This window comes from Kitasatospora sp. NPDC058162 (genome assembly GCF_042884005.1).
Lineage (GTDB): Bacteria > Actinomycetota > Actinomycetes > Streptomycetales > Streptomycetaceae > Kitasatospora.
Window position 1 is genome coordinate 1 of the sequence record NZ_JBHVUS010000057.1, and the last position, 40,385, is coordinate 40,385.

34 protein-coding genes are annotated in these 40,385 nt (G+C 71.9%); 12 read left to right on the top strand and 22 right to left on the bottom strand.

Going from position 1 to position 40,385, the window contains the following annotated elements:
* Nucleotides 1–303: 303 nt before the first annotated feature.
* Both ACFVXG_RS44070 and ACFVXG_RS44075 read right to left on the bottom strand, forming a co-directional pair.
* The gene (locus tag ACFVXG_RS44070; RefSeq protein ID WP_387936150.1) at nucleotides 304–1,128 is read right to left on the bottom strand and encodes a class I SAM-dependent methyltransferase; all 825 of its coding nucleotides are present in this window, start codon (nucleotides 1,126–1,128) and stop codon (nucleotides 304–306) included.
* Between the two features lie 148 nt (nucleotides 1,129–1,276).
* Nucleotides 1,277–1,579, bottom strand: a complete 303-nt coding sequence (locus ACFVXG_RS44075) for a hypothetical protein (RefSeq protein WP_387936151.1) — start codon at nucleotides 1,577–1,579, stop codon at nucleotides 1,277–1,279.
* Between the two features lie 573 nt (nucleotides 1,580–2,152).
* Between ACFVXG_RS44075 and ACFVXG_RS44080 the strand changes: the two genes are divergently transcribed.
* Both ACFVXG_RS44080 and hemC read left to right on the top strand, forming a co-directional pair.
* The gene (locus ACFVXG_RS44080; RefSeq protein WP_387936152.1) at nucleotides 2,153–3,337 is read left to right on the top strand and encodes a glycosyltransferase; all 1,185 of its coding nucleotides are present in this window, start codon (nucleotides 2,153–2,155) and stop codon (nucleotides 3,335–3,337) included.
* Between the two features lie 152 nt (nucleotides 3,338–3,489).
* Nucleotides 3,490–4,416: a hydroxymethylbilane synthase gene (hemC, locus tag ACFVXG_RS44085; RefSeq protein ID WP_387936153.1), complete on the top strand. Its 927-nt coding sequence runs from the start codon at nucleotides 3,490–3,492 to the stop codon at nucleotides 4,414–4,416.
* On the opposite strand, the gene ACFVXG_RS44090 is transcribed toward hemC, so the two are convergent.
* Nucleotides 4,413–4,856 (bottom strand): hypothetical protein, encoded by a 444-nt coding sequence (locus ACFVXG_RS44090; RefSeq protein WP_387936154.1) that lies wholly within the window; start codon nucleotides 4,854–4,856, stop codon nucleotides 4,413–4,415. The genes hemC and ACFVXG_RS44090 overlap by 4 nt on opposite strands.
* 276 nt (nucleotides 4,857–5,132) lie before the next feature.
* Between ACFVXG_RS44090 and ACFVXG_RS44095 the strand changes: the two genes are divergently transcribed.
* From ACFVXG_RS44095 to ybaK, 3 genes are all read left to right on the top strand, one after another.
* Nucleotides 5,133–5,975, top strand: a complete 843-nt coding sequence (locus tag ACFVXG_RS44095; RefSeq protein WP_387936155.1) for a hypothetical protein — start codon at nucleotides 5,133–5,135, stop codon at nucleotides 5,973–5,975.
* A gap of 133 nt (nucleotides 5,976–6,108) precedes the next feature.
* Nucleotides 6,109–6,849: an LON peptidase substrate-binding domain-containing protein gene (locus tag ACFVXG_RS44100; protein ID WP_387936183.1), complete on the top strand. Its 741-nt coding sequence runs from the start codon at nucleotides 6,109–6,111 to the stop codon at nucleotides 6,847–6,849.
* 15 nt (nucleotides 6,850–6,864) lie between these two features.
* On the top strand, nucleotides 6,865–7,359 hold the full coding sequence (gene ybaK / locus ACFVXG_RS44105) for a Cys-tRNA(Pro) deacylase (RefSeq protein ID WP_387936156.1): 495 nt from the start codon (nucleotides 6,865–6,867) through the stop codon (nucleotides 7,357–7,359).
* A 104-nt stretch (nucleotides 7,360–7,463) separates the two neighbouring features.
* On the opposite strand, the gene ACFVXG_RS44110 is transcribed toward ybaK, so the two are convergent.
* The 6 genes from ACFVXG_RS44110 to ACFVXG_RS44135 form a co-directional block, all read right to left on the bottom strand.
* A complete protein-coding gene (locus tag ACFVXG_RS44110; protein WP_387936157.1) occupies nucleotides 7,464–8,213 on the bottom strand; it encodes a hypothetical protein in 750 nt (249 codons plus the stop codon).
* Between the two features lie 107 nt (nucleotides 8,214–8,320).
* Nucleotides 8,321–9,130 (bottom strand): ABC transporter permease, encoded by an 810-nt coding sequence (locus tag ACFVXG_RS44115; protein WP_387936158.1) that lies wholly within the window; start codon nucleotides 9,128–9,130, stop codon nucleotides 8,321–8,323.
* Nucleotides 9,127–10,128 carry an ABC transporter ATP-binding protein gene (locus ACFVXG_RS44120; protein ID WP_387936159.1) on the bottom strand — a complete coding sequence of 334 codons (1,002 nt, stop codon included), beginning with the start codon at nucleotides 10,126–10,128 and terminating at the stop codon, nucleotides 9,127–9,129. The genes ACFVXG_RS44115 and ACFVXG_RS44120 overlap by 4 nt, the downstream gene beginning before the upstream one ends.
* Before the next feature lie 109 nt (nucleotides 10,129–10,237).
* A complete protein-coding gene (locus ACFVXG_RS44125; protein ID WP_387936160.1) occupies nucleotides 10,238–11,518 on the bottom strand; it encodes an NYN domain-containing protein in 1,281 nt (426 codons plus the stop codon).
* A 250-nt stretch (nucleotides 11,519–11,768) separates the two neighbouring features.
* Complete coding sequence (locus ACFVXG_RS44130) at nucleotides 11,769–12,797, bottom strand: aspartate-semialdehyde dehydrogenase (protein ID WP_387936161.1); 1,029 nt, start codon at nucleotides 12,795–12,797, stop codon at nucleotides 11,769–11,771.
* Between the two features lie 102 nt (nucleotides 12,798–12,899).
* Nucleotides 12,900–13,787 (bottom strand): dihydrodipicolinate synthase family protein, encoded by an 888-nt coding sequence (locus ACFVXG_RS44135; protein ID WP_387936162.1) that lies wholly within the window; start codon nucleotides 13,785–13,787, stop codon nucleotides 12,900–12,902.
* A gap of 72 nt (nucleotides 13,788–13,859) precedes the next feature.
* Here ACFVXG_RS44135 and ACFVXG_RS44140 point away from each other — a divergent pair, with 72 nt between their 5' ends.
* A complete protein-coding gene (locus ACFVXG_RS44140; protein ID WP_387936163.1) occupies nucleotides 13,860–14,747 on the top strand; it encodes a LysR family transcriptional regulator in 888 nt (295 codons plus the stop codon).
* 37 nt (nucleotides 14,748–14,784) lie between these two features.
* Here ACFVXG_RS44140 and dnaE read toward each other — a convergent pair whose 3' ends face one another.
* Entirely contained in the window at nucleotides 14,785–18,318 is a 3,534-nt protein-coding gene (gene dnaE / locus ACFVXG_RS44145) for a DNA polymerase III subunit alpha (RefSeq protein ID WP_387936164.1), read from the bottom strand.
* Between the two features lie 140 nt (nucleotides 18,319–18,458).
* Entirely contained in the window at nucleotides 18,459–19,541 is a 1,083-nt protein-coding gene (locus ACFVXG_RS44150) for a hypothetical protein (protein WP_387936165.1), read from the bottom strand.
* Between the two features lie 448 nt (nucleotides 19,542–19,989).
* On the opposite strand from ACFVXG_RS44150, the gene ACFVXG_RS44155 reads away from it, so the two are divergent.
* Nucleotides 19,990–22,086: a transglycosylase domain-containing protein gene (locus ACFVXG_RS44155; protein ID WP_387936166.1), complete on the top strand. Its 2,097-nt coding sequence runs from the start codon at nucleotides 19,990–19,992 to the stop codon at nucleotides 22,084–22,086.
* Between the two features lie 103 nt (nucleotides 22,087–22,189).
* On the opposite strand, the gene ACFVXG_RS44160 is transcribed toward ACFVXG_RS44155, so the two are convergent.
* The 3 genes from ACFVXG_RS44160 to ACFVXG_RS44170 all read right to left on the bottom strand — a co-directional run bounded on the left by ACFVXG_RS44160 (nucleotide 22,190) and on the right by ACFVXG_RS44170 (nucleotide 24,736).
* A complete protein-coding gene (locus ACFVXG_RS44160; protein ID WP_387936167.1) occupies nucleotides 22,190–23,365 on the bottom strand; it encodes an amidohydrolase family protein in 1,176 nt (391 codons plus the stop codon).
* Between the two features lie 121 nt (nucleotides 23,366–23,486).
* Nucleotides 23,487–23,924, bottom strand: a complete 438-nt coding sequence (locus ACFVXG_RS44165) for a nucleoside deaminase (RefSeq protein WP_387936168.1) — start codon at nucleotides 23,922–23,924, stop codon at nucleotides 23,487–23,489.
* Nucleotides 23,921–24,736 (bottom strand): LLM class flavin-dependent oxidoreductase, encoded by an 816-nt coding sequence (locus ACFVXG_RS44170; protein ID WP_387936169.1) that lies wholly within the window; start codon nucleotides 24,734–24,736, stop codon nucleotides 23,921–23,923. Before ACFVXG_RS44170 ends, ACFVXG_RS44165 begins: the two co-directional genes overlap by 4 nt.
* A gap of 93 nt (nucleotides 24,737–24,829) precedes the next feature.
* Here ACFVXG_RS44170 and ACFVXG_RS44175 point away from each other — a divergent pair, with 93 nt between their 5' ends.
* Entirely contained in the window at nucleotides 24,830–25,276 is a 447-nt protein-coding gene (locus ACFVXG_RS44175; protein ID WP_387936170.1) for an Lrp/AsnC family transcriptional regulator, read from the top strand.
* Nucleotides 25,277–25,339: 63 nt separating this feature from the next.
* Here ACFVXG_RS44175 and ACFVXG_RS44180 read toward each other — a convergent pair whose 3' ends face one another.
* On the bottom strand, nucleotides 25,340–25,918 hold the full coding sequence (locus ACFVXG_RS44180) for a dienelactone hydrolase family protein (RefSeq protein ID WP_387936171.1): 579 nt from the start codon (nucleotides 25,916–25,918) through the stop codon (nucleotides 25,340–25,342).
* A gap of 95 nt (nucleotides 25,919–26,013) precedes the next feature.
* Nucleotides 26,014–26,397: an ArsR/SmtB family transcription factor gene (locus tag ACFVXG_RS44185; protein WP_387936172.1), complete on the bottom strand. Its 384-nt coding sequence runs from the start codon at nucleotides 26,395–26,397 to the stop codon at nucleotides 26,014–26,016.
* A gap of 144 nt (nucleotides 26,398–26,541) precedes the next feature.
* On the opposite strand from ACFVXG_RS44185, the gene ACFVXG_RS44190 reads away from it, so the two are divergent.
* Nucleotides 26,542–27,780 carry an MFS transporter gene (locus ACFVXG_RS44190; protein WP_387936173.1) on the top strand — a complete coding sequence of 413 codons (1,239 nt, stop codon included), beginning with the start codon at nucleotides 26,542–26,544 and terminating at the stop codon, nucleotides 27,778–27,780.
* Nucleotides 27,781–27,984: 204 nt separating this feature from the next.
* Nucleotides 27,985–28,593 (top strand): TetR family transcriptional regulator, encoded by a 609-nt coding sequence (locus tag ACFVXG_RS44195; RefSeq protein WP_387936174.1) that lies wholly within the window; start codon nucleotides 27,985–27,987, stop codon nucleotides 28,591–28,593.
* A gap of 58 nt (nucleotides 28,594–28,651) precedes the next feature.
* On the opposite strand, the gene ACFVXG_RS44200 is transcribed toward ACFVXG_RS44195, so the two are convergent.
* Together ACFVXG_RS44200 and ACFVXG_RS44205 are read right to left on the bottom strand one after the other, a co-directional pair.
* A complete protein-coding gene (locus tag ACFVXG_RS44200) occupies nucleotides 28,652–29,506 on the bottom strand; it encodes an ABC transporter permease (RefSeq protein ID WP_387936175.1) in 855 nt (284 codons plus the stop codon).
* Nucleotides 29,503–32,334, bottom strand: a complete 2,832-nt coding sequence (locus ACFVXG_RS44205) for an alpha/beta fold hydrolase (protein ID WP_387936176.1) — start codon at nucleotides 32,332–32,334, stop codon at nucleotides 29,503–29,505. The genes ACFVXG_RS44200 and ACFVXG_RS44205 overlap by 4 nt, the downstream gene beginning before the upstream one ends.
* A 129-nt stretch (nucleotides 32,335–32,463) precedes the next feature.
* Between ACFVXG_RS44205 and ACFVXG_RS44210 the strand changes: the two genes are divergently transcribed.
* Entirely contained in the window at nucleotides 32,464–33,483 is a 1,020-nt protein-coding gene (locus ACFVXG_RS44210) for a mechanosensitive ion channel family protein (protein ID WP_387936177.1), read from the top strand.
* A gap of 68 nt (nucleotides 33,484–33,551) precedes the next feature.
* Here ACFVXG_RS44210 and ACFVXG_RS44215 read toward each other — a convergent pair whose 3' ends face one another.
* The 4 genes from ACFVXG_RS44215 to ACFVXG_RS44230 form a co-directional block, all read right to left on the bottom strand.
* Nucleotides 33,552–34,013, bottom strand: a complete 462-nt coding sequence (locus ACFVXG_RS44215; RefSeq protein WP_387936178.1) for a GNAT family N-acetyltransferase — start codon at nucleotides 34,011–34,013, stop codon at nucleotides 33,552–33,554.
* A 1-nt stretch (nucleotide 34,014) separates the two neighbouring features.
* Nucleotides 34,015–34,953, bottom strand: coding sequence for an RluA family pseudouridine synthase (locus ACFVXG_RS44220; protein WP_387936179.1), 939 nt, complete (start codon nucleotides 34,951–34,953; stop codon nucleotides 34,015–34,017).
* A gap of 80 nt (nucleotides 34,954–35,033) precedes the next feature.
* Entirely contained in the window at nucleotides 35,034–35,633 is a 600-nt protein-coding gene (lspA, locus tag ACFVXG_RS44225) for a signal peptidase II (protein WP_387936180.1), read from the bottom strand.
* 274 nt (nucleotides 35,634–35,907) lie between these two features.
* A complete protein-coding gene (locus tag ACFVXG_RS44230; protein ID WP_387936181.1) occupies nucleotides 35,908–36,456 on the bottom strand; it encodes a TraR/DksA family transcriptional regulator in 549 nt (182 codons plus the stop codon).
* Between the two features lie 554 nt (nucleotides 36,457–37,010).
* On the opposite strand from ACFVXG_RS44230, the gene ileS reads away from it, so the two are divergent.
* Nucleotides 37,011–40,139 (top strand): isoleucine--tRNA ligase, encoded by a 3,129-nt coding sequence (gene ileS / locus ACFVXG_RS44235; RefSeq protein WP_387936182.1) that lies wholly within the window; start codon nucleotides 37,011–37,013, stop codon nucleotides 40,137–40,139.
* Nucleotides 40,140–40,385 lie beyond the last annotated feature (246 nt).

A 40,385-nucleotide genomic window follows, 5' to 3' on the forward strand; every position in this document is an offset into this window, starting at 1 on the left:
CTTTAACACCCCCACGCCGCCAACCCCGATTCCACCCCGTCTGGTGGGCTGTTTTTTTTTTATAACACACCCCCCCAATCCCGGGGGGGCCGGGCCGTGAAACGGCCAGGCCGCCCAAATACGCAGAAGATCCGAGAACGGAATCCGATCAAGCGGTTTGTCCTGCAGAACCAGCGGTGGCCCCGGCCAAAATGGCCGGGGCCACCGAAACGACAAGCGCGATCCTTTCCTCACTCTGCCCGCTTCTCACCCAAGCTTCTTGCCCTGCACAGGAAGTCGACCAGACCGACTTCCCATGCAGATCTAGAGAGGATGACGGCAGATCAGGATTCCGCCAAGGCATGTGATCTTGAATGACCCCTCAGCTTCGATCGTGGCAGTGACGATCTCGGCTACCCGACCGATGGTCTCGCGGAAGGGGACACCGCATTGGTCAGCCCACGCCTCGTACGAGGAAAGGTAGGCGACGATTGGCGCGGGGTCGGTGAACTCGATGGTGCCGGGCAGTTCCCGGATCCGGATGTCCTTGAACGCCGTCCGCAGGTAGCCGCGGGCCTTCTCCAGGGAGAAACGAGAGCTGAGGGAGACCCGCGCCGGCCCCTCAGGAATCCCGAGGACATCTCCTGCAGCCTTGGCCCAGAGCTGGTCCAGCTCCTGCTTGTCGGTGTCGCTGTTGGTGGAGGCAATGAGCACACCGCCAGGCCGGAGGACGCGGACCAGTTCCTTGATCGAGTCCTCGATGCCGCCAACGTGGTACAGCATGTGCAGGGCCAGTACGGCGTCGGCGCTGTCGTCGGCGAAGGGCAGGGCCTGAGCGTCGGCCACCAGCACCGGCTTCGGGACGTCGGCGAGGATGCCCGCTGAGATGTCCATCCCGACAACCTGAAGGTCTGACCGGTCCCCGTGCAGGCGGCTGACGAACCTGCCGTTGCCGCAACCCAGGTCCAGGACGATCCCGCTTGTACCGGCCAGCTCTTCGACGACGATCCCGGGCAGGTCGTACTGCGGCTGCTGCCACCGGTAGATCGACTGGCGGGCTGCCAAGTGGCGTCCGTCGGCGTAGGCGCTATTCGCGAGGATCGACCTGTCGGCAACTGCGGCGTCCTGCTGTGCGGTGTTGCTCGTCATTCGGGCAGCTCCGGAGGGTTCGTGAGTGCGGGTCGAGAGCAGCGGGCCCGCATTCCTCGGACGCGCAGCGAAACCCCGCTGCAATCCTCTGCTCTGGCCATGGTCGACCCGGTCTGAGCACCTCTCAGTCCGGGCCGACCAACAGCTGTCAGGCCTCCCAGGAGGTCACGGTCGGCTCCGGCCACTCGGCGGCCGTCGCTGCGAGATCTGCCGGGAGCAGGGCGACCAGCAAGGCCCGACCGTCAGCTACGGCCTTCAATGCGGCTTCCCGGGCTTCGTCCTTGGTGTCGAACATGCCGTCCCCCACCGTTTCGTTGTGGGGAGGCTCGCCGACCTCGCCGACCCACTGCGACGCGCCCGGCCACACCCGGACGTGGGTGAGCCGGGAAGGTTCCGGGAGCCCCGCGATACCCCGAGCCGCGGCTTCCTTGATCACGTCTTCGATGGTCATGCCTGTGCTCTCCTCATCTCGGCCAGTACGGCGTCCAGTCGTGCGGAGCGGACCATGGTGGAAAGGTCAGTGGCGGTGCGGCCGTAGTGCTCGGCTTCTTCCCCGGCGCCCTGGCGGTAAAGCACGGTGGCCAGTTGGGCGGTGTCGATCGCCTTCGAGCGGGCCCGGTCTCGCCGTGCAGCTTGTCACCAGGCCATCGGCTCCGCCGACTCCCCGAGGTCGTGCAGCACCACGGCGGCCATCCCGCTGAGCGGCCTGGCCGCGCTGGCCGCCGACGCAGTTCCGCCATGTCCAACTACCAACGGCCACAACCGAATCGCTGGCTGGTGTGGGCCGAGTGCCCCGCTGGTACCCACCTCGATCGTTCCCTACCTCCTCCGGTGGAATGCGCGGCACCGCCCGCAGCGACCGGTACGACGACGACTACCACCGCACGATCAAGAAGCGCGGCCCGGACCGGCAACCGCGCAAGCGCACCGGGACGTCTCCCCCTCAGGTGTGACGGTCCAACTAGGCTCTCCAGGCAGGCGCTAGCGTGGACCGGACGACGTCCACGAACAGAGGAACCGCCCCGTGACTCAGCACAGCAGCGAGCCGTTCCGGCTGATCGTGACCGGAGGCGGCACCGGCGGTCACACGTATCCGGCCCTGACCGCGGTCCGTACCCTCCAGGCTCGGCTCGCCGCGGCGGGCCGCGCGCTGGAGGTGCTGTGGGTCGGCGTCGACGGCGGCCTGGAGAACCGCGTCGCCGCCGGCGAGGGCATCCCCTTTCGCGCGGTCGCGACGGGCAAGGTCCGGCGCTCGTCCAACCCCCTCAAGCTCGTGTCGCCCGCGAACCTGCGCGACATGAGCCGCGTCCCGCTCGGCGTGGCCCAGGCCCGCACGATCGTCTCCGACTTCAAGCCGGACGTCGTCCTCGCCACCGGCGGGTACGTGGCGGTGCCGGTCGGTCTGGCGGCGAAGATGTGCCGCAGGCCGCTGGTCGTTCACGAGCAGACTGTGCGGCTCGGGCTGGCGAACCGCTCGCTCGCGCGCGCGGCCACCAGGTTCGCGGTCTCCTCAGAGGCCACCCTCGAACTTCTGCCGGAGTCGGTGCGCGGCACCACGGTGGTGACGGGCAACCCGGTCCGGCCCGAGGTGCTGGCCGGCCACGCCCGGAAGGCCGTCGACGCGCTCGGCCTGCACTCCTTCGCCTCCGGGCTGCCGACCGTGTACGTCACCGGCGGCGCCCAGGGCTCGCAGCAGATCAACGAACTCGTGCGGGACACCCTTCCGTGGCTCCTCTCGCAGGCGAACGTGATCCATCAGTGCGGGCCAGCGAACCTCGACGCCCTCAGCGCGACGGTGCGCACCCTGTCTCCGGACCTGGCCGCCCGCTACCACCTGACCGGCTACGTCGGATCCGAGCTCCCTGACGTGCTGGCTCTGGCCGACGTCGTCCTGTCCCGCAGCGGCGCCGGAACGATCGCCGAGCTCACCGCCCTGGGCAAGGCCGCCGTACTCGTGCCGCTCGCGACGTCCGCCGGCAACGAGCAGGCCCAGAACGCGATGCACCTGCAGCGGCAACGCGCAGCGGTGGCGCTGACCGGAGAGGTCAACACCACCATGCTGCAAGGCGCGATCGGGCCGCTCCTCGCCGACCCCGGACTGCGGGAACAGATCGCCCACCAGGCCCGGCAGATGGGCCGCCCCGACGCTGCCGAGCGACTGGTCGACGTGCTGCTGTCCGCCGCCTCCGCCGGGCCATCAGGTCGGTGACGCCCCGCCGCGCAATCGCGGCGGGGCGGATGGTGCGGGTGGTGTCCAGCACGAGAGGCTCCTTCCAGGGTTCCGACATAACGTCGGAAAACGGGTGTGTTCGATGCGGGTAGCATCTGGTCAACATCTCGCCAGATGCCGGGAGTTGGCGTATGAGCACACTGGTAGTGGGGTCGCGGGCCAGTCACCTGGCGCGGGCCCAGGTCAGGGAGTTCCTGGCGCCGCTGCGGGAGCGCTTCCCCGATGTGGCCTTCCGGCAGCGGGTGATCACGGAAGCCGGTGACCAGGACCGCAGGTCGGCTCTCAGGGACGTGTCGGAGCGCGGCGGCGGCTCGGCGTTCTCCGTGAACCAGGTGGACGCGCTGGTGTCCGGCGAGGTCGACGTGATCGTGCACTCGCTCAAGGACCTGCCGACCGCGAACCCGCCCGGCCTGATCCTCCTGCCCCCGCCCACCCGCGCCGACGTCCACGACGCGCTGTGCGGCAGCACCCTGGCCGATCTCCCGCCCGGCGGCAGGATCGGCACGTCGGCGTCACGCCGGATCGCCCAGCTGCTGCACCTCCGCCCGGACCTGGTGCCGGTGGAGATCCGGGGGAACGTCCCGACCCGGCTCGGCAAGCTCAAGACAGAGCGGCTGGACGCGGTGGTCCTCGCCGCCGCCGGGATCAAGCGACTCGGCCGCAGCGAGGAGATCAGCGAGATCCTGCCGATCGAGCGGTTCCCCCCATCGCCCGGCCAGGGCGCCCTGGGCATCCAGATCAGGGACGACAACGAGCTGGCCCGCCGGATCCTGGCCGGCTCCGGTGACCCGGTGACCGACGCCGAGGTGCGGGCCGAACGGGCGATGCTGGCCGAGCTGCACGGTGGGTGCTCGGTGCCGGTCGGCGCCTTCGGCAAGGCCGACCGCGATGTGCTGACGCTGCACGGGCAGGTCACCTCCGTGGACGGCAGGCGGCAGGTGGAGGCCCGGCTCTCCGGCCCGCTGTGCGAGCCGGAGAAGCTGGGCATGCAGGTGGCCGGGCTCCTGCTGGACCAGGGCGCGGCGGGCATCCTGGCGGAGGTCCGGCCCGCCGCTTAGGCCCGCAGACGGGCCAGGTCCAGTGCCGCGTAGGTGACGATCCGCTCGGCCCCGGCCCGCTTGAGCATGGTGAACACCTCCGCCAGCGGGCGGAAATCCCGCTTCCCGGTGGCCGGGTCGAGCGGAGCGAGGCGCGTGTACTCGCCGGAGACGGAGAACGGCATCAGTGACGCCGGGGTGCGGCGCTTGAGGGCCGAGAGGATGTCCACCGACAGCATCCCGGGCTCCAGCAGCATGTCCGCCCCCTCGCCGAGGAAGGCGAGGCCGGTGTCCACGGCGCTCTCGGGGCTGCGGGGGCTGATCTGGAACGGGCGGCGGGCACCGGAGGAGGGGGTAGCCCGCATCGTGGTGCGGTAGCCCTCATAGAGGGCGGAGTCGAAGATCAGGTGCGGCATGGTCGCCACGTCGCGATGACCGGCCTCGTCCAGAGCCTGGCGCACGGTCCGGATCGTGCCCCTGGTCATGGCTGCCGGGCCGACGACCGATTCCGCACGATGCTCGCCGCAACTCGACCGCACCGTCGCAACCCCCACGTGCGCGAACTCCTCGAACGCGCCCGCCCCATGGCGACCGGCGGCCGGATCTGACTGCGGATTTCCCCGATGCTTCGCACTCAGCGTAGTGATTGTGCTACGTTCCGCATCATCAACAGAACATAGAAGACCCCGGCGGTGGTGGAACACCCCGGGGTCTGGCACCAGGAGCTGACACTCCCCATGCAGATTCATCGTAGCGCTCACGCGCGCGCTTTCACCGTACTTCCGAACGGCCTCCTCCAGGACCGTCGCCTCAGCTACACCGCTCGCGGCCTCCTCTCCGATCTCCTCTCCCGCCCCGACGGCTGGCGCGAGGACGGGCGGCACATGGCCGACAGCAGCCCGCAGGGGCGGGGCGCTGTTCGGCGGGCGCTCAACGAGCTCAAGGAGGCCGGGTACTACCGGGTCGAGACGGTCCGGATGCCTGACGGCACCCTCCGTACCGACGTGCACGTGTACGACACTCCGCAGCGCCCGGCGTCACCGAGTGCCCGCTCCTCGGACCCCGGTGAGCCCGAGGCCGGTCCCCCTGACAGCCCTGTAGTAAAGGACCCGGGAGAAGTACCCACCCTCCCGGCCCAGTTGACGCGAGCCGACGAGCAGACCCGCAGGGCGGTGGCAGCGCTCTTCCGCGCGATCCGGCCCGAGCCCCGGCTGCGCCTCGGCGAGGCCGAGGCGCAGCAACTGGCACCCCTCGTCGCCCAGTGGCTGGAGCGCGGCAGCACGGCAACCGAGTTGGCCCATGCCCTGCTGCCCGGCCTGCCCTCGCCGCTGCACTCCCCGGTGGCGATCCTGCGCGACCGCCTCCAACGCAAGCTGCCACCCGTCCAAGCACCACAGTTCCGACCCGCAGAGTGCGCCAAGTGCCACGACCCCGTGCCCCGACCCGGCATCTGCCGCTCCTGTGCCGGCCTCGGCGGCGCCAGGACCCTCGCGATCGGCACCGGGGCCGCTGCCACACCTGGCGGCGCCGCCCGCGCCCGCGCGGCCCTGCGCGGGCACGGCCTGGTCTGGTGCGCTTGACGCTGTCGCAGGGAGACAGCGGGCATGATGGCTCTCCGGCACGGCTGAACCCTTCCACCGGGGCCTCCGCACCGCCCGCCGATCGGGTCCAAGGAGTCAGCCGCGCGACAAGGCGGGGCGCCGGGGAACTACGCTGTCCGCCGTGACAGAACGGCTGCCGCTCTTCCCGCTGAACACCGTGCTCTACCCGGGCCTGGTGCTGCCCCTGAACGTCTTCGAGGAGCGATACCGCCGGCTCGTCGCCGATCTGCTCGAACAGCCCGAGGACGAGCCGCGCCGCTTCGGCGTGCTCGCCATCAAGGACGGCCGCGAGACCGCCCCGGTCCGGCCGGCCGAGGAGGGCCCGGCCGGGCCGCTGGACGGCCTGGGCACCGTCACCGGGGATCCGCTGGAGGCGATGTACCACCTCGGCTGCGTCGCCGACATCTCCTCCGCCCAGCCCCAGCCGGACGGCCGCTACGAGCTGCTGGTCACCGGCACCACCCGGTTCCGGCTCAGCTCGGTCGACGTCACCGGCCCGTACCTGACCGGCGAGATCGAACCGGTGGAGGAGCTTCCCGGCGAGGGCTCCGGCGCCCTCGCCGCCGAGGTCGAGCGCGCCTTCCGGGTCTACCAGAAGCGCCTGGCCGGCGCCCGCGAGGCCAGCACCCACGGCCGCCAGGAGCTCCCCGACGACCCCCAGGTGCTCTCCTACCTGGTCGCCGCCGCCTCGGTGTTCGAGACCCCGGTCAAGCAGCAGCTGCTCGCCTGCCCCGACAACGCCCAGCGGCTGCGCACCGAACTCGACCTGCTGCGCCGCGAGAGCGCGGTGCTCAGCTGGCTGCCCTCGCTGCCCGCGGTCGACCTGACCCGCCAATCGTTCAGCCCCAACTGACCGAGGACCCGCCACATGGCCAAGAAGCCGAAGAAGGGCGGCCAGGGCACCCCCGCCACCGTCGCCCTGGAGACCGCCGCCGTCCCGTACACCGTCCACGCCTACGAGCACGACCCGGCCGCCGCCTCCTACGGCGGCGAGGCCGCCGAGGCCCTGGGCGTGGCCGCCGAGCGCGTCTTCAAGACCCTGGTCGCCGACGTGGACGGCACCCTCACCGTCGGCGTCGTCCCGGTCGCCGGCCAGCTCGACCTCAAGGCCCTGGCCACGGCCGTCGGCGGCAAGCGCGCCGCGATGGCCGACCCGGCCGCCGCCGAACGCAGCAGCGGTTACGTCCTCGGCGGCATCTCCCCGCTCGGCCAGCGCCGCCCGCTGCGCACCGTGGTCGACGCCAGCGCCCTGACCCACCCCACCGTCTACGTGTCGGCGGGCCGCCGCGGCCTCGAAGTCGAACTCTCCCCCACCGACCTGATCGCCCTCACCCGCGCCCACACCGCCCCGATCGCCCGCTGAGCCGGCAGCAACCGCGGACGCGGAAACCGCGGAAGCGGGAAACGCCGCGGGGCGGAAGGCCCCGGCCTGTACCCGGCCGTCGACCCTCCGCCCCGCTCACGAACTCAGCCCTGCTTCCGGTCCTCCGGCGCCTGGGCGAGCGAAGCCGCCTCCGCAGGAGGACCCGCAGGGTCCCCGTACGTCCCCGCCGGCACCCCCCAGTACGGCGGCGGGTCCTCCTCCCGCTTCCCGAACGCCGCCGACAGCGCCAGCAGCACCACCATCGCCGCCATCGGCCACACCAGCAGCCCGCCCATCGCCCCCAGGTCGATGCTCGCGTCGAAGTGCCCGCCGTTGCCGACCCGCCGGGCCTCGCCGATCAGGTTGTCGCTCGGTCCGAGCCAGCGGCCGAGCTTCCAGGCCCCGTACGAGCCGAGCAGTCCGCCGATCGCCAGCCCCAGCGCGACGGAGATCCCGCCGCCGCGCTTGCGGGTCACCAGGAAGGCCCCGAGCGCGGTGAGGATCCCGGCGCCCAGCCCGATCAGTACGAACACCGCGTCGGCGCCGGCCCGCTGCTCGCCCTCGGGGTCCACGTAGAGGATCCGGTCCCCGTCCACGACCAGCGGCACCTTGGGCGCCAGCCAGGCCCACAGCCCGGCCATCGCCAGTCCGACCAGCAGGCACACGAGCACGACCCCGGCACCGATCCGCAGCTCGTCCGGCACCGGGTGCTCGACCTCGGGCGGCGCCTCGGGCAGCCCGGCGGGCGGCTCCTGGTCGGAGACCGGCGGCGGTGCGAACGGGTCGGGTACGGCTCCCGGCTCGGCCGGCGCATCGGCACGGGCGGGTTCCGGAGGTGTGTTCGGTACGGTCACGGGTCCCATCGTTTCACGACGTCCGTCCGAACGACCGCACCGCCCACCACACCGCCCACCACACCGCCCACCACACCGCCCACCCGGCAAGATCCGGAAGGCGGGCCCTACCGCGCGACAGCCCGCCGGTACGCCCAGGTGGCCAGGGCCAGCGACACCACGCCCACCCCCGCGCACACCCCGAGGTCGGCGAGCACCATCCCCCAGTCCGGGTCCGGCGCGAAGGTCCGCGCGAACGCCTCCACCCCGTACGTCGAGGGCAGCAGGTCGCGCAGCCACAGCACCGGCTGCGGCAGGTGGTCGACGGGCAGCACGCCGAGCAGCAGCGCCGCCGACATGCCGAGCTGCCCGAGCATCGTCGCGATCTCCTGCCGCGGCGCCAGCAGCCCGCAGGCCGCGCCGAGCCCGGACAGGGCCGCCCCGGCGAGCGGCACGACGGCGAGCAGCACCCACAGCTGGCCGAGCGGCAGCCCGAACATCACCGCGCCGATGCCGGCGGTGACGAGCGTCCCGGGCAGCGTGAACGAGGCGTACGCGGCGGCCGCGCCGAGCACCACCGAGGCGGCCGGGACGGGCAGCGTCGCGTAGTGGTCGAGGCCGCCGGTGGCGCGGAGCTTCCCGAAGTACTGGGCCAGCAGGTTGAGCGCGACGAAGGCGACCACCAGCACGCTCGCCCCGGCGACCACCGACCGCGCCGCCGAGGTCTGCCCGGCGTCCACGACGCCCCGCATCATCACCAGGATGCCGACGGACTGGAAGGTGGCCACGAACAGCAGCGGGATCCGCGCGACCTTCGCCCGGGTGAGCTGCGCCCGGTACACCGCGGCCAGGGCGGGGAGCAGCCGGGCGGCGGGGGCGAGTGGGGCGGCGCCGGCCGTGGACCGGCGGGTCTGCGGGGGCACCGAGAGCAGCGTCACTTGGCCAGTCCTCCGTGGCGGCCGCCCAGCTTGAGGTAGGCGTCCTCAAGGCTGGGGGTGGCGAGGGTGAAGTCGTCGAGGGCGGCGAAGGCCGGGCCGGTGGTGACGGCGGCGACCAGTTCGCGGGCCTGCTCGGGGGTGGTGCGGACGGTCCAGCGGCGGCCGGTGCGTTCGGCCCGGTCGGCCAGTTCGGCGACGGCGGGGACGCCGATCGGTGCCTCGTCCCGCCAGACCAGGTCGAGCCGGACGTCGCCGTCCACCAGGGCCTTGAGCCCGCCGGGCGTGTCGCAGGCGATCACCCGGCCCTCGTCGATCACGGCGACCCGGTCGAGCACGGTCTCGGCCTCGATCACGTTGTGGGTGACCAGCAGCACCGTCGTCCCGTGTTCGGCCCGCCGGCGGTCGACGGCCGACCAGACGGCCCGCCGGGCGACCGGGTCCATGCCGGTGGTGGGTTCGTCGAGGACGAGCAGCGGCCGCTCCCCCACCAGGGTGGCCGCGAAGCAGGCGAGCCGCCGCTGTCCGCCGGACAGCTTGGCGAGCGGGCGGTCGGCGATCGGCTCCAGCCCGAGCTCGGTGAGGACGTCCGCGGCCGCGCCGCGGGCCGCCGCGCGCGAGAGCCCGCGCAGCCGTCCGGTGGTCTCGGCGGCCAGCGCGACGGTCAGCTCGTCCAGGGCAGTGGATTCCTGCCCGAGGTAGCCGAGCAGCCGGGCGGCCAGCTCCGGGTGCCGCACGATGTCGTGCCCGAGCAGTTCGACGGTGCCGGAGTCCGGCCGCAGCAGGCCGGTGAGCTGGCGGACGAGCGTGGACTTCCCGGCGCCGTTGGGCCCGAGCAGCCCGAAGATCTCGCCCTGGCGGACGGTGAGGCTGATCCCGTCGTTGGCCCGGATCGCGGTGGCGGCGGAGCCGCGCCCGGTGCGGTAGGTCCGGACCAGATCGCGTACGGCGACGCACGGCGCGGGGGTGTCCTGGGGTGCTCGCCCGGCCGTCTCTTCCACGACCGGAGACTTTACGCGCTCACACGGGCGAACCGGACAACGGGGGCCGATCGCCGGAGGCCGCCGGGACGCGCCGGTCGTCCACCACCACCGACCCGCCCGGGACGCGTCAGTCGTCCACCACCATCGACCCGCCCGGGACCCGGACCGCCAGTTCCTTCCAGAACCCCGCCCGGATGGCGTAGCGGTCGTGCTCGTCGATCTGGTCGTCCTTGTGGGCGAGCAGTCCGAAGCGGGCCGCGTAGCGCAGCAGCTCGCCGTCGACCCGGTGCGGGATGCGCGGGTAGTCGGGCCAGAGCAGGGTGAGTCGTTCGAGGTCGCCGAGGCGGTCGCTCCAGCGGCGGGCGAAGACCTGCCCGACTTCGTGGGCGTCGCCGCCGATGGTGGTGATGTCCTCCTCGCGGTCGGCCCAGCGCTGTTCGGCAGTGGTGAGCTGGGCCAGGGTGGGCAGGCCGTCCCCGGCGGTGACGGAGGGCTCGGGGGCGGGCCGGTCCACCCAGCCGCGGTCGGAGGACCAGCGCAGCACCGGCCCGGCGGCCGCGTGCCCGTTGGTGGCTTGCCCAGCGGCCGCGTGGCCGTTGGCGTGCCCGTTGACGGCCGGGGTGATCGGGGTGACGGCCGAGACCCGCCCGGCGAGGTCCTTCGGGGTCGGCACCACCCGCAGGGCGGCGGCCGGCTGGGGCCGCCCGTTCGCGGCGGGCGCGTCGGAGCCCCCTTCGGCGACGGCCGGCCGGACGGACGGGGGCGCCACGCTGGGCAGGGAGGCCGGCGGGGCGGCGAGGATCTTGGCGATCTCCTGCCGGGCGCCGCCCGTCCCGGGGGCCGGGAAGACGGTGGAGTGGTCGCGCAGCGAGAAGGACCCCTCGATCCACTCGCGGTCCAGGACCCGCCGCTCGTCGGCCTCGCCGACCAGGTCCTCGGACTGGTTGAAGTCACCGTCCGCGGCCTGCAGCGCCCACAGGTGCACGGCCACGCCGTGCTCCTTGGCGGTCATCATCCCGGGCAGCAGGTCCCCGTCGCCGGTGATCAGGACGACGTCCGCGCAGGCCCGGTTGCGGGCGAGTTCGGAGAGTTCGGCGTGCATCGCGGCGTCGACGCCCTTCTGCACCCAGCGCCCCTCGGCCCGGGTGAGGGCGCCCAGCCGCACGGTGACCCGGGGCAGTACGCGCAGCCGCCGGTGCTCGGGCATCGGGCGGCGGTCGGGGGCCGCGTCGAACCAGTAGATCCGTAGCAGCGGCAGCCCGGTCTCGGCTTCGGCGCGTTCGCGCAGGGCGCTGATCAGCGCGGTGTGGTCGACGGTGACCTTGGACCGGGAGGGGTCTCCGGCGAGCAGGCTGGCCGCGGCGCCCAACAGGTATCCGGCGTCCACCAGGACGACACAGCGGTCCATCCGCGCACCTTCTTTCCGCTCGCCCTCGATGGTCGGTCTGGGTGGGCGGTCCGCCCGTCGGCCGAACGTGCGGGGTGAGGGGCCCCCTGACCGCCCGATCGTTGGGTCACCTTTTCCCCCTGGTTCGGGGCCCGAACCTCGGCAGATGTCCCGGTCACGCAACAGCCGCCCCAATGAGTCGCAAAGAAACACGAAGGCGGGCCCCGTTCAACGACGGGGCCCGCCAAATGTCACGCGGGGTTGACCCGGGTCAGCCCTTGAGCTCGGCGGCGACCAGCTCGGCGAGCTGGACGGCGTTGAGTGCGGCGCCCTTGCGCAGGTTGTCGTTCGAGACGAACAGCGACAGGCCGTTCTCCACGGTCTCGTCGACCCGGATGCGGCCCACGTAGCTCGGGTCCTGACCGGCGGCCTGCAGCGGGGTGGGGATCTCGGACAGCTCGACGCCGGGGGCGGCGGCGAGCAGCTCGACGGCCCGCTCGGGGCTGATCGGGCGCTCGAAGCGGGCGTTGATCTGCAGCGAGTGGCCGGAGAAGACCGGGACGCGCACGCAGGTGCCGGCGACCTTGAGCTCGGGGATGCCGAGGATCTTGCGGCTCTCGTGGCGGAGCTTCTGCTCCTCGTCGGTCTCGTTGGAGCCGTCCTCGACGATGGAGCCGGCCAGCGGCACCACGTTGAAGGCGATCGGCCGCTGGTAGACCTTGGGCTCGGGGAACTCGACGGCGGAGCCGTCGTGGGCGAGCGCGGAGGCGCCGTCCACGACCTTGGCGGCCTGGTCCTGGAGCTCGGCGACACCGGCGACGCCGCTGCCGGAGACGGCCTGGTAGGTGGAGACGACCAGGGCGGCGAGCCCCGCCTCCTCGTGCAGCGGGCGCAGCACGGGCATGGCGGCCATGGTGGTGCAGTTGGGGTTGGCGATGATGCCCTTGGGGCGGTCGGCGATGGCCTCCGGGTTGACCTCGGAGACGACCAGCGGGACCTCGGGGTCACGGCGCCAGGCGGAGGAGTTGTCGATGACGACGGCGCCGGAGGCGGCGACCTTGGGGGCCAGGGCCTTGGAGGTGGAGCCGCCGGCCGAGAAGATCACGATGTCCAGGCCGGTGTAGTCGGCCGTGGCCGCGTCCTCGACGGTGACCTCGGTGCCCTGCCAGGGCAGCGTGCGCCCGGCCGAACGGGCCGAGGCGAACAGCCGCAGCTGCTCCACCGGAAAGTTGCGCTCCGCCAGGATCTCGCGGACCACGCCGCCGACCTGGCCGGTGGCCCCGACAATGCCGATCTTCATTCCGACTACTCCTCTGGATGGTGCTGTCTACAGCCGCACTCTGCCCATCATGCCTTGTCACTGGCACCGCACGACCTGGTATTCCACGGTATGAGAGAGCGCTCAGTGGTCCAGACCACTCACCAGCTCAAGCGCGGCCCCGACCTCCGCCGCCCCGGCCGGCAGCAGCGGCAGCCGCACGTCCGGGGTCGGGATCCGGCCCTGGGCGTGCAGCACGCCCTTGGTCACCGTCGGGTTCGGCGCCGTGAACGCGGACAGCGCCAGCCCGGTCAGCCGGTGCCCCAGCTCCCGGGCCCGCTCGACGTCCCCGGCCCGCCAGGCCTCGTACAGCTCGACGAAGCGGCCGGTCGCCAGGTGCGCGGAGGCCAGGATGCCGCCGGCCGCGCCCAGCGCCAGCATCGGCGGCAGGAAGGCGTCCTCCCCGGTCAGGAAGGCGAACCCGGCGGGGGCGTCGGCGAGCAGCTCGGCGGCCGTCTGGTCCAGCCCGCCGGTCGCGTACTTGACGCCCACCACGCCCTCGATCGCGGCCAGTTCGCGCAGCGCGGCGGTGGAGAGCTGCTGCCCGGTGCGGTACGGGATGTGGTAGACGACCAGCGGCAGCGGGCTGCCCGCGGCCAGCGCCCGGAAGTGGGCGACCGTCCCGGCCTCGCCGGCCCGGACGAAGGCGGGCGTGGTGACCAGCGCCGCCGCCTGCGGCACCCGCGCGCCGAGCACGGCCAGCGCCTCGCCGACGGCCCGGGTGTCGCCGCCGGAGGCGCCGACGGTCAGCTGCGCCCCGCGCGCGGCGCAGGCGGCCGCGGCGACGTCCACCACCGCGTCCCGCTCCTCGGCGGTCAGCGCGGCGGGCTCACCGGTGGTACCGAGCGCGACCAGTCCGGCCGCCCCGGCGTCCAGGACCTCGTGCGCGAGCTTCTCCAGCGCGTCGAGGGCGACGGAGCCGTCGGCGGCGAAGGGGGTGATCAGGGGGACGTGGATGCCCTTGAGTTCCATACCGACGATCCTGCGGTCCGGCGATCACCCAGGTCCAGTTCACATTTCCGACGCTTCTCGTAAGCTGGACCGATGCTCGACGTCCGACGTCTGCGCCTGCTGCGCGAACTCGCCCACCTCGGCACCATCGCGGCCGTCGCCGAGGCGCTGTCCTTCAGCGCCTCCGCGGTGTCCCAGCAGCTGTCCGTCCTGGAGAAGGAGGCCGGCGTCCCGCTGCTGGAGCGCACCGGGCGGCGGGTCACCCTCACCCCGGCCGGGCGCAACCTGGTCCGGCACGCCGAGTCCGTGCTCGCCCTGCTGGAGCAGGCGGGCGCCGAACTCGCCCACGCCAAGCGGGGGTTGGCCGGTCCGCTGCGGATCGGCACCTACCCGTCGGCGGCCCGCGCGATCATCCCGGCGGTGCTCGCCGGACTGGCCGCCTGGCACCCGGGGCTGGAGCCGATGGTCACCGAGGTGGACCCGGCGGCCGTCGGCGCGGCGCTGCGCGCGGGCGAGCTGGACGTGGCGCTGGTCCACGAGTACGACCTCGTCCCGACCGACCCGGAACCGGGCTTGGCCGTGACCCGCCCGGTCTTCACCGAGCCGATGTACCTGGCGGCCCGCACCCCGACGGTGCTCGCCGAGCAGCGCGGCGCACCGTGGATCATGTCCCCGCCGGGCACGCTCTGCCACACCATGGCCGTCCGCGCCTGCGAGGCGGCGGGCTTCGCCCCCCGGATCCGGCACCAGATCGACGACTTCACCACGGTGCTCTCGCTGGTCGCCGCCGGCCAGGGGGTGGCCCTGGTCCCCCACCTGGGCACCGCCCAGCCGCCGCCCGGCGTCGTCCTCACCCGGCTGCCGATGTACCGCCGCACCCGCGCCGCGTTCCGGGCCGGCGCGGGCTCCCACCCGGCCATCTCGGCCTTCGTCTCGGCGCTCCACACCGCCGTGCCGCCGGGGCTGGGCAGCGGGGCCTGACGAACGCCCCGCCACCCCTCCGACGCCGCCGACCCTGCTAGACCGACAGGCAGCTCGGCCCGAGCAGCTGCTTCAAGTCCCCGAACAGCGCCGGGTCGGACTTCACCCGGTGCCGGTCCAGCCGCAGCACCGTCGTCTTGGTGCGCCCCTCCAGCCGCACCCGCACCTCGGTGGTGCCCTTGTGGTGGGTCAGCACCTCGCTGAGCCGGGCGACCAGCGGCGGGGTGACCTTCCCGGTCGGGATGTTGATGGTGATCGGCGCCTCGGCGTGGGCGTTGGAGAGGTCCGGGGCGGACAGCTCCATGCCCATCAGCCGCGGCACGTCCTCCCGCTTGTCCAGCTTGCCGCGCACGAACACCACGGCGTCCTCGACGAGTTGGGAGGAGACCAGCTGGTAGCTGGCCGGGAAGAACATGCAGTCGATCGAGCCCGCCAGGTCCTCGACGGTGGCGATCGCCCAGGCGTTGCCCTGCTTGGTCATCTTCCGCTGGAGGCCCGAGATGATGCCGCCGATGGTGACGATCGTCCCGTCCGGCCGCTCGGCGAGGTCCGCGACCGCGCAGTCCGCCTTGTCGGCGAGCACGTGCTCGATGCCGTGCAGCGGGTGCGAGGAGACGTACAGGCCGAGCATCTCCCGCTCCTGGGTGAGCAGGAAGGACTTCTCCCACTCCTCCTCGGAGAAGACGACGTCCAGCCCGAAGCTCGGCTCGTCCGTGGCGGTGTCGCCGCCGAAGAGGTCGAACTGCCCCTCGGCCTCCTTGCGCTTCACCCCGACGACGTTGTCGATCATCGGCTCGAACTGCGCGCTCAGGCCCTTGCGGGTGTGCCCGAGCGAGTCGAAGGACCCGGCCTTGATCAGCGATTCGACGGTCCGCTTGTTGCAGACCACCGACTCCACCTTCTCCAGGAAGTCCGGGAAGGAGACGAACTTCCCCTTCGCCTTCCGGGTGCGGATCATCGACTCGACCACCGGCCCGCCGACGTTGCGGATCGCGGTCAGGCCGAACCGGACGGTCTCGCTGCCGTGCGGCGTGAAGTCCGAGTCCGACTCGTTGACGTCCGGCGGCAGCACCTGGATGCCCATCTTGCGGCACTCGTTGAGGTAGACCGCCGACTTGTCCTTGTCGTCCTTGACGGAGGTGAGCAGACCGGACATGTACTCGGCCGGGTAGTTGGCCTTGAGGTACGCCGTCCAGTACGAGACCAGCCCGTACCCGGCGGTGTGCGCCTTGTTGAACGCGTAGCCGGAGAAGGGGACGAGGACGTCCCACACCGCCTGGATGGCCGCGTCGGAGTATCCGCGCTCGCGGCAGCCCTTCTGGAAGGGGACGAACTCCGCCTCCAGGATCTCCTTCTTCTTCTTGCCCATCGCGCGGCGCAGCAGGTCGGCCTGGCCGAGCGAGTAGCCGGCCAGGATCTGCGCGGCCTTCTGCACCTGCTCCTGGTAGACGATCAGGCCGTAGGTGGGCCGGAGCACCTCCTCCAGGGGCTGCTCCAGCTCCGGGTGGATCGGGGTGATCTCCTGCTGCCCGTTCTTGCGCAGCGCGTAGTTGGTGTGGGAGTTGACGCCCATCGGGCCCGGTCGGTACAGCGCCAGGACGGCGGAGATGTCCTCGAAGTTGTCGGGCTTCATCAGGCGCAGCAGCGAGCGCATCGGCCCGCCGTCGAGCTGGAAGACGCCGAGCGTGTCGCCGCGGGCGAGGAGTTCGTAGGTCGGCTTGTCGTCGAGCGGCAGCTTGAGCAGCTCGATCTTCTCGCCCTTGTTCTTCTCGATCGCCTTGACGGCGTCGTCCATGATCGTCAGGTTGCGCAGGCCGAGGAAGTCCATCTTGAGGAGGCCGAGGCCCTCGCAAGTGGGGTAGTCGAACTGCGTGATGGTGACGCCGTCGGTGTGCCGGGTCCAGACCGGGATGTGGTCGGTCAGCGGCTCGGCGGACATGATGACGCCGGCCGCGTGCACGCCGGGCTGGCGGATCAGGCCCTCGATGCCGCGCGCGGTGTCGATGACCTTCCGGACGTCCGGGTCGTTCTCGTACAGCCCGCGGATCTCGCCCGCCTCGCTGTAGCGGGGGTGGCTGCTGTCCGTGATGCCGGACAGCGGGATGCCCTTGCCCATGACGTCCGGCGGCATCGCCTTGGTGATCCGGTCACCCATCGCGTACGGGTAGCCGAGGACCCGGGAGGAGTCCTTGATGGCGGCCTTCGCCTTGATGGTGCCGTAGGTGACGATCATGGCGACCTTGTCGGACCCCCACTTCTCCGTCACGTACCGGATCACGTCACCGCGCCGGCGCTCGTCGAAGTCGATGTCGACATCGGGCATGGAGATGCGCTCGGGGTTGAGGAAGCGCTCGAAGATCAGGCCGTGCGGGATGGGGTCGAGGTCGGTGATGCCCATCGCGTACGCGACCAGCGAACCGGCCGCCGAACCACGGCCCGGGCCCACCGCGATGCCCTGGCTCTTCGCCCACATGATGAAGTCGGCGACCACCAGGAAGTACGCCGGGAACCCCATCTGGATGATGGTGTCCATCTCGTACTCGGCGAGCTTCTTGTGCTCCTCGTCGTACCCGTCCGGGAAGCGCCAGTCCATGCCCTCCCAGACCTTGGACTTGAAGAAGTCCGCCTCGGACTCGAAGCCCTCCGGGATCGGGAACCGGGGCATCAGGTTCTTGAACTTGAACATGCCCTCGGTGTCGACCCGGGAGGCGACCAGCAGCTGGCTGTTGCGGCAGCCCTCCTGCCAGGCGTCCGAAGAGTCCAGCGCGTACATCTCGGCGGCGGACTTGATGTAGTAGCCGGTGCCGTCGAAGCGGAAGCGGTCCGGGTCCGAGAGGTTCTTGCCGGTCTGCACGCAGAGCAGCAGGTCGTGGGCGCCGGCGTCGGCCTCGGTGGTGTAGTGCGAGTCGTTGGTGACCACCGGCGGGATGTTCAGCTTCCTGCTGATCTCCAGCAGCCCGTCGCGGACCCGCTTCTCGATGTCGAGACCGTGGTCCATCAGCTCCAGGAAGTAGTTCTCCTTGCCGAAGATGTCCTGGTAGTCGGCCGCGGACTTCACCGCCTCGTCGAACTGGCCCAGCCGCAGCCGGGTCTGCACCTCGCCGGAGGGGCAGCCGGTGGTGGCCATCAGGCCGCCGGACAGCTCGGAGATCAGCTCCTTGTCCATCCGCGGCCACTTCACCAGCCAGCCCTCGGCGTAGGAGCGCGAGGTCAGCTTGAAGAGGTTGTGCAGGCCCTCCTTGTTCCGGGCCCAGATGGTCTTGTGGGTGTACGCGCCGGACGCGGAGACGTCGTCCCGCTTCTGGTGCGGCTGGCCCCACAGGATGCGCTTGGTGTTGGAGCGGGACTCGGGCGCCACGTACGCCTCGATGCCGATCACCGGCGTGATCCCGGCGTCGGTCGCCTGCCGGTGGAACTCGGCGGCGCCGTACATGTTCCCGTGGTCGGTCATCGCGACGTGGGTCTGCCCCAGCCGCTCGACCTCCTTGAACATCTGCTTCAGCCGGGCGGCACCGTCCAGCATCGAGTACTCGGTGTGGACGTGCAGATGCGCGAACGGCTGATCGCTCAAGGCGGGGCCTCCGGAGGCTCTGGTGCTGATCTGGTGGGCCGGCGAACGCGCTGGTCACAGGGGGAGAAGCCCTGGAAATGGAGGTGGCCCGGAACACCTCTCGGGGTCCGGACCATCACTCACGCGTTCACGCGTCCACTCTAGCCCGCCCAGCCCTCGGCGAGACGTCGCCCCGCTGCCTCCCGGACCTCCCTCTCCTCCATCGGATCGTCGCGCAGGTAGCGCAGCCGGGCTCCCACCTCGGGCCGTTCCGGAGCGTGTTCGACCCCCGACAGCCGGGCACCGGATTCGCAGTCCCAGAGCGACTCGGTGAAGGCCTGGTCCATCCCGGCCGACCCCATCGCCGCCAGGGCTTCGAGGTACGCGGCCCGCTCGTACGAGTGCGGGGTGTACAGCCAGAACCGCCGCAGCAGCGACACCGCGCCGCCCGCCCCCGGCCCGAACCGCGCCAGCCCGCGCGCCAGGCCGTCCGGCCCGCACCAGCTCTCGTCCACCCAGTGCCGCTCCAGCTCGGCGAGCAGGAGCGGCACGTCGCTCTCGTCACCGTGGGCGGCCAGCACCCCCGTCCCCAGCCAGACGAGCCACTCCTGGCCCGAGACCGCCCACTCCCGGGCGGCCGGCACCGCCCGCTCGGCCAGCGGCTCCAGCGCCCGGTTCAGGTACGGCAGCTGCCGGGTACCGTCGGCGGCGCCGAGCGCGGGCACCAGTGGGATCAGCGCGGGCTCCGGCACCCGGCGCCGCGACAGCGCGCACAGCGCCGCCCCCTTGGCACCCTCGGAGGCCGCCGGGTCGCGCAGCTGGTCCAGCAGGCTCGCGTTGTCCCGGTCCGGGCAGGGGTCCGGCGGCCGCTGCCGACGCCGGGGAGCCGGGTCCTCCTCGTCCGGGACGTACCCCGGCAGTGCTGCCCCGGCCTGCTCGGAGCCCCCTTGGACCAGCAACTCCAGCACGCCGGTCGCCCGGTCCCGGGTGTCTTCGTCCTCATCGGCCAGCAGCTCGACCACCGGGCCGAGCGGCAGCTCCAGGTCCCGGATCAGCCGCGCCAGGTACAGGTGCCGATCGTCGACCTGCCGGTCCCAGCGCCACTCCCACCGGATGCAGCCGTACACCAGCTCGGCGGCCGCCTCCGGGTCCTCCGCCGCCATCCGCGCCCCCAGACCCCGGCCGCGCTGCAACAACCCCGGCAGTGTCCCCGCCGGTGCGTACTCGTATCTCCGCTCTGCCACACCCCCCATCCTGCCGCAGCCCCCGCCGGCCGGACCCGCCACCGTGAACGCACCGACCCCTGCGTCCCGTTGAACCGGGCACGGGGATGACTCCCCCTCAGCGCGGGCGCAACGTTTCACCCCTCCCACCGCATCAAGGTGATGGAGGGGGTTACGGGGAGGGGAAGGCCGCGCCCGCCGGGGCGTCGAATCGAGTACGCACCAGAGAATTGTCCCCATATCCATTCAGTTCGTATGCGATTTCCCTTATCGAGCCAGCCTTCCCCATCTGTTGCACAGCCGTGACAGTCCCGCGCGAAAAGTCGTTCGACCAGCAAGGAGCGAGAGTTAGCATTCCGGAATGGAATCGAATCTCTCGCCGATACGGAATTCCTCCGATGACACGGATGACCGTCCGGCTCGCAACTCGCCGCTTCGGCTTGCCCGTTTCGGTGCGACCTTCCTGGGTGTGAGCGTCGTCTCCGGGGTGCTGTTGGCGGGCCTCGTGCTGCCGGTCGCCGGCGGCGTCGGGCTGACCGCCAAGAGCACCGCGGAGGGCTTCGACGACATTTCCGACGACTTCAAGACCCCGCCGCTCACCCAGGCCACCCAGATCTTCGACGCCAAGGGCGGCCTGATCGCCAAGGTCTACGAGCGCGACCGCACCGTCCTCACCGCCGACCAGATGTCGCCCTTCATGCGGCACGCCCAGGTCGACATCGAGGACGCCCGCTTCTACGAGCACGGCGCCGTCGACCTCAAAGGCGTCCTGCGCGCGCTCGGCAAGAACGCGGAGAGCGGCACCACCTCCCAGGGCGCCTCCACCCTCACCCAGCAGTACGTCAAGAACGTCAACGTGGAGAACGCCGGCGACGACAAGGACGCCGTCAAGGAGGCGCAGCGCAAGACCCTGGGACGCAAGATCCAGGAACTCAAGATCGCGATCAAGCTGGACGAGGAGCTGCCGAAGGACCAGATCCTCACCAACTACCTCAACATCACCTTCTACGGGAACGGCGCCTACGGCGTGGAGGCCGCCTCCCAGCGCTACTTCAGCAAGAGCAACAAGGATCTGACCATCGCGGAGGCCGCCACCCTGGCGGGCCTGGTCCAGAACCCGGCCCAGTACGACCCGAAGCTGCACCCGATGGCGGCACAGAAGCGCCGGGACACCGTCATCGACAAGATGCTGGAGAACAAGCACATCACCGCGCAGCAGGCGCAGGAGGCGAAGGCCGCCCCACTGGGCCTCAAGTACAAGGACCCGCAGAACGGCTGCATCACCGCCAAGGCCGGCATGGGCTTCTTCTGCGACTACGTCCGGCACGTGGTCAAGCAGGACCCGGCCTTCGGCAAGAGCTCGGAGGACCGGAAGAAGTTCTGGGACAAGGGCGGCCTGAACATCTACACCACCCTGGACCCGGACAAGCAGGCCGCCGCCCAGAACGCGGTGAGCGGCAACGTGAAGGTCACCGACACCGTCTCCGCCGCCGCGACCATGATCGAGCCCGGGACGGGCAAGATCGTGGCGATGGCCCAGACCCGCCCGTACGGCCTGGTGAAGGAGAAGAACCAGACCGTCGTCAACCTCAACGTCGACCAGGCGATGGGCGGCGGCAACGGCTTCCAGCCCGGTTCGACCTTCAAGCCGATCGTCGCGGCCGCGGCGCTGGAGGCGGGCCTGCCGCCGACCCAGCCGTACGACGCGCCGAACCAGCTGCCGTACCCGAACATGAAGACCTGCGAGGGGACGTGGCGCAACGACGCCCGCCCCAAGACGGTGGTGCCCAACGAGAACTCGGGCGAGAAGGGCCCGTACCAGCTCAAGGAGGCGATGGCCCTCTCGATCAACACCTACTTCGTGGAGATGGAGCAGGAGATCGGCCTCTGCGCGGTCAAGCAGATGGCCAACAAGTTCGGCATCACCGCCAAGGCCAGTGGCAAGCCCCTGGAGGAGGTCCCGGCGATGGCGCTGGGCGTCGAGGAGATGAGCCCGCTGACCATGGCGAACGTCTACGCGACCTTCGCCGCCGGGGGCACCCACTGCGACCCGGTCGCCATCACCAGGATCAGCACCGTGGAGGGCAAGGAGGTCCCCGTCCCGGCCGGCCACTGCGACAAGGTGTTCTCCGACTCGACGGCCCGGGCGATGAACACCATCCTGAACGGGGTGACGGAGAACAAGGGCACCGCCGCCCGCATCTACCTGAAGGACGGCCGGCAGATCGCCGGCAAGACCGGCACCTCGGACCACAAGAAGGCCGCCTGGTTCAACGGCTACACCCCGCAGCTGGCCACGGCGGTCTGGCTGGGCGGCCCGGACGGCGGCGTCGAGATGCGCGACATCACCATCAACGACCATCACTTCCCCGAGGTGTTCGGCGCCGACGGCCCCGCCCCGATCTGGCGGGACGCCATGGACGACGCCCTCCAGGGCACGCCCAAGCAGTCCCTGCCGATGGCCGACATCCCGGACCAGGTGGTGCCGACGAAGCCCGACCCGAGCAGCTCCGGGACGCCCACGGGCACCCGCTCCCCGTCCAACCAGGACAACCAGGACAACTGACCGACCCCCGGCGGCCCCTCGCACCTCCGAGGGGCCGCCCGCTCAACCCGCCCGGCCCTGCTCAGCCCTGCCGGCCCCTCCCCCGGCCCCTCCCCCGACCCCCTCAGTCCTCGTCGCCCGCGACGACCGCCGCCGGAGCCGCCCCCGCGGCCCCCTGCTCCACCGCGACGTGCGAGTGCGGCCGGGAGCGGCAGACCCGGGGCGCCACGTCCTTCAGCCCCAGCAGCCGGAAGTAGTTCTGCCCCAGCGCGATGTCCCGGAAGGCCTCGTCGCCCAGCGCCCGGTTGATCCGGCTGGTGACCTCCAACTCCTGCTCGTAGACGGAGTAGTCCTTGTTCCGCGCGGCCACGAAGTCCGTCCCGGTGATCGCCCGGGTGGGGTGGCGGTCGAGGAAGGCCGCGTACTTCTCCCGCACGCCGGGCCGGCTGAAGTAGAGGTCCTCCAGGACGCGCCAGCTCAGGTCCACGGTCAGGTTCGGGTGTGCGTCGAGCATCCGGTCCAGGATGCGGATGTGCTCGTCGGGGTCCAGCTGGGCGAGCTCCTTCGAGAGGCCCATGTGCGCCCAGACGATCTTGTTGTCGGGGTACTGCGCGAGGATCTCCTCCATCAGGTGGAGGTACTTGGTGGGCTCCGCGTCGTTGCCGATGTCCGAGTGGAAGGTGATCGGGATCCCGCGCTCCCGGTAGGCGTTCATGAACGGGGCCCACTTGGGGATGTCCTCGCTGGTGGCCGGTTCGGCGAGGTTCGGCAGGATGGCCTGCTTGATGACGTTGACCTCGCCGGCCCACCGGAACATCCCGGGGTACTCGCGGTCGAGCAAGGCGATCCCGTCGGGGACGGTCTCGGGGTGGTGCAGATCCATGAACGTCATGGAGAGGGTGAGGTTCGGGTCCTCGGGCCGGTTCTCCCGCAGGCTCTCGGCGTTGGCGAAGTCGTTGCGCATCCGGGGCCGTACGGGGGTGCCGGGGCAGTCGAGGTAGTACGTGCAGTCGGAGTCGGAGGGCAGCACCTGCCCGATGCCGAACATGTTGGCGTAGTGGACCCCGCTCTTCTGCAGGTACCCGGTGACCTCCTCGAAGGGGATCGCCCGCCCGCCGAACGGCCGGAAGTGCAGGTGGCCGTCGACCACCGAGGTGTACGGCTGCTTGGCCCGGTCGTAGCAGGCCCGGGCCGCCGCCAGCGCGTCCCCCGCCCCGGCCGGTGAGACGACGACCGCCGCCGCGGCCGCACTGACCGCGACGGCGGTGAACCGCCTGGTGATCCGACGATTGCTCCTCATGTGCTGCCTCCACGTAGTGACGCGTGATGCCACACAGAAGAGTTAGCCGACGAACCGTCAGAACGCGCCGTGCGCGCGGGTGTCGAATCCCCCCATCGCTCGAACGGCTCCAGGCCCCGCCTCAACCCCCGTGGTAGTACACCTCGATCGGCACCCGCGCCTCCTCGAACAGCGCCGGCCCCTCCTGCGCCACCACCGGCCAGTCCCCCGACGCCGGGTTGAGCCCGACCAACTGCTCGGTCGCGAGCGCGTACACGACCCGCCCGATCCCCGACCGGACCAGCGCCCCCGCGCACATGCCGCAGGGCTGGCAGCTGGTGTACATGGTGGTGCGGGCGGCCGTCTCCGCGTCCAGCTCCCGGGCCGCCCACCGGGCGAGCTTCAACTCCGGGTGCGCCGTGATGTCCTCGTCCCGCCGGACGGTGTTGTGCGCCTCGGCGAGCACCGTCCCGTCCGGCCCGGCCAGCAGCGAGCCGTACGGCGCGTCGCCCGACTCCACGGCCCGCGCCGCGATTCCGATCGCGCGCCGCAGCAGCGCCTCGTCAGCGGTCGTGATCACGACGTCCTCCTCCACTCCTCGGCCACGGCCGTCAGGGCCCGCCACGCGGTCTCGGGCCGGCGGGTCTCCTCCGGGTCGGCATGGTACGGGTCCAGCACCACGGCTTCCGCGCCGAGTGCGCGCAGTTCCCGCAGGTCACCGATGATCTGCTCCAGGTCGCCGGTCCCGGCGGGCCGGTCCGGGGCGTCCAGCGGCGCCCCGGTCAGCCGCAGCGCGATCCGCGGGGCGAAGCCCGGCAGTTCGTGGCGCTCCAGCACCGACCGCATCTGGTCCATCGACAGCCGCAGCGGGTGCCAGGCATCGCCGAACTCGGCCACCCGCCGCATCGCCGCCTCGCTGTGGCCGCCGACCCACACGGGCGCGGCGGCGCCCTCCCCCTGCTTCGCCCAGGAGTCCCGCACCGCCCGCAGGTACTCGTCCGTGAGCCGCCCCCGCGCGCCGAACGGCACTCCGAGCGCCTCGAACTCCTGCCGCGCCCAGCCGACTCCGACCCCGAGCACGAAGCGCCCGCCGCTGAGCCGGTGCAGGCTGCTCGCCGTCCGGGCCACCACCAGCGGGTGCCGGTACGGCATCACCAACACCGTGGTGCCCAGCCGCAGCCGCCCGTCGGTCACCCCCGCCAGCCAGGACAGGGTGGCGAAGGGGTCGTAGAAGGGCTCCGGGTAGCGTGCGGCCACGTCCGCCGTCACGGCGACGTGGTCCGACACCATCAGCAGGTCGAACCCGAGGCCCTCCACCACCCGCGCCCAGTCGCGCAGCACGCCCGGGTCGGTCCCGGGTCCGAAGTTCGGTACGTTGACGCCAAGTTGCATGCCACGAGGCTATTCCCGGCCGCATCCGGGCCGGAACCCAATGATCACGGCAGAAGCAGCCCTCAGCCGTGATTCTCCCGGTAATCTCGCGGAATGGCCGTGAACCTCGACGAAACCGACTGGGCGATCATCGACCAGCTCCAGCAGGAGGCCCGGATCTCGCTCAGCGAGCTGGGCCGCCGGGTCAACCTCAGCCCGTCCGCCACCACCGAGCGGGTGCGGAACCTGGAGTCGCTGGGCGTGATCACCGGCTACCACGCCACCGTCGACCTGGCCAAGGTCGGCTACCCGGTGCTCGCCGTGGTCCGCCTCAAGTACCCGGGCAACCGCCACCAGCCGTTGCACCACCTGCTCTCGGTGCGCCGCGAGATCCTGGAGTGCGTGCGCACCACCGGCGAGGACTGCTACACCCTCAAGGTGGCCGCGACCTCCATGGAGCACCTGGAGACCCTGGTCGACTCACTGGCCGGCTTCGGCTCCACCACCACCAGCGTCGTCTACAGCCAGACCCTCCCCCGCCGCGGCCCGGCCCGCCCTTAGGGCCCGTCTGCCGCCCGACCCCACGCGGCCGGGCGGCGAACATCACGGGCGCGCGCCAGGGCCCTACGCCTCCAGGTCCGCCAGGAAGTCCAGCGCCGCCGCCCAGGCGCGCTCGGCGGCCTCCGCGTCGTAGTCGTCCAGGTCCGGGTCGGTGAACAGGTGCCCGGCGCCCTGGTAGCGGTGCACCTCGACCTCCGCGCCCGCCCGCAGCATCCGCAGGTACCAGGCGTTCAGCCAGTCCTCCGGCTCGAACGGGTCCGGCTCCGCCATGTGCAGCTGGACGGGGATCGAGGTCACCGCGTCCTCGCGCAGGTCCGAGGTGCCGTGCAGGAGCAGCAGCCCGCGCGCCTTCTCGTCCGCGAGCGCCAGGTTCTGCGCGATCGCGCCGCCGAGCGAGAACCCGGCGTACACCAGCCCGCCCTCGGAGAGCGGGGCGGAGGCGACGACGGCGCGGCGCAGCAGTTCGTCCCCGCCGCCGATCTCCTCCTGGAAGGCCTGCGCGGCCTCGGCGTCGTCGAAGGTGCGTCCTTCGAACAGGTCCGGCGTGTGCACGGTGTGCCCGGCGGCGCGCAGCCGGTCGGCGGCGGCCCGGACGGCCGGGCTCAGGCCGTTGGCGGAGTGGAAGAGGACGATCTGGGCCACGGTTTCGGGTCCTTCGGCGAACGGTTGCGGGGGTACCCACCCATGATCCCGCACCCGGTCGCCAAGCCCCCACACCAGAGCCCCGCGGGCCCTGGTCAGCCCTGCGGAGTCCAGGCCGCCACCAGGCCGAGCAACCCGGGGAAGCGGGCGTCGAGGTCCTCGACCCGCACCTGGCTGCGGCGCTCCAGCCCGTACTGGCGCTGGCGGGTGACCCCCGCCTCGCGCAGCGCCTTGAAGTGGTGGGTGAGCGAGGACTTGGGCCGGTCGAGGCCGAACCAGCCGCAGGAGTGGTCGTAGTCCTCGGACTCCAGCAGGAGCTTGCGGACGATCGTCAGCCGCAGCGGGTCGCTGAGCGCGCCCAGGACGGTCTCCAGCCGCAGCTCGTCGCGGCCCGGCTCGGGCAGCGGTTCGGGCAGTCCGGGCGGCTCGGGGAGCACCCTGACGGCGGGTGCGGCAGCGGCGCTCGTGGACTCGGGCACAGTCCTCAACTCCTCGGCTCGGCAAGCTCGACAGCTCGCGATGCGATGTCCGGATTCCAGTACGACTTCAATCGTACTGGATGCTAAGTTCGACTCAACTCGTACAGCTGCGGAGCCCGCAGCACTCCTCGGGAGGGACCCGCCATGCCCGCAACCAGGACCGCCTCCACCCTGACCCCAACCGGCGCCGCACCGAACCCACCCACCCCCCTGTGGTGGATCTGGCTGGCCGCCTGGCCCGTCACCGCCGTCTTCGTGCTGTCCAACGCAGCCACCCCGCTCTACGTGCTCTGGCAGCACGACATCGGCTTCTCCAAGGGCACCCTGACCGTGGTGTTCGCGTTCTACATCGTCGGCCTGATCGGCTCGCTGCTGGTCTCCGGCGTGCTCTCCGACCGGATCGGTCGCAAGCCCGTCCTGCTGCCCGCCCTGGCACTCGGGCTCGCCGCCTGCCTGATCTTCGGGACGGCCACCAGCGTCGCCGCCCTGATCGTGGCGCGGCTGTTCACCGGCATCGCGGTCGGCGCCGTCGTCTCGGCCGGGATGGCCGCGGTGACCGACGTCGCCGGGCCCGAGCGCAAGCGGCTCGCCGCCCTGCTCGCCTCCTGCGCGATGGTCTTCGGCGCCGGGCTCGGCCCGCTGCTCGCCGGACTGCTCTCCGAGCTGGCGCCCGCGCCGACCGGTACCGTCTTCGCGGTCGAGGCCGTGCTGCTGTCCGGCGCGGTGCTGGTCGTGCTGCGGATGCCGGTGCGCCGCCCGGAGTCCCGCGGCCGGGGCGCCTGGATCCGGGTGCCCGCCGTCCCGCGCGGCAACGGCCGTCAACTCGCCCTCGGCATCGCGGTGTTCGCGCCCGGGATCACCGCGACCTCGTTCGTGCTCTCGCTCGGCCCCTCGCTGCTGTCCGGCCTGCTCGGCAGCACCGACCGGATCCTCGCCGGCGCGATGGCCTTCGGGATGTTCCTGGCCGCGACCGGGGTGCAGTTCGCCGTCCAGCGGCTGCGCCGCCGTACCGTTCTGACGGCCGGTGCGACGGCCACCGCGCTGAGCATGGTCACCCTGGTCGTCGCCGTGCACACCGGGACGCTGACGGCGCTGGTCCTCGCCGCCCTGCTGGCCGGCGCCGGCCAGGGCATGGGCCAGCTCGGCGGCCTGTCACTGCTCAACGCCGGCGTCCCGCCGCAGCGCCTCGCCGAGGCCAACGCCGCGCTCAACGTGGGCGGTTACCTCCCGGCCGGCCTCCTGCCCGTCTCGGCCGGCTACCTCAGCGACGCGGTGGGCCTGACCACCGGCGCCACGGTCTTCGGTGCCGTCCTGCTGGGCCTGGCCGTCCTCGGCGGCCTGGTGGTCCTGACCGCCGGGCGCGAGGCGACCGACCGGTCCTGACGGTCCGTCCACGGGGCCGCGCCGACCACCCCGACACCGCACAGGCGTTCGCAAGATTCCTTCCTCTAGGTAGGTTTCCCGCCCCCGTCACGACGAGCCGCGGCGCGCCCCACTGAACCAGCCCTCCCTCAGAAGGACAGCTTTGCAACAACATTCCATCCCGATGGTATGTATGAGCTGTCGCCGACGACGGAGGGCAGGGGCATGGCAAAACAGGAACGGGCGCGCCGCACACGCGAGAAGGTCCTGACCGCGGCGGCCGAGATCTTCGCCGCTCAGGGCTACGAGAGCACCACGCTGAACACCGTGGCCGACCGCATCGGCATGACCAAGGGCGCGCTCTACGGCCACTTCCCGTCGAAGGCGTCACTGGCGCGGGCCCTGATCCAGGAGTCCCGGACCACCTGGACGAGCCTGCGGGCCGAGTACGACACCCCGGACGCCGACGCCGCCCGGGCACTCGAAGGCATCGTGGTGGGCTTCGCCGACCGGCTGCGCTCGGACATCCGACTGCGCGCGGCCCTCCGGCTCGCCGTGGACTGCCCCGAACTGGCGCAGTCCCCCCACAACGTCCTCGCCGAGATGCACGTCGCCCTGACCGACCTGGTCCGCCGGGCCCAGCGCGACAGCGGCTTCCCCGACCACTGCCCGCCGCTGGTCGCCGAGCTGCTGCTGATCGTGATCCGCGGGCAGCTGAACACCCGCACCGAAGGCACCGAAGGCACCAACGACTCCTGCACCCCCGACGGGGACCCGCTGTGGCGACTCCTCTTCACCGCCCTGTCCGGAACCCCGTCCCCCGCCCTGCCCTGAGCCCCACCCACACCCCCCGCACCCGGGAACCCCACACCCCGACCGACCGGCCCAGCCGCTACGACACCACGTCCTTGCGCGCGAACCCGCGGAACGCCAGCGCCAGCAGCACCACCGCGTACGACAGCGACAACGACACCCCCTGCACCATGCCGCCCCACTCCAGCTGCGGCTGCAAGGCGTCCGCCCACGCGTACTGCCAGTGCGCCGGCAGCCACTCCCGCAGGTCGCCCAGCGCCGTGACGGCGTCCAGCACCCCGGTGATGATCGACAGGAACACCGCCCCGCCGACCGCCCCCAGCGGCGCGTCCGTCGCCGTCGACAGCCAGAACGCCAACGCCGCGATCACCAGCTCGCTCAGGAACACGAACGCCACCGCGATCGCGATCCGGGGCAGCGCCTCCCCGGCCGGCAGGCTGGCCCCGGCGGGCAGCTTCAAGTCCCCCCACCCGTACGCCACCGTGCCCACGACCAGCCCGATCGCGGGCAGCATGACGATCGCGACCGCCGAGAACGCCAGCCCGATCGCGAACTTGCGCGCCAGCAGCCGCGCCCGCGGCACCGGCGCCGCCAGCAGGTAGCGCAGCGAGGACCAGCTGGCCTCGGAGGCCACGGTGTCCCCGCAGAACAGCGCGACGGGGATCACCAGCATGAAGCCGGTGCCGACGAACAGCATGGTGACGGCGAAGTTGGCCCCCGAGGCGGTGGCCAGGTCGATGAAGGTGGTCCGGTCCGGACGGCTGGGGGTGCCGCCGATCTGGAACGCCGCCAGGATGACGAACGGCATCGCCGCCAGCACCCCGCCGATCACCAGCGTGCGGCGCCGGCGCAGCTGCCGCATCGCCTCGACCCGCAGCGGCAGGGTCCGGCTCGCCCGGTAGCCCTCCGCGTGGTCCGTCGTAGCGGCGCTCACGCCGCACCTCCGATCAACGACAGGAACGCGTCCTCCAGGCGCCGCTGCGGTCCGGCGCTCTCCACCGGCACCCCCAGCCGCACCAGCTCCGCCAACAGCTCGCTCGCCGCGAGCCCGTCCAGCCGGACCAGCAGCCCGCCCTCGACGGCCTCCGCCGAGCCGACCCCGGCCAGCGCACCGACCTTCTCGACCACCGACTCCGGGTCGCAGCCCGCGGCCACGCCGATCATCAGCAGCTCACCGGCGCCGACGATCTCGCCGACCGGCCCGGCCGTCACCAGCCGCCCGCGGTCCATCACCACCAGGTCCGTACAGCTCTGCTCGACCTCGGCCAGCAGGTGGCTGGACACGATGACGGTCCGGCCGGCGGCCGCGTACCGGATCATCACCTCGCGCATCTCGCGGATCTGCGGCGGGTCCAGCCCGTTGGTCGGCTCGTCCAGGATCAGTAGGTCCGGCATCCCGAGCATCGCCTGCGCGATGGCCAGCCGCTGCCGCATGCCCTGGGAGTACGTCCGCACCGCGCGGTCCAGCGCCTCGCCGAGCCCGGCGATCGCCAGCGCCTCGTCGAAGCGGGCGTCGGCCTCCGGCCGCCCGGTGGCCTGCCAGTACAGCCGCAGGTTGGCCCGCCCGGTGAGGTGCGGCAGGAAGCCCGCGCCCTCGACGAAGGCCCCGACCCGCGAGAGCACCGGCGCCCCGGGGCGGATCAGGTGCCCGAAGACCCGGATCGCCCCGGCGTCGGGCCGGATCAGCCCCATCAGCATGCGCAGCGTGGTGGTCTTGCCCGCCCCGTTCGGGCCGAGCAGGCCGAGCACCTGGCCCCGCTCCACCCGGAAGCCCAACTCCCGTACGGCGTACCGGTCCTGGGAGCCCTTGTAGCGCTTGCTCAGGCCACTGATGACCAGCGGCACCCCGGCCAGCTCCGGATCGAACTCCGGCCCGGACGGCCCGGACGACCCCGCCCCACCGCCCGCCGAACGCCGACGCCGCCGCACCAGCGGCAGCAGCACCAGCCCGGCGGCCACCACCACGGCGCCCAGCGGCAGCATCCAGGTCCGCGCGGGCAGCGGCGCCGCCTCCGTGACCAGCTCCCCGACGGTCGGCGCGGTGAGCGCCCCGGCCACCGCCACCCGGTAGGTGGCCGGCTCGGCCGGCGAGGCGTACGCCAGGTCGGTGGACGCCAGCACCAGCCGCAGCCGGTGCCCGGCCGGGAAGTCGTGGTCCACGGCGGGCAGCCGGACCGTCACCGTCTGCCCGGCCTCCGCGTCCGCGCCGGTCACCCGCAGCGGGGCCGCCAGCTGCTGCGGCAGCACCGCCTTGCCGTCCGGCCCGACGTCGTACAGCTTCGCGAACAGCACCGCGTCCGGCCGGTCGGCCTTCACCCGCACCGGGACGGTCGGCTGCCCGGTCAGGTGCAGCGACTTCTCCAGCGGCGCCGATTCGAAGGCCGCGTTCTGCCCGGGGAAGTCCAGGGACAGCCCGGCCCCGAGCGAGGCCGCCTGGCTCAGCGCGCCGATCCCCGGCAGCGTCGAGATCCCCGGCGGCGCCCCACCGGGCGGATTGGCGACGGGCTTCTCCCCGCCCGTCAGCTCGATCGAGCGCGTCCCGGTGCCCCCCAGCCCCGGGTACCGGTCGGCGTCGGCGCCGCGCAGCACGGCCTGGAAGCCGGTCGAGTCGACCCCGCCGGTCCTGGTCACCCGGAACTGCGGCCCGGTGTCGTTGCCTCGCCCCTTCAGGTAGTGGTCGAACCAGGCGGTGACCCGGTCGTCCACCCGGGCGCTGGTGTCCGTCCCGCCGTCGTGCCCGCCCGCGAACCAGTCCACCGAGACGGGCGCGCCGTTGGCCGCGACCGCCCGGGCGATCTGGTCGCCCTGGTCGAGCGGGAACAGCGAGTCCTGCTGCCCCTGCACCACCAGCGTGGGGGCCTTGAGCTGCGCCGCCACCGAGGACGGGCTGGACTTGTCCAGCAGCGCGACGGCCTCCGGGTCGGCGTGCCCGGCGGTCGCCACCCGGTCGTACATCTGGCAGAGCGAGTCCAGGAACCGCCCGCAGCCCACCTGCCCGTCCACGGCCGCCGCGCCCGGCTGGGCACCGCTCCCAGCGGTGGCTCCACTCCGCGGCGCACCGCCGGACGGCCCCAGGTCCCCCGCCGAGCCCGTGGTGAAGAAGATCCCGGCCCACAGCTTCTTGAACACGCCGTCCGCCGCGCCCGAGCCCTGCACCCCCTGCGGGAACAGCGCGTCGGCCAGGTTCCACCAGGTGATCTGGGTGGCCACCGCGTCGATCCGGTGGTCGTAGGCCGAGGCCAGCAGCGAGATCGCCCCGCCGTACGAGGCCCCGGTGATCCCGACCCGCGGGTCGCCGGGTGCGTCCAGCTGCACCTCGGGGCGCTGGGCGAGCCAGTCCACCAGGTGCTTGACGTCCTCGACCTCCCGGTCGGGCGCGTTCAGCCCGATCTTCCCGCCGGAGTGCCCGAAACCGCGCGCGGACCAGGTCAGTACCGCGTAGCCCTGCCGGGCCAGCTGCTGGGCGCGGTCCCGCTCGCCCTCCTTGGAGCCGCCGAAGCCATGCGCGAGCAGGACGGCGGGTCGCGGACTGGTGCCGGTGGTGAAGAAGGAGGTGTCCACCTGGACCTGCTGAGCGCTGCCGGGTGTCTCCGGCATGCTGAGGAAACGATCCTCCTGATGGACCGCCTGCTCACCGCCGGACGCCACCGCCACCGTGCCGACCCCGGCGACCGCCACCAGGGCCACCGCCCCGGCCAGCAGCTTGCGCCGCACCGACGTTCCCCGGCCGCGCCACCGACGCCATGCCCCACCGAACTCCATGGGGGCAGATCGTATCCGCCGCACGGGTAGGTGCCCGATAAAGCCGCCACCCCATTTCACCCGGTTCAGCCCGTTGAGCGCCGGTATCGTACGGCTCACCCGACTCTCCCCCCGCCCCGAGAAGGTCCCGTGCTCTGGCCGCTGATCACCCTGCTCGCCACCGTCGCCGCCACCCTCGCGGTCGGCTGGACCGTCGACCAGGTCCTCCAGCGGATCAGCGCCGGCCACCCGGAGGCCCCGGTCTGGGCACTGCTCCGCCGCTGCCGGATCCCGCTCCAACTCGCCGTCGTCTCAGCCCTGTTGCTCGCCGTCAACCCGCTCAAGCGGATCTTCCACCTGACCGAGGACGAGGGCTCCCGCCACCTGGTCCTGCTGCTCCTGCTCGCCTCCCTCGGCTGGCTCACCGTCCGCGTGGCGGCCGCCGTCCTGGAGGCGCTGCTCCGCCGCTACGAGGCGGTCACCGACGACCCGTCCCGGGTGCAGCGGGTGCGCACCCAGATCAGCATGCTGCGCCGGGTGGTCAGCGCGGTGATCGTCGTGGTCACCCTCGCCGTGATGCTGCTGACCTTCTCCGCCATGCGCACCATCGGCGCCAGCCTGCTCGCCTCGGCCGGCCTGATCGGCATCGTGGCCGGCATCGCCGCCCAGAGCACCCTGGGCAACTTCTTCGCCGGCCTCCAGATCGCCTTCGGCGACACCGTCCGGATCGGCGACACCGTGGTGGTGGACGGCCAGCAGGGCACCGTCGAGGAGATCACCCTCTCCTACCTGGTGGTCCGGCTCTGGGACTACCGCCGGCTGATCGTCCCGGTCTCCTACTTCGTCAACAAGCCCTTCGAGAACTGGACCCGCCGCGACCCCGGCCTGCTCGCCGGCGTCCTGCTCCACCTCGACCACAGCACCCCCGTGGACGAACTCCGCACCGCCCTGCACACCCGCCTGCGACAGCACCCGCTGTGGGACGGCCAGGAGTGGGCCCTCAACGTCACCGACACCACCCCCAGCACCATCGTGGTCCGCGCCACCATGACCGCCCGCACCCCCGACGACGCCGCCCAGCTCCGCTTCGACATCCGCGAACACCTCATCGCCCACCTCCGCGACGAGCACCCCCACGCCCTCCCCCGCCTCCGCACCACCGAAGGCTGACCCCCTCCCCTCCCTTCCCCCAACAAAAAATCCCCGCGCCCCCGAAAGGGACGCGGGGAAATCGCGCGCTAAAGCACCTTCGTCATCGTCCGGTGCGGAATCCCGGCATCGTCGTACACCGGCCCCTCCGCCACGTACCCCAGCCGCTCGTAGAACCCCAGCGCCTGCACCTGCGCGTGCAGCTCGACCTCGACGGCCCCGCGCTCGCGCCCGGCCGCCTCGATCGCCCGGACGAGGTCCGCCCCGAGCCCCGTCCCCCGGGCCGCCGCCACCACCGCGAGCCGCCCGAGCAGCACCCGCCCGTCGACGCCCCCGGTCAGCTTCCGCGCCTGGTCACCGAAGATCAGCCGGCCGGTCCCGAGCCCGGTCCCGTCCGCGCCCACGGCCAGCACGTGCACCGAGGTCGCGTCGTACTCGTCGTACTCCAGCTCCTCCGGCACGTTCTGCTCGACGACGAACACCTCGCGCCGGACCGCCCGCACCAGCTCCAGGTCCGCCTCGCCCTCGGCGACCCGCACGGAGACCGTCATCTCAGCTCTCCGCCGCGATGATGTCCAGCGCCTTCTGCAGGTCGGCCGGGTACTCGCTGCTGAACTCGACCCACTGCCCGTCCGCCGGGTGCTCGAAGCCGAGCGAGACGGCGTGCAGCCACTGCCGGGTCAGCCCGAGCCGCTTGGCCAGCGTCGGGTCGGCGCCGTACGTCAGGTCGCCGACGCAGGGGTGGCGCAGCGCGGACATGTGGACGCGGATCTGGTGGGTGCGGCCGGTCTCCAGCTTGATCGCCATCAGGGAGGCCGCCCGGTACGCCTCGATCAGGTCGTAGTGGGTGACGGACGGCTTGCCGTCGCGGGTCACCGCCCACTTCCAGTCCGAGCTGGGGTGGCGCCCGATCGGGGCGTCGACGGTGCCGCTCAGCGGGTCCGGGTGCCCCTGGACCAGCGTGTGGTAGCGCTTGTCGGTGATCCGGTCGTGGAACTGCCGCTTGAGGTCGGTGTAGGCCCGCTCGGACTTGGCGACGACCATCAGGCCGGAGGTGCCGACGTCCAGCCGGTGCACGATGCCCTGGCGCTCGGCGGCGCCGGAGGTGGAGATCCGGTAGCCGGCCGCGGCGAGCCCGCCGATGACGGTGGGGCCGGTCCAGCCGGGGCTCGGGTGCGCGGCGACGCCGACCGGCTTGTCGATCAGCACGATGTCGTCGTCGTCGTGGACGATCCGCATGCCCTCGACCGGTTCGGCCACGATCTGCACCGGGGCGGCGGGGGCCGGGATCTCGACCTCCAGCCAGGAGCCGGCGGTCACCCGGTCCGATTTTCCGGCCACGGCGCCGTCGAGCGTCACCTTGCCCTCGGCGGCCAACTCGGCGGCCTTCGTCCGGGAGAAGCCGAACATCCGGGCGAGGGCGGCGTCGAGACGCTCGCCCTCCAGGCCGTCGGGTACGGGGAGGCTGCGGATCTGCGCTGCGGTACTCACCCGTACGAGTATGCCGGAAAGGCGCCGCGCCCCTTCCCCCTCGCTACTCCAGCCAGAGCCGAAGGCCTACCGCCGGAGGGCTACTTCCCGCTCTTCTCCACCTGCTGGTGGACGGTCCCGTCCGGGTTGCTGCCCCGGAAGGAGAGCAACACCACGAGGATGCCGCCGCAGACGATGGCCGAGTCGGCGAGGTTGAAGACCGCGAAGTGCTGGACCGAGATGAAGTCCACGACGTGGCCGCGGAAGACCGCCGGTGCCCGGAACAGCCGGTCGGTGAGGTTGCCGAGGGCGCCGCCGAGCAGCAGCCCGAGCGCGATCGCCCACGGGAGGCTGTACAGCCGGCGGGCGATCCGCCAGATCACCACGATGACGGCGGAGGCGATCATGGTGAAGACGATGGTCAGCGCCTGGCCCATGCCGAAGGCGGCGCCGGAGTTGCGGATCACCTGGAGGGTGACGACGTCGCCGATCACCTTGATCGCCGCGTGGTTCTCCAGCTTGGCGACGACCAGCAGCTTGCTGGCGAGGTCGATCAGGAACGCGAGGACCGCGACGACCAGCAGCACCCCGACCCGGCGCGGGCCCTTGGGCTTCTCCACCGCGGTGGCACCGCCCGCGGCGGCCGCCCCGCTGTCCGCATCCGCGGAGGCCGGCTCCACGGGCCCGGTGGACTCGGCCACGGTCACCTCCACGCCATCGGCGGGGTTCGGGACGGCGTCGTCCCGGGTCTGGGGGGAACCTTGCGTACTGATGATCCGCTCCGCTGCCGATGTGAGCCGGTGAGGGCCTGACCGCGTCCTTACCGACGAGTCAGGCGAGGTTACGGGGTCGAGCGTACGGCAAGCCCGCCCCCTGGCGTCGCCCCGGACCCCCGACCCCGTCGCCCCGTTACCGCCTCTTGCCGTCGATTCCTCTTACCACCGGCGCCCCTCGACGCCGCACGTCGACTTCCCCTCAGCGACGCTCTTGCTTCGCCTTGCACTGCACGCACAGCGTGGCCCGGGGGAAGGCCTGCATCCGGGCCTTCCCGATGGCCTGTCCGCAGGACTCGCAGGTGCCGAACCCGACGCCCTCCAGCCGCTCCAGGGCCCGCTCGGTCTGGGCGAGGCTGTCCCGCGCGTTGTTGGCCAGCGCCAGCTCGCTCTCCCGCGAGATGTTCTTCGTACCGGCGTCCACCTGGTCGTCGCCGGCTCCGTCGTTGGAGTCGCGCATCAGGCCGGAGATGGCCGCCTCGGCGGCGTCGATCTCACCGCGCAGCCGCTCCAGGTCACTGATCAGCTCGTCGTGCAGCTCGTGGACCTCCTCCGAGGTCCAGGGGTCCTCGCCCGGCCGGACCGGCAGCGTGGCCGGGTCGACCGACTCCGCGCCGCGCGGCACGGTGACGGTGTCGGTACTCGTGTTCTGAGGTGCGGTAGTGGTCACGGTCCCCTCCCCTGGATCGGCCGCCACGGCCTTGCGTGCCCGCTTGGTGGCGGTACCCGCGCCGGTTGCCTTCTCAGCCATGGCTTCGACCCCATCTACGAACGAACCGAGCCGCCGGTTCCCGGCGGCCTCCAGTGCCGGAACGATAATCCCGATCAAAACCGGTCACAACATGACATACCGGCGCCTCAGGATGATCCCACCCAGGCAGCCGCCCCAGCCGCCACGCCCCGCGCTGACAGACTTGTGCCCACCTCACCCCCGCCTAACCGCCCCCGCCGACCTGCCCAAACAGCACTCCCGAGGCACACTCCCCCGAATCCCCTTGGACAAACCGTCTCGCCCGGCCGATACACTTGGCCCTGCAAGGCGCAGATGGGACGAGTACCGACGTACGCAGCCACCAGCGACCCGGGGACGGTGCGAGCCCGGGGGTGTGCACGACGGGAAGATCACCCCGGAGCCGCCGGAAGAACGGCCGCACGACAGCGGCCCACTAGACCCGGCAGCAAGCCCAAACAAGAGGGCCGCAACGCACCACCGCGGCCAAGGAGGGTGGTACCGCGGGTCGGCGAAGGCCGTCTCGTCCCTCCGGAGGATTCAGTCCCAGCATCCGCCGGAGGTAGACACCCGCGATGAACACCTACAACCCCGTCCCCGCACAGGTCGATCTCCCCGCCCTCGAGCACCAGATCCTCTCCTTCTGGCAGGACAACAAGGTCTTCCAGCGCAGCCTGGAGCAGTCCGAGGGCCGCCCCGAGTGGGTGTTCTACGAGGGTCCGCCGACCGCCAACGGCATGCCCGGGGCCCACCACATCGAGGCCCGCGTCTTCAAGGACGTCTTCCCCCGGTACCGGACCATGAAGGGCTACCACGTCGCCCGCAAGGCCGGCTGGGACTGCCACGGCCTCCCGGTCGAGCTGGCGGTCGAGAAGGAGCTCGGCTTCTCCGGCAAGCAGGACATCGAGGCGTACGGCATCGCCGAGTTCAACGCCAAGTGCCGCGACTCGGTGACCCGCCACACCGACGCCTTCGCCGAGCTGACCACCCGCATGGGGTACTGGGTCGACCTCGACGAGGCCTACCGGACGATGGACCCGTCGTACGTCCAGTCCGTCTGGTGGTCGCTCCAGCAGATCTTCGACAAGGGCCTGCTGGTCCAGGACCACCGGGTCGCCCCCTGGTGCCCGCGCTGCGGCACCGGCCTGTCCGACCACGAGCTGGCCCAGGGCTACGAGACCGTGGTCGACCCCTCGGTGTTCGTCCGCTTCCCGCTGACCAGCGGCCCGCTGGCCGGCCGCGCCGCCCTGCTGGTCTGGACCACCACCCCGTGGACCCTGGTCTCCAACACCGCCGCCGCCGTCCACCCGGAGGTCACCTACGTGGTGGCCACCGACGGGACCGAGCAGCTGGTCGTCGCCGAGCCGCTGCTCGCCAAGGCCCTCGGCGAGGGCTGGGAGGCCACCGGCGAGTCCTTCACCGGTGCCGAGATGGAGCGCTGGGCCTACCGCCGCCCCTTCGACCTGGTCGAGATCGAGAACGCCCACTACGTCCTCAACGCCGACTACGTCACCACCGAGGACGGCACCGGCATCGTCCACCAGTCCCCCGCCTTCGGCGCGGACGACCTCGCGACCTGCCGCAAGTACGGCCTGCCGGTGGTCAACCCGGTGCTCGCCGACGGCACCTTCGCCCCCGAGGTCCCGCTGGTCGGCGGCCAGTTCTTCAAGAAGGCCGACGAGGCCCTGGTCGCGGACCTCAAGGAGCGCGGCCTGCTCTTCCGCCACCTGCCGTACGAGCACAGCTACCCGCACTGCTGGCGCTGCCACACCGCGCTGCTCTACTACGCGCAGCCGTCCTGGTACATCCGGACCACCGCCGTCAAGGACGCGCTGATCCGCGAGAACGAGGCCACCAACTGGTTCCCGGAGACGGTCAAGCACGGCCGCTTCGGCGACTGGCTGAACAACAACATCGACTGGGCGCTCAGCCGCAACCGCTACTGGGGCACCCCGCTGCCGATCTGGCGCTGTGAGGAGGACCACCTCACCTGCGTCGGCTCGCTGGCCGAACTCAGCGAGCTCACCGGCACCGACCAGAGCGCCCTCGACCCGCACCGCCCGTACATCGACGCGGTGACCTTCGCCTGCCGCGACTGCGGCGGCACCGCCACCCGCGTGCCCGAGGTCATCGACGCCTGGTACGACTCGGGCTCGATGCCCTTCGCCCAGTACGGCTACCCGTACCAGAACAAGGAGCTGTTCGAGAAGCGCTACCCGGCGCAGTTCATCTCCGAGGCGATCGACCAGACCCGCGGCTGGTTCTACACGCTGATGGCGGTCGGCACCCTGGTGTTCGACAAGAACAGCTACGAGAACGTCGTCTGCCTGGGCCACATCCTGGCCGAGGACGGCCGCAAGATGTCCAAGCACCTGGGCAACATCCTGCAGCCGATCCCGCTGATGGACCAGCACGGCGCCGACGCCGTCCGCTGGTTCATGGCCGCCGGCGGCTCGCCCTGGTCGGCCCGCAGGGTCGGCCACGGCACCATCCAGGAGGTGGTCCGCAAGACCCTCCTCACCTACTGGAACACCGTCGCCTTCCAGGCCCTGTACGCCCGCACCTCGAACTGGGCGCCCTCCGCGACCGACCCGGCCCCGGCCGACCGCCCGCAGCTGGACCGCTGGGTGCTCTCCGAGCTGAACACCCTGGTCCGCGAGGTCGACGCGGCCTTCGAGGCGTACGACACCCAGCGCGCCGGCAAGCTGCTCTCCGGCTTCGTCGACGACCTCTCCAACTGGTACGTCCGCCGCGGCCGCCGCCGCTTCTGGCAGGGCGACGCCGCCGCGCTCGCCACCCTGCACGAGGCGCTGGAGACCGTCACCCGCCTGATGGCCCCGCTCACCCCGTTCATCACCGAGCAGGTCTGGCAGGACCTCATCGTCCCCACCGACCCCCAGGCCCCGGCCTCCGTCCACCTGGCCACCTGGCCGGAGCCCGACGAGACCCTGATCGACGACAACCTCTCCCGGCACATGGCACTGGTCCGCCGCCTGGTCGAACTCGGCCGGGCCACCCGCGCCGAGTCCGGCGTGAAGACCCGCCAGCCGCTCTCCCGCGCACTGGTCGCCGCCCAGGGCTGGGAGGAGCTGCCCGCCGACCTGCGCGCGCAGATCGCCGAGGAGCTCAACGTCGCCACCCTCGAATCCCTCGCCGAGGTCGGCGGCTCCCTCGTCGACACCACCGCCAAGGCCAACTTCCGCGCCCTCGGCAAGCGTTTCGGCAAGGGCGTGCAGGACGTCGCCAAGGCGGTCGCCAGCACGAACGCCGCCCAGCTCGCCGCCGACCTCCGCGCCACCGGCGAAACCACCATCAACCTCAACGGCGAGACGATCACCCTCTCCCCCGACGAAGTGATCATCACCGAAACCCCCCGCGAGGGCTGGGCCGTCGCCAACGAGTCCGGCGCCACCGTCGCCCTCGACCTGGCCATCACCCCCGAACTCAAGCGCCTCGGCATCGCCCGCGACGCCATCCGCCAGATCCAGGAGGCCCGCAAGAACTCCGGCCTCGACGTCGCCGACCGCATCACCCTCCGCTGGCGCGCCACCTCCGAGGAAACCGCCGAAGCCATCGCCGAACACGGCCCCCTCGTCGCCGAAGAGGTCCTCGCCACCGACTTCGCCGCCGGCTCAGCCGACTGGACCTCCGAAACCTTCACCGACGACTCCCTCGGCCTCGCCTTCCAACTCCGCAAGGCCTAACCACCCCCCGAAGCCGCCGCCACCCCACCGGGTGCCGGCGGCTTCGCCATACCCACCCCAACCACCAGCGGGCGCACAGGCAAAGCCGCGCACCCGCACCAAACCCCCAACCCGCACCAACCCACCCACAGCACCCACCCCCCACCCCCACCCCCCACCAAGGCGAGAGGGACGCGCTGCGGGAGGGGGCGGTGGAGGGGGTGGGTGCGGAGAGGGGCGTGACGGGTGATTTTCAGACCGCCAACG

What these genes read in the sequence shown, in the direction of transcription:
- ACFVXG_RS44130 (WP_387936161.1), bottom strand. Translation starts at nt 12,797, where the DNA reads ATGAAGATCGGCATTGTCGGGGCCACCGGCCAGGTCGGCGGCGTGGTC.
- ACFVXG_RS44170 (WP_387936169.1), bottom strand. Translation starts at nt 24,736, where the DNA reads ATGCAACTTGGCGTCAACGTACCGAACTTCGGACCCGGGACCGACCCG.
- ACFVXG_RS44215 (WP_387936178.1), bottom strand. Translation starts at nt 34,013, where the DNA reads ATGACGGTCTCCGTGCGGGTCGCCGAGGGCGAGGCGGACCTGGAGCTG.
- ACFVXG_RS44205 (WP_387936176.1), bottom strand. Translation starts at nt 32,334, where the DNA reads ATGGAGTTCGGTGGGGCATGGCGTCGGTGGCGCGGCCGGGGAACGTCG.
- ACFVXG_RS44095 (WP_387936155.1), top strand. Translation starts at nt 5,133, where the DNA reads ATGCAGATTCATCGTAGCGCTCACGCGCGCGCTTTCACCGTACTTCCG.
- ACFVXG_RS44140 (WP_387936163.1), top strand. Translation starts at nt 13,860, where the DNA reads ATGCTCGACGTCCGACGTCTGCGCCTGCTGCGCGAACTCGCCCACCTC.
- ACFVXG_RS44230 (WP_387936181.1), bottom strand. Translation starts at nt 36,456, where the DNA reads ATGGCTGAGAAGGCAACCGGCGCGGGTACCGCCACCAAGCGGGCACGC.
- ACFVXG_RS44075 (WP_387936151.1), bottom strand. Translation starts at nt 1,579, where the DNA reads ATGACCATCGAAGACGTGATCAAGGAAGCCGCGGCTCGGGGTATCGCG.
- ACFVXG_RS44135 (WP_387936162.1), bottom strand. Translation starts at nt 13,787, where the DNA reads ATGGAACTCAAGGGCATCCACGTCCCCCTGATCACCCCCTTCGCCGCC.
- ACFVXG_RS44190 (WP_387936173.1), top strand. Translation starts at nt 26,542, where the DNA reads ATGCCCGCAACCAGGACCGCCTCCACCCTGACCCCAACCGGCGCCGCA.
- hemC (WP_387936153.1), top strand. Translation starts at nt 3,490, where the DNA reads ATGAGCACACTGGTAGTGGGGTCGCGGGCCAGTCACCTGGCGCGGGCC.
- ACFVXG_RS44195 (WP_387936174.1), top strand. Translation starts at nt 27,985, where the DNA reads ATGGCAAAACAGGAACGGGCGCGCCGCACACGCGAGAAGGTCCTGACC.
- ACFVXG_RS44160 (WP_387936167.1), bottom strand. Translation starts at nt 23,365, where the DNA reads ATGAGGAGCAATCGTCGGATCACCAGGCGGTTCACCGCCGTCGCGGTC.
- ACFVXG_RS44070 (WP_387936150.1), bottom strand. Translation starts at nt 1,128, where the DNA reads ATGACGAGCAACACCGCACAGCAGGACGCCGCAGTTGCCGACAGGTCG.
- ACFVXG_RS44175 (WP_387936170.1), top strand. Translation starts at nt 24,830, where the DNA reads ATGGCCGTGAACCTCGACGAAACCGACTGGGCGATCATCGACCAGCTC.
- ileS (WP_387936182.1), top strand. Translation starts at nt 37,011, where the DNA reads ATGAACACCTACAACCCCGTCCCCGCACAGGTCGATCTCCCCGCCCTC.
- ybaK (WP_387936156.1), top strand. Translation starts at nt 6,865, where the DNA reads ATGGCCAAGAAGCCGAAGAAGGGCGGCCAGGGCACCCCCGCCACCGTC.
- ACFVXG_RS44125 (WP_387936160.1), bottom strand. Translation starts at nt 11,518, where the DNA reads ATGGACCGCTGTGTCGTCCTGGTGGACGCCGGATACCTGTTGGGCGCC.